A 55422-nucleotide genomic window follows, 5' to 3' on the forward strand; every position below is an offset into this window, starting at 1 on the left:
GAACTCGCCGTCGGCCAGCGCCCGGTAGTAGTCGCCGGAGACGGTGCGTCCCTGCTCGTCGATCGCCTGCACCGTGGTGTCCCGCGGGATGTGCAGCGCCGTACGCGTGTCGTGCAGGCCCATCCGCCCACCCCCACCCCCGCCCTCGCCCCGTTGATCAAGAGGTTTGCGTCGGGCTCGGGCGGGATTTTGACGCAAACTCCTTGATCAACGAGCTTCCGCGTCGGTCGTGCACGGCCCGCCCGTTGGTCATGGGCTTTGGGTGGGGGCGAAAAAGGGGTGAATGTGCTCGGAACGCCAGCCGTAACTCCATGATCGACGGAGGAGTGTCCCTGTCCCGCCTCTCCGTTATCGCTGACTGGGGGGCGGGCTTCCCTGTGCAGTTCGTGATCACGCTCGATCCAGGATCGAGTGGTCTCGCAGTCGCCGGGATGCCACTCGATCCTGGATCGAGCGGGCGGCATCCGAGGCGGTTCGGCGGGGCGGTGTGGCGTGCGGCAAGGTGCGGCGTGCGGGATGGCGGCGGGGTGGTGGGGAACTGGCGGGAAAGAACGCCGGGGGAGGGCCTCAGGGGAGGGTGCGGGTGGCCTTCTCGGTGGCGGCTCGGCTGGGCAGGCGGGCGTGGTCGGGGTGGGCGCAGAGGACGGTCGACGCGCGCGCGGTGAGCGGGGCCAGCAGCCAGTCGACCGGGTCGGGCAGGGCGTCCACGTCGATCAGGACGCGCTCGCCGGGTGAGATACCCAGCTCGGTCGCGCGGGCGGTCGCCCGCTCACGCAGCGTGACGTGGTTCGGCCCGCCGGGCGGGTACGTGCCGAAGTGGTCGCCGTGCGCGCGGACCTCGGTGACGAAGTCGGCGAAGCCGGACGGTACCTCCCGCAGCGGCAGCGCGAACGGGTGCAGGGCGAGCGCGTACCGGTCGGCGGCCGACCAGGCGTCCGCCTCGGCGGCCCGGTCGGCGGTGGCGAACAGGACGTCCACGGCACCCGGGTGATCCGCCACGGTCAGGCCGGCCGACCAGCAGCCGAGCAGCACGGCGGCGGTCTGCCAGTGTGGTGGCAGCAGCACCGCCGCGGTGTCACCGGGGCCGAGCGACAGTTCGTCGACGAGCAGGTTGGCGGTCTTGGCCACCCAGTTCGTCAGCGTGGCGCCGGAGAGTTCGGTGCGCTCGCCGGTCGCGTCGTCGTACCAGGTGAGCAGCGGGCGGGTCGGGTCGGTCGCGATTGCGTCGGGCAGGACGCGGGCAATGTTGTCGGCCATCGGCGCGAACGATACGCCGCCGCCGGCCGTACTCGATGACAGTCACAAGTCGGCGAACCGTCGGGTCGGAGTCAGCGTCCGTACTCGGCACCGGCGTAGGCTTGCCCGAAGTGTTGTTCCCCACAGTCCCGCCACCACAAGGAGTCGCCCCGTGACCGCCGGTCGCCCGCCCCGCGTGCTCATCGACGCCACGAGTGTCCCCGCCGACCGCGGGGGCGTCGGTAGATACGTCGACGGCCTGCTCGGCGCCCTCGGCAAGGTGTGCGGGTCGGCGGTGGAACTGGTCGTGGTCAGTCTCCGCACCGACCTGGACCGCTATCGCCGGATGCTGCCCGGAGCCGAGATCGTCCCCGCGCCCGCCGCCGTCGCGCACCGTCCCGCCCGGCTCGCCTGGGAGCAGACCGGCCTGCCCCTGCTCGCGCAGCAGGTCGGTGCCGAGGTGCTGCACTCGCCCTTCTACACCTGTCCGTTGCGGGCCGGCTGCCCGGTCACGGTGACCCTGCACGACGCGACCTTCTTCACCGAGCCGGAGCACTACGACAAGTCCCGCCGGACGTTCTTCCGCAGCGCGATCAAGACCTCGCTGCGCCGCGCCAACCGGGTGATCGTGCCGAGCAAGGCCACCCGGGACGAGCTGATCCGGCTGCTGGACGCGGACCCGACCCGGATCGACGTGGCCTACCACGGTGTCGACCACGACGCCTTCCACGCCCCCGGCGACGAGGAGAAGGCCCGGGTACGCGCCCGGCTGGGCCTGGGCGGCAGCAGCTACGTGGCCTTCCACGGCGCGAAGGAACCGCGCAAGAACGTGCCGAACCTGATCCGTGGTTGGGCGCGGGCGGTCACCGACCGGGAGGACCCGCCCGCGCTGGTGATCGCCGGTGGCCAGGGGCACGACGACGACATCGACCGGGCCGCCGCCGAGGTGCCGTCGCACCTGCGGCTGCTGCGCCCCGGTTACCTGCGCTACGCCGACCTGCCCGGTTTCCTCGGTGGTGCCCTGGTGGCCGCCTATCCGTCCTACGGGGAGGGTTTCGGTCTGCCGGTGCTGGAGGCGATGGCGTGCGCCGCGCCGGTGCTCACCACGCCCCGCCTGTCGCTGCCCGAGGTGGGCGGCGACGCGGTGGCGTACACCAGTGAGGACCCGGACCAGATCGCCACCGACCTGGCCGCGCTGCTCGACGACGAGCCGCGCCGGTTGTCGTTGGCCAAGGCCGGTTTCGACCGGGCCAAGGAGTTCACCTGGGAGTCGAGCGCCGAGGTGCACATCTCCGCCTGGTCACGGGTGCGGGCCTGACGGTGGCAACCCGGCACCCGGGGCGGGCGGTTCGGGCATGATGTCCTGGTGATCTATGTCGTCATTCCGGCGGGTGGCAGCGGCACAAGGCTGTGGCCGCTGTCCCGCTCCGGCCACCCCAAGTTCCTCCACCCGTTCACCGGCACCCCCGCCTCGTTGCTCCAGGCGACGGTGGAGCGGGCGGCGCCGCTGACCACTCCGGAGCGGACCATGGTGGTCACCGGGGCCGCGCACGCGGCGGCGGTGGCCCGCCAGTTGACCGGGGTCCCCGAGGAGAACATCCTCATCGAGCCGTCGCCGCGCGACTCCTGCGCGGCCATCGCGCTGGCCGCGGCGGTGATCGCGGTCCGGGACCCGGACGCGGTGATGGGATCGTTCGCGGCGGACCACCTCATCGGTCAGCCGGAACAGTGGGTGGAGACGGTCCGGGCGGCGGTCCGGGGCGCGGATCAGGGTCTGCTGATGACCGTCGGGATCACGCCGACCCGGGCGGAGACCGGCTACGGGTACCTCCAGACCGGTGACCCGGTGGGCGACGGTCCGATGCGTCCGGTCGTCGAGTTCAAGGAGAAGCCGAACGCCGAGGTCGCCGAGGCGTACGTCCGATCCGGCCGGTACCTGTGGAACGCCGGCATGTTCGTCTGGCGGGTGTCGGCGTTCCTCGCCGAGCTGGCCCGCCAGCAGCCCGCCCTGCACACCGGGGTGACCGCGATCGCGGCGGTGTGGGGCACGCCCGAGCAGGACGACGTGCTCGGCGCGGTCTGGCCGACGCTGCCGAAGATCTCGGTCGACTACGCGGTGATGGAGGGTGCGGCGAGCGCCGGCCGGGTCGCCACGGTGCCGGGCGACTTCCGCTGGAACGACGTGGGTGACTTCCACACCCTCGGTGAGGTGCTGCCGACCGACGACCACGGCAACGTGGTGATCGGTGGCGACGTCAAGGCCGAGGTGCTGCTGCGGGACAGCAGTGGTTGTGTGGTGGTGCCGCAGTCCGGGCGCATGGTGGCCGGCGTCGGCGTGCACGACCTGATCGTGGTCGACACGCCGGACGCGCTGCTGGTCTGCCCGCGTGGACGCGCCCAGGACGTCAAGTCGATCGTGGACGAGCTCAAGGCACGAGGTGAGGACAAGCTCGTCTGAACGCGGCCAGCCCGGGCGGGATGAGCCGGGCGGTCCCGCCGGCCAGCGGTTGCGGTAGCTGGTCCGGCGGGAACCAGCCGAGCGCCTCGGACTCCGCGCTGACCGTCTCCACCGCGCCGGGCGGGGCGAAGACGGCGAAGCGTACGTCGTGGTGCAGGGATCCGCCCTGGCAGCCGACCTCGTGCACGTCCACGTCGATTGGCACCGGGTCGACCCGTAGGCCGGTGATGCCGGACTCCTCGGTCGCCTCGCGGAGCGCGGCCCCGGCCAGCGTCCCGTCGCCCGACTCGCAGTGCCCGCCGAGCTGCACCCAGCGGTGGAACTTGCGGTGCAGGCAGAGCAGCACCCGGGTGCCGGTCGCGTCGAAGAGCAGGGCGCTGGCGGTGACGTGTCCGGCCCGGTGCTCGCGGCTCATCGCGACCGGTCCGGCGGTCAGCAGATCGAGGGTGCGGTCCCGGGCGGTCGCGGCGTCCGGGCTGGTCGGCGTCCATCCGGTGAGGAGCGCCGCCGCGTCGGTGTGCAGTGCGGGCCAGCCGTCCGCCGGGGCCTGCGGGTGCTCGTCGGTTGCATGAGGCGTCGACACGGCCCCTCCTTCCGTCCCGCACAGCGTACGGGCGGGTGGGAGGGGAGTTGCGGGGCGGGACGGCGGACGACCGGGTGGCACCCCTGCGGAAGCGTGAGCCGCAGACCCTCGTACGGTGCCGCCCGGCCGTGCCTTCCCCGGCCCCCGGACTCCGCTGTGGGGCGTCACGCGGTGCGTGCTGTCCCTGCGGCACGCAGAGCATGGCGGACCCGGGTGCCGGGAGTCGAGGTCTTTTAGCCCACGCTTAACAGACCAAGGCGATGTGTCCCAGGTAAAGTGCCAAGCGTCGCCGGGCGTCCCTCAGTCGGGTGACGGGGAGTCGTTCCATGCTGAAGATCCATTTCTCCGGCGAGGACATCCTCCGGACCAGAGTCGCTCCGGCTGCGGACCCGATCTGGGAAGTGGTGCTGAGCCTGCACCTGCTGCCCGGACGCAGCCGGGACCCACTGCTCGCCGGGTGGCGACGTGAGGTCATGCGCGGCCTGCGCCGGCAGGATGACGCCGACGGGCTGCGGTTGCTGCTGGCGTTGAACCCGCCGCGTGGCTACTTCCCGGACTTCCTCACCCCGTACGAGAGTGTCGGCGGGTTCGAGGCCGGGATGGAGGCGCTGCGGCGTACCCCTGCGACGTTGTTGCACCGCGACCTGAGCCGGCTGGCCAGCGGTCGGAGCCTGCCCACCGGGGCCGACGCCCTGGCCCGGGGTGAGCCGCGGGCGTTGGACGACCTGACCGGCGCGATGAGCCGTTACCGCGACCTGGCCCTCGGTCCCTACTGGGAGCGGGTGCAGGCGGCGGTGGACGCCGACCGGAGCCGGCGGGCGCGGGCCATGCTCGACGGCGGCATCGAGGGCCTGCTGACCTCGCTGCGGCCGGGTGTGCGCTGGGAGTCCGGTGTGCTGCACATCCCCGACTATCCGAACAGCCGCGAACTGCACCTGCTGGGGCGGGGGCTGCTGCTGGTGCCGTCGTACTTCTGCGCGAAGACACCGGTGGCGCTGGTCGACCCGGAGTTGCCGCCGGTGCTGGTCTATCCGGTGGACCGGCTGGGCGGGCTGGTCGCCGACGAGGTCGACGCGACCGGCACCGGCCACAAGGCGTTGGCCGCGCTGCTCGGCCGGACCCGGGCTGCGGTGCTCGCGGCCACCGACGGCGGGTGCAGCACCGGCGAGCTGGCCCGCCGGTTGCGGATCTCGGCGGCGGCGGCCAGCCAGCACACCACCGTGCTGCGCAACGCCGGCCTGCTGGTGAGCCACCGCGACCGCAACACCGTCCTGCACACCCCCACCCCGCTGGGGCGCGCCCTGCTCAACCCCTGACCGACGGGCCCGGCGACGGGCCCTCGGAAGGGGCGGCGTCGGGCCCTCAGAGGGCCAGGGAGGCGGCGGCGGTGGTGGCCGGTGGCGGTGGGAGGAGTTGGGAGGGGACGTGGTGAGCCGCGAGGGCGGTCCGCAGGCGCTGCACGTCGGTGCCGAAACGGACCAGTTGGACCGTGCCGACCGGGGTGGGCGGGGAGCACAGCACCAGGCCGGTGGCGCGGTCCGGCCAGCCGGGCACGGTGGTGACCAGTCCGGCGCGTACGTCGTCGTCGACGACCTGGGTGAACACCGTGCCGGGCGCGACGACGTCGATGACCGAGGCGATCGCCGCGGCGACCACCGCCGGGTCGGGGCGTACCTCGCCGGGGCGGTCCGGCAGGTGGGCGGCCTCGGTCAGCCCGGCCGCCCGGGCCTCGGCGGTGCCGAGCGAGAACAGGTCCATCGACGCGTCCCGCACCAGGACCCGCGCACCGTCGCCGTCGTCGTCCTGCCCGGCGGTCAGATAGCCCCGGACCACCGCGACCGGCATCTGGTCGCACTTGCCCTTGATCAGTTCGCCCGCGCCGGCCAGCTCGTCGACCACGGCCATCTGGGTCAACACCAGCTCGTTGCCGTACGGGTCGACCTCGCCCCGGTGGTCCCGGATCGCGTCCATCCCGGCCACGCCGAGGGCCACGTCGGTGAGCCCGTTGCGCCACGGCCGACCCATGGTGTCGCTGATGATCACGGCGACGTTCACGCCGTGCCGGGCCCGCAGGCCGGCGCGGAGTGCCCGGGCCGAGGCGTCCGGGTCCTCCGGGAGCAGCACCAGCCGGGTCTTGTCGACGTTCGAGGCGTCGATGCCGGCGGCCGCCATCACGAAGCCGTGCCGGGTCTGCACGATCCGGGTCGGGCCGCGCGACGCCACCACCCGGACCGTCTCCGAGGCCAGCACCTCGTCCCGGGCGGCCTGCCGCTCCGGGCCGTCGGCCGGTACGTCCACCAGCCGCCCCTCCGCCTTCGAGACGATCTTGCTGGTCACCACCAGCACGTCGCCGTCGCGCAGCCAGGGTGCCGCGCCGCCGATCAGCGCCGCCAGGTCGTCACCCTCGGTCACGTGGCCGATGCCCGGCACCGGCAGGATCTCCAGTCTCACGTCAACTCCACCGCGGCGCGGACCATCGCCGCCGTCGCCGCCTCGTCGGTCATCCGCAGCGGCACCGCGCGTACGGTCACGTCCGGCACCTGGGTGCCCGCATCCTCCTCGGCGACCAGCCATCCGTCGAGCAGGCCACCGGTGGCCCTGCTGCCGTACAGCCCGCCGACCCCGGCGGCGGTGCACGGCACGCCGACCACGGAGAGGCACCGGTCCGCCATGCCGCGCACCGGTGCGCCACCGATGATCGGCGACACCCCGACCACCGGTGCCGGACCGCCGGTCAGCGCCTCCCGTACACCCGGCACGGCGAGGATCGGCGCGATGCTGACCACCGGGTTGCTCGGTGCCACCAGCACCACGTCGGCACCGGCGATCGCCTCCGTCACGCCGGGTGCCGGCTTCGCGGCCTCCGCGCCGACGAAGACGAACCGGTGCGTCGGCACCTGGGCGCGGTACCGGATCCACCACTCCTGGAAGTGGATCGCCCGCTGCCCGTCGGCGCCGTCGCCGGCCCCGTCGGGCGGGGTCACCACCACGTGCGTCTCCAGGCGGTCGTCGGTCGCCGGCAGCAGGCGTACGCCGGGCTGCCAGCGGGTCGCCAACGCGTCGGTCACCTGGTGCAGCGGATAACCGGCGTCGAGCATGGTGGTGCGTACCAGATGGGTGGCCAGGTCCTTGTCGCCCAGCCCGAACCAGCTCGGCTCGGCACCGTACGCGGCCAGCTCGGTCTTGACCGTCCAGCTCTCGCCGGTACGACCCCAGCCGCGCTCGGGGTCGGCCCCGCCGCCGAGGGTGTACATGACGCTGTCCAGGTCCGGGCAGACCCGGAGCCCGTGCAGGCGCAGATCGTCGCCGACGTTGACCACGGCGGTCACCTCGGCGCCCACCTCACGGGCGTACGCACGCACCCCGAGCAGGAAGCGGGCACCCCCGATTCCGCCGGTCAGAACCACGACACGCATCAGCCCATCCTCGCCTACGTGACGCCTCCGACGGCCAGTCGCCCGGGGAGACTAGGCTCACGTCGGCATCTGTCCGCTTTCGCCCCCAGGGAGAGTTCGTGACCAGCCCCGTGGAGCATCCGCCCACCGATCCGACCCCGGCCCGTCAGGTGACCGGGCCGCTTCGGGAACTCGTCGCCCTCGTGCTCCTGGGCGCGAACGCCGTCTTCCTCTTCGTCGCGCTGATCCGGTTGATCACCCCGCAGGGCCCCTACAGCACGGTGACCGGCCGGGCGGGCAGCGCGTTCTTCGGCTTCGTCGGGCTGGAGGCGATCGTCCTGCCACTGCTGGCGGTGCTGCTCGCCACCCACCTCGCCCCGGTGGTCGGCAAGGCGAAGCTGATCACGCAGGCGGCCCTGATCGAGTACGCGGTCAGCTCCGTGCTCGGCGGCCTGACGCTGTTGATCTGGACGGTCGGCCGGCTGGCCGAGGCGGAGATCTTCGACGCCCTGACCGGCGTCATCGTCCGGGCGGCCTGGGTGGCGTTGTTCGGCGCGGCGGCATACGTGGTCTGGACCGTCTGGCGGCGGCTCTACCACGTGCCCAAGCCCAAGCAGGAGCCCGGCCTGTACGGCACCCCGCACCAGGGCTGGGGCCCGCAGGGCAACCCGGGACAGCCCGGCGGCTACCCGGGTGGGTGGCAGCAGCAGCCCGGTCCGGGTGCCGGTTGGGCCGGTGGCGAGCAGCCCGGCGGTTACCCCGGCCAGGGCGGCTACCCGGGCGCGGGTCAGCCCGGCGGTTACCCCGGTCAGCCGAGCGGTTACCCGGGCGAGCAGCCGAGCGGATACCCCGGCGGTCAGCCGGGCGGGGACCAGCCGGGCTGGCCGGTGGCGGGCCAGGCACCCGGCGGGCCGCCGTCCGCCCCGCACACCTGGCCGCCGCACGGCCAGCCGGTCGTGCCGCCGCAGCCGCCGGCACCGACCTCTCCGGCGGCGCCGCCGTTCGGGCAGCCCCCGTCGGCCGACCCGACCCAGACCATCCCGCGTCAGGGCACCGAGCCGGGCCAGGCGGTGCCGCCGCCGGGCGAGGGCGACCGCACCCAGCGGATCGACCCGGGCGACAAGCCCGCCTGACCGGCGTTCGACCAGCCGGGCGGCCGGGTGCGGTTGCCCACGTGGGGGGTGTGCGGCCGGCGACAGCGCCTAGGCTGGGCGGATGGTTGATCGCAGCGAGCCTGGGCCTGCGGAGGCGGCCGTCCGGCGGGCCCTGCGCCGGGCCGCCGCCGGCCGGGCGCTCGACGTCGACGAGGCGTCCGCACTGCTGAGCGCCCGCGGCACCGCCCTCACCGAGTTGCTCGACGTCGCCGGGGCGATCCGCGACGCCGGCCTGCGGGACGCCGGGCGGCCGGGCGTGGTCACGTACTCGAAGAAGGTCTTCGTGCCGCTGACCCGGCTCTGCCGGGACCGCTGCCACTACTGCACCTTCGCCACGGTGCCGCACCGGCTGCCGGCGGCGTTCCTCGACCGCGACGAGGTGCTCGCCATCGCCCGCGCCGGTGCGGCCCAGGGCTGCAAGGAGGCGCTGTTCACCCTCGGCGACCGGCCGGAGGAGCGCTGGCCGGCGGCCCGGCAGTGGTTGGACGAGCGGGGCTACGAGTCCACCCTGGACTACCTGCGGGCCTGCGCGGTCGCGGTGCTGGAGGAGACCGGCCTGCTGCCGCACCTGAACCCGGGCGTGCTCTCCTGGTCGGAGCTGCAACGGCTCAAGCCGGTCGCGCCCAGCATGGGGATGATGCTGGAGACCACCGCGACGCGGCTCTGGTCGGAGCCGGGCGGCCCGCACTACGGCTCGCCCGACAAGGAACCGGCGGTGCGGTTGCGGGTGCTCGACGACGCCGGCCGGGTCGGCGTTCCGTTCACCACCGGCATCCTGATCGGCATCGGCGAGACGCCCGCCGAACGGGTGGACGCGATCTTCGCCATCCGGCGGGCGCACCGGGAGTACGGCCACCTCCAGGAGGTGATCGTGCAGAACTTCCGCGCCAAGCCGGACACCGCGATGCGCGGGATGCCGGACGCGGAACTGCACGACCTGGCGGCCACCGTCGCGGTGGCCCGGCTGCTGCTCGGTCCGAAGGCCCGTATCCAGGCGCCGCCGAACCTGATCGCCGGTGAGTACGACCTGCTGCTGCGGGCCGGCATCGACGACTGGGGCGGTGTCTCCCCGGTGACCCCGGACCACGTCAACCCGGAACGCCCGTGGCCGCAGCTCGACGAGTTGGCGGAGCGCACCGCCGCGGCCGGGTTCGTACTACGCGAGCGGCTGACCGTCTACCCCGAGTACGTCCGGGCCGGTGAGCCGTGGCTGGATCCGCGCCTGATGCCGCACGTCACCGCGTTGGCCGAGCCGTCGAGCGGGCTCGCCGTGGAGTCGGCCCGGCCGGTCGGCCGCCCCTGGCAGGAGCCGGACGAGACCTTCGGCGGGCGGACCGACCTGCACGTCGACATCGACCGCACGGGACGGACCGAGGACCGGCGGGGCGACTTCGACCACGTCTACGGGGACTGGTCGGAGGTGGCGGCCAAGGTCGCCGTACCGCCGTCGGACGCCGGCCCGTCCGGTCGGCCGGTCGCTGCCGGGTCCGGCGACGCCGACCTGCGGGCCGGGCTGCGGCTGGCCGCCGAGAACCCGGCGGCGCTGCTCGAACCCCGGCACGCCGACGCCGCGATGGCGCTGTTCGGTGCGGACGGCCCGGCCCTGGACGAACTCTGCCGCCGCGCCGACGACCTGCGCCGGGACGCGGTCGGCGACGACGTCACGTACGTCGTCAACCGCAACATTAACTTCAGCAACGTCTGCTACGTGGGCTGCCGGTTCTGTGCCTTCGCGCAGCGGGAGCGGGACGCCGACGCGTACCGGCTGTCGGTGGAGCAGGTCGCCGACCGGGCGCTCGAAGCATGGGACGCCGGTGCCGGGGAGGTCTGCATCCAGGGCGGCATCGACCCGAAGCTGCCGGTCACCATCTATGCCGACCTGGTCCGGGCGATCAAGGCGCGGGTGCCCCGGATGCACGTGCACGCCTTCTCCCCGATGGAGATCGTCACCGCCGCCGCGAAGGCCGGGGTGCCGGTGAAGGAGTGGCTGACCGGGCTGCGCGAGGCCGGGCTGGACACCATCCCCGGGACGGCGGCGGAGATCCTCGACGACGAGGTGCGCTGGGTGCTCACCAAGGGCAAACTGCCCACCGCCGCCTGGGTCGAGGTGGTCAGCACCGCCCACGAGCTGGGCATCCGGTCCAGCTCCACGATGATGTACGGCCACGTGGACCACCCTGGGCAGTGGTTGGCGCACTTCCGGGTGCTGGCCGGCGTGCAGGACCGCACCGGCGGCTTCACCGAGTTCGTGGCGCTGCCCTTCGTGCACACCAACGCCCCGATCTATCTGGCCGGTATCGCCCGGCCGGGGCCGACCTGGCGGGAGAACCGGGTGGTGCACGCGATGGCCCGGGTGCTGCTGCACGGGCGGATCGACAACATCCAGTGCTCCTGGGTGAAGCTGGGTGACGAGGGCACGGTGGAGATGCTCCGCAGCGGCTGCAACGACCTGGGCGGCACCTTGATGGAGGAGACCATCTCGCGGATGGCCGGCTCGGGCAACGGTTCGGCGCGTACCGAGGAGCAGTTGCGGGCGATCGCGACGGCGGCCGGGCGGCCGGCGCGTAGGCGTACGACTGCGTACGGTCACGTCGGCGCCTAGCGTCGAACCTTCGCGGGTCCCCGGCCGTACCTGTCGATGCCGGCGGCGGGATCGGCGAGGACCGCCGCCGGCACCTGAGATTCGGGGGCCTGCGCGGTCCGTGCGGTGACCCCCGTCCGTCATCGCGGGCGCGTGTGCGCCGCCGGAAAGGTTGGCCATGATCACTGAGAGAAGGCGGACGCGGCAGTGGCCGCGACTGACCCGCCGGCAGACGTTGACGGCCGCGGCCAGCGCCACGCTCGGTGCCGCAGCCCTGGCGGTGCCGGGCCTCTCGGCCGCCGGCGACGACGACAAGGGGACCGCGGCCGGCGCGGACGAGACGATCGTGGTGCACCTGCGCGACGCCCGCTCCGGCACGATGGACGTCTTCGTCGGCCAGTCCCGCATCGAGGTGCGCGACCGTGGTCTGGCGGACCGGCTGCGCAAGGCCGCCACACGCCGCTGAACGTGCCCACCCGACCTCCGCCCGCCACGCCGGGCGTCCCCGACCGCCGCGCCCGTCACCGGCGCTGAGCGGTCACCCGCCACCGCCGTTCCGGCGGTCGCGTACTCCGGTCCGGCGCGGGCTCTCGGCGCCCGGCCGTCCATCCAATGCACACTTTCGCCCAGTGAGGTGGGTTCGTCATGTCTTCACACCGCGAGGCGCCGGAGATCGCCAAGGATCCGGTCGCCGATTCGTCGGACCTGTACGCCTTCGTCACGCCGGACCGTCCGGACACGGTGACGCTGATCGCCAACTACGTGCCGTTGCAACTGCCCTCCGGAGGGCCGAACTTCTTCGAGTTCGGCGACGACGTGCGCTACGAGATCCACATCGACAACAACGGTGACGGTCAGCCGGACGTCACTTACCGTTTCGAATTCACCACCGAAATCACGAACGCGAACAGTTTTCTCTACAACACCGGGCCGATCGATTCGCTGGACAGCGAGAACTGGAACCGTCGGCAGTTCTACAGCCTGACCCGGATCGCCGGTGGGCGGGAACAGCGGCTGGCGCGCAAGCTGCCCTGCCCGCCGTGCAACGTCGGCCCGCTCTCCACCCCGAAGTACGGCGATCTGGTCCGCCAGGCCACCTTCTCGCTCTCCACCGGGGAGAAGGTCTTCGCCGGACAGCGCGCCGACGGGTTCTTCGTCGACCTCGGGGCGATCTTCGACCTCGGCACGCTGCGCCCGTTCCAGCAGTTGCACGTGGCCGGGAAGAAGATCTTCCAGGAGCCCGGCCAGCCGGTGAACGCCACCGACCGGCTCAACGTGCACAGCCTGGCCATCCAGGTGCCGCTGGATCGGGTGCGCCGCAAGGCGAACCGCTACCACTGGCAGGAGCCCGCCTCGGTGATCGGGGTCTGGACCTCGGCGTCGCGTCGCCAGGTGCGGGTGCTCGGCGACAGGGTGGCCGCCGACACGAGCACCGGGCCGTTCACCCAGGTGTCCAGGTTGGGCAACCCACTGTTCAACGAGGTCATCGTGCCGATGGCGCAGAAGGACCTGTGGAACACCCTGCCGCCGTCGGAGGACAAGCGGTTCGCCCAGTTCGTCGAGCGGCCCGAGTTGGCGGCCCTGCTGCCGGTGCTCTACCCGGACGTCTTCCCGAACCTGGACAAGCTGAACAAATCCGAGAAGGCACGGGCGGACCTGGTCGCCATCCTGCTCACCGGTGTCCCGGAGGGGCTGATCGACGGCTTCACCAACGCCACCGGCGAGGTGCAGGCCGACATGCTCCGGCTGAACACCGCGATCCCGCCGGCCCGCCGCCCGAACCGCAACGGCGTACTCGCCGGTGACCTGGCCGGCTTCCCCAACGGCCGGCGGGTCGCCGACGACGTGGTGACGATCGCCCTGCGCGCCATCGCGGGCCTCACGGTGCCGCTGGTGGACCGGAAGTTCCAGCCGGACGAGGCGGCCGCCGCGGTGACCCCGGGGCTGAGCGCCGCCGACGTGACCGCGCCCTTCCTGCGCAACTTCCCCTTCCTCGGTACGCCCTACGACGGCTTCAACAACCCGGGGGTGTCGTCATGAGCGAGCGCAGCGAGCGAATCATCGGCGCAGTGGTGTGCCGGCGCGGAGCGAAGCGGAGGACGGCATGAGCGAGCGCAGCGAGCGAATCATCGGTGCCGTCGGGTCTCGTGCCGGCGCGGAGCGAAGCGGAGTGTCGGCATGAGCGAGCATGTGCACACATACGGTCCGACGGGGACCGGTACTGTTGTGCTTGACCTGGGCGGGGACACCGGCGCCCTGATCGTGCACACCGGACGCCACCTGCTCGGCCGGGAGATCGAGGTCAGCCGGCCGGACCACGACGGCGAGCCGCGGACCCACTCCGCCGTACGCGAGCGGCAGGTCCTGGACGGCACCTTCCACAGTGCGGTCTACCCGGACCTGCCGGCAGGTACCTATACCGTCTGGTGGGACGACGATACGCCGGCCGGAACGGTCCGGGTGGCCGGTGGCGTGGTCACCGAATTCACCTGGCCCACCAGCCCTTCCGGGTCCTCTGACTGACTCCTCAGACTTCCGCGCGACCGCGCCCCGTCCACGATGTGGACGGGGCGCGGTCGTCGTCTGCCCGGTCGATGGGCGGTCTTGACGAAGTCGGGCTAACCTTGCGGGTCAAGATCAACCGATCTTGACGGGTGACCTCCGAGGGCCGGCGCGGGGCGAGATCACCCCTGTCTCGGGTCGCGCGCCACGGGAGAAAACTCGGGCAACTCGCCGGAGAGGGCGTTACTCGGCCGGGGTCTGAATCGATAGGGCAGGGCGAGACCGGGTGCGTGTCGGGAGGGCGACTCCATTATCAAGTTTGGCTTGACGCCGCACGCATTACACGCGTGTAATTTGAATGGGGTTGTTCGCACGAACCGCAGCAAACGGGACCGGACGGACAAGCACGCCTTTCGCGTGGGGGGTTGCAGCGGCGATGTCGCCGGTGCGCGACAAGGAGGCAATTGATGGACGGCCAGCTCGAGGCGGCCGACCTGCTCGGAAACGCGCCGGAGTGGCAGGAGCGAGCGCTCTGCTCGCAGACCGACCCGGAGGCGTTCTTTCCCGAGAAGGGCGGCTCGACCCGCGAAGCGAAGCGCATCTGCTCGCGGTGCGAGGTCAAGACCGAATGCCTCGAATACGCTCTCGGCCACGACGAGCGGTTCGGGATCTGGGGTGGGCTCTCCGAGCGTGAGCGGCGCAAGCTCAAGCGGCGAGTAGCCTGAGTCGTCGGGAAGGGACGGTCGGGGGACGTCCCGCCCCGGGGATGACGACGCGCCGTGGGGGGTCACGGCGATCGGGTCAGGCCAACTCGTCCGGGTCGACGCCGAGCAGGTTCGCCACCTGCTCGATGATCACGTCGTGCACCAGGTCGGCGAGATCCTCGCGGTCCATGGCCCGGAACTCCAGCGGACGCCGGTACAGCACGATGCGGGGTGGCACCTCCTGGCGTCCCGGCCGACCCGGCAGCAGCCGGGCCAACGGCACCTCGCCGTCCTCCAGCACGTCGGTGTCATAGACGTTGAGGTCCGGCGGGACGTCCTCGACAGCGAACTCCACCCCGGCGAGTTCCTTGGCGAAGCGACGCTCCAGCGTCTCGACGGTGTCCAGCACCAGATCGTCGAAGATCTCCGCCTTGGTACGCGCCAACGGCACGGTGGCCGGCACCAGCCGCCCGCGCAGACCGCGCCCGTGCCGGTCGCGGTGCGCCCGCCGGCCGGGGCCGGGGCGGCGGTTCTCCGGACTCGTCATGAGCCAAAGGGTAGCCGCCATCGCGCCCCTGCCCGCAGCAGCGCCGGTACCTGGCGCGCCGTGTCCCGAGCCGAAATGTGATCACCAAGACGGGCGTGTCGTAACGCGAACCGGTGCGCCGGACCCGGTAATGGGGATACCCTGCGCCCGTGAGGTCACCACGGCGCTGCTCCCGTAACGGCTGCCCCCGGCAAGCGGTCGCCACGCTGACCTATGTCTACAACGAGTCGACGGCCGTGGTGGGCCCGCTCGCCGCCTTCGCCGAACCGCACACGTACGACCTGTGCGAGCCGCACGCCCGGAGCCTGACCGCCCCGCGTGGCTGGGAGGTGGTCCGGCACGAGGGCGAGTTCGAGCCCCCGCCGCCCACCACCGACGACCTGGTCGCACTCGCCGAGGCAGTCCGCGAAGCCGCCCGCCCGGCCCCCCGTCCTCCACAGGACGACCAGGCCCAGCAGGCCGCACCCCCCACCACCTCGTCCCGCCGAGGCCACCTCCGCGTAATCCCCCCCACGCACTAACCCCCACCCACCCCCACCACCCCCCCCACGCGCTCTCCGCGCGCCCGCGCCCTGCGGCGTTGATCAAGGAGTTTGCGTCAATTCCTGGCGGCTGGGCCGACCAAACTTCTTGATCAACGCGTCGAGGCAGGGGAGGGAGGGGAGCGGCGGGTCAGTGGCCTAGGAGGCGGGAGAAGGTGGCGGCGCGGCGGGATGCCCGGCCGGTACGGGACTCGCGTTCGTCGGCGGAGAGCATCAGGCGGAGGCCGGCGTTGACCGCGAGCCAACGTAGGGGCTCCGGCTCCCAGCGGGGTGAGCGGTGGTTGACCCAGGGCAGGCGGGTCAGCTCGGTCGGTTCGTTCCGGATCAGGTCGGCCAGCGTACGACCGGCCAGGTTGCTGGTGCCCACTCCGTCGCCGACGTACCCGCCGGCCCAGCCCAGCCCGTCGGCACGGTGGTAGCCGACCGAGGCCGACCAGTCCCGGGCCACCCCGAGCGGGCCGCCCCAGGTGTGCGTGACCGGCACCTCCGGGCCGAGCACCGGGAAGAGGTCGCCGAGCGTACGCCGGAGTGCGGCGAAGACCCGTGGCTCCCGGTCGTAGTCGGCGCGGACCCGCGAGCCGAAGTGGTACGGGGCGCCCCGCCCGCCGAAGGCGAGCCGGCCGTCGGCGGTGCGTTGGCCGTAGATGATGACGTGCCGGTGGTCGGAGAAGGTCTCCCGCTCGGCCAGCCCGATCTCGGCCCACGTCTCGTCGGGCAGCGGCTCGGTGGCGATCATCAGTGAATAGACCGGGGCGAGGGCCCGCCGGTGCCCGGTCAGCCCCGGTGTGTAGCCCTCGGTGGCCCGGATCACCACCGGGGCGCGTACGGTGCCGGCCGGGGTGACCGCCGCGCGGGGCCGGATCTCGGTGACCGGGGTGCGTTCGTGGATCGTCACGCCCCGGCGTTCCACCGCGCGGGCCAGGCCGCGTACCAGGCGCGCCGGGTGCACGGCCGCGCAGTGCGGCGTGTAGGTGGCGGCGCGTACCCCGCTGGCACCGCACCGGGCCACGGCCTCGGCCGGGCCGAGCAGGTCCAGGTCCTCCGGACCGAAGCCGAACTCCCGGGCCTCCGCCACCGTCGCCTTGGCCCGCTGCACCTGCGGCGCGCTGCGGGCCAACACCACCGTGCCACCGTACGACCAATGGCAGTCGATGCCCTCGGCGGCGACCACCCGGCCGACCTCGCGGACCGTGTCGTGCATGGCGTGCTGCATGGCGATCGCGGCGTCCCGGCCGTGCCGCCGGGCCAGCCCGGTCAGCGAGGTCGGCAGCAGCGCGGAGCACCAACCGCCGTTACGCCCGGAGGCACCGAAGCCGGCCACCTGGCGTTCCAGGACGACGATCCGCAGGGCCGGCTCGGCCTCGGCGAGGTAGTACGCCGTCCACAGCCCGGTGTACCCCGCGCCCACGATGACCACGTCGGCGACGGTGTCACCGGCCAACGGTGGGCGCGGGGTCAACGGCTCGTCCACGGTGGACAGCCAGTACGACAGGTCCTGGTAGGCCACCACCGCCTCCTAGAGTTTGGTCCAGGCCTCGCTGAGTACGCCCCGCAGGATCTGCTCGATCTCGTCGAACTGCTGCTGCCCGGCGATCAGCGGCGGGGCGAGCTGCACCACCGGGTCGCCCCGGTCGTCGGCCCGGCAGTAGAGCCCGGCGGAGAACAACGCGCTGGACAGGAAGCCGCGCAGCAGTCGCTCGGACTCGGCCTCGTCGAAGGTCTCCCGGGTGTTCTTGTCCTTGACCAGCTCGATGCCGTAGAAGTAGCCGTCGCCTCGGACGTCACCGACGATCGGCAGGTCGTGCAGCTTTTCCAGGGTCGACCGGAAGGCCGCCTCGTTGGCGCGTACGTGCCCGACGAGATCCTCCCGGGCGAAGACCTCCAGGTTGGCCAGGGCCACCGCGCAGGAGACCGGGTGCCCGCCGAAGGTCACCCCGTGGGCGAACATGCCGGTCTCGGTGAGGAACGGCTCCATCAGCCGGTCACTGGCGATCATCGCGCCGAGCGGGGCGTACCCGGAGGTGATGCCCTTGGCGGTGGTGATGATGTCGGGCTGGTAGCCGTAGCGGGCGGCACCGAAGTACTCGCCGAGCCGCCCCCACGAGCAGATCACCTCGTCGCTGACCAGCAGCACGTCGTACGCGTCGCAGATCTCGCGGACCCGCTCGAAGTACCCGGGCGGCGGCGGGAAACAGCCGCCCGAGTTCTGCACCGGCTCCAGGAAGACCGCCGCGACGGTGTCCGGTCCCTCCCGCTCGATGGCCCGCCCGATCTCGTCGGCGGCCCAGCGACCGAACGCCACCGGGTCGTCGCCGTGCTCCGGAGCCCGATAGAAGTTGGTGTTCGGCACCTTGATCCCGCCCGGCACCAGCGGCTCGAAGTCCGTCTTGATGCCCGGCAGCCCGGTGATCGACAGGGCACCCATGGAGGTGCCGTGATAGGCGATGTATCGGCTGACCACCTTGTGCTTGGTGGGCTTGCCGACCCGCTTGAAGTACGCCCGGGACAGCTTCCAGGCCGCCTCGACCGCCTCGGAGCCACCGGTGGTGAAGAAGACCCGGTTCAGGTCGCCCGGCGCCAGCTCCGAGATCCGCTCGGCCAGCTCCACGGCGGTCGGGTGGGCGTACGACCAGAGCGGGAAGTACGCCAACTCCCCGGCCTGCTTGGCGCCGGCCTCGGCCAGCTCGGTGCGACCGTGGCCGGCGTTGACGACGAAGAGGCCGGCGAGGCCGTCCAGGTAGCGGCGACCCTGCGAGTCCCAGACGTACGCGCCCTCGCCGCGCACGATGGTCGGTACCTCACCGGCGGAGTAGCTCGCCATCCGGGTGAAATGCATCCAGAGGTGGTCGGTGGCGTTCGCCATGTCAGCCCCATCGGGTCTCGGGCCGGTCAGGTTTCACCGGCCGCTCTGCTCACGGTTATCCCACAGTCCGCCGCCGCGAGGCAAGTGCAATCGGTTGAACTTACGCCTCAAAGCAACGGATTTAGCGAGCTTATCCGACGTAGTGCAACGGAATCCGCATCGTCGCGGCCCGGCGGCGTCCTCCTGCGGGCCCGGCTCGCCAGCTCGTCAGATGGTCGGGCCTTCGCTTGCTCCCGTGCCTGCGCTTGCTCCCGTGCCTTTGCTCCGGTGCTTCCGCTCCCGCGTCAGCTCGCGATCGGCGTTGCCCGGCTTGCCGGGGGTGCCCACTCAGTCGCCTCTGCTCTGCTTCAACCACCGCAACGGTTTTCGCTCGGCAGCAGTGCGCTGGTTGAAGCAGAGCAAAAGCGACTGGAAGGGGTTGGGTGCTCTCTCGGAGTCGGTCGTCGGCGGCTGGTGAGGGTCGGATCCCCGCAGCTCGGACCCCGAGGGCTCGGACCCGGGGGCTGGTGAGGGTCGGACCCCTGTGGTCCGGGCCTCCGGCGCTCGGGCTTCCGGCGGCTCGGACCTCGGCGGCCCGGACCTCGGACCTCTTGGCTTGGACCTCGGCGGCCCGGACCTCGGGGCTCGGACTCCTGGCGCTCGGACTCCCGCTCGGACCTCCGGCGCTCGGACCTCCTGGCCGGCAGTGCCTGGTGTCTCGGGCAGGCGGTGCCTCGCTGTCGATCGCTCAAGATCTTGGAAAGTTTCCGTTTCGTGCTAACGGAAACTGTCCAAGGTTCACATTCGCGAGGTGGTGGCCGAGATTCACAGGTGCGGGCAGGGTGACGGCCGCGTCGGCGGGCCCGCCCCGTCCGCCCCCGCCGCCGGGCCCGCCCCGTCCGGCCCGGTCACCGGCCCCGCCCCGCCCCGTCCGGCCCGGTCACCGGCCCCGCCCCGCCCCGTCCGGCCCGGCCACCGGCCCCGCCCGCAGGTGGGCGCCGGAGGCGGACGTCGGGCGGCCGAAGACGGGTGGTGGGCGTGGGCGGCAGAGGTGGGCGCCGGAGGTGGGCGGCCGGGGCGGGGCCGGGGGCTGGAGGTGGGCATCGGGCGGCCGGAGGTAAGCGGTGGAGGTGGGAGGTGGCTGGTGGAGGTGGGCGGCGGGGCGTGTCGAGGGCATTCGAGGGGCATCTCCGTCGCACCTCAGATGCGCGAAACAGTCCCGCCCGCAACACGCCGAGACCGGGCGGACAGCGCCACTCAGAGTGGCTACCGTGCGGCGCAACGTGACGCTCGGACGGGGGTCGGCAGATGAACGAGACACTGCGGTTGGCGATGGCGGACAAGGGCGAGACCGCCCAGTCGTTGGCCGGGAAGGTCGGCGTCGACCCGAAGACGGCAAGTCGCTGGGTGGCCGTCGGGCGTACCCCGCATCCCGGCACCCGGGCCGCCGTCGCCGCCCTTCTCGGCCGTGAGTCGAAGGAACTCTGGCCGGAGCCGTACCGTCGCCGTGACATGCCCTGGTTCCAGGAGTGGGCCCAACTGGAGCAGATTGCCAGCTCGCTGCGGTCTTACGAGCCGCTGCTGGTGCCGGGCCTGATGCAGACGGAGGCGTACGCCCGGGCGGTGCTGGCGACCGGAGGCCTGGTCGCGCCGGCGCAGGTGGAGGAGATCGTGTCGGCGCGACTGGCCCGGCAGCGGGTGCTGGAGCGCGAGGTCCCACTGCAACTGGTGGCGGTGATCGACGAGGTGGTGCTGCGTCGGCGGGTGGGCGGCGACCAGGCGGTGATGGCCGGGCAACTGCTCCACCTGGCCGAGCTGGGTGAGCGGGAGCACGTGCAGGTCCGGGTGATCCCGGCGGAGAACCCGTGGCACACCGGCCTGGCCGGGCCGTTCGTGCTGGCCCGGACGCCGGACGGCGCCGAGGCGGCCTATCTGGACAATCAGCTGCGCGGTCAGGTGGTGACCGAGCGTGCCGACCTTGCTAGCCTGGGCGCGAGATGGGAGAGCGTCACCGGTAAGGCGCTGCCCCGCCGCCGGTCCATCGAGCTGATCAGGGAAGTGGCGACGACATGGACATGACCGACGCCCGCTGGCGCACCGCCACCCGCAGCAGCAACAACGGCGGCGACTGTGTCGAGGTGGCCGACAACCTGCCCGGCCGGATCCTGGTGCGCGACAGCAAGGATCGAGCCGGCGGCACCCTGACCTTCACTCCCGACGCCTGGCGCGCGTTCGTCACCACACCCCCGCGCTGACCTCCCGCACCGACTCTTCCGCGTGCGCACCGACCCTTCCGCGTGCGTGCCGACCCTTCCGTGCACTGACCCTTCCGTGCGCTGACCCTTCCGCGTGCGCGCCGATCCTTCCGCGCGCCGATCATGGAGTTGTGGCAGCGACAAACCAGGGCGATCGGCGCGTTTCCACGACCACAACTCCATGATCGGCGGGCGCACGGCGCACGGCGCACGGCGCGCGTGGCGCGCGTGGCGCGCGTGGCGCGGGGCGCGGGGCACGGGGCGAGAGGCGCGGCGAGGCGCGGCGAGGGCGCGGGGGAGACGGCGCGCGGCGGGACGCGGCGAGGCGGGGGCGCACGGGACGGGGGTGCGCGGGGTGAGGGCGAGTGGGGCGAGGGCGAGTGGGGCGAGGGCGAACCGGGCGGAGGTGCGTGGGGCGCACACTCAGGCGGTGCCCCAGCTGTAGGTCTGCTTGCGGAGTTTGAGGTAGACGAACGCCTCGGTGGAGAGCACTCCGGAGACTGCGCGCAGCCGTTGCAGGATCTCCAGCAGATGCTCGTCGTTGCGGCAGACCACCTCGGCCAGCAGGTCGAAGGAGCCGGCGGTGATCACCACGTAGTCGACCTCGTCCAGCTCGGCGATCCGGTCCGCGACGCTCTCCAGGTCGCCGTCGGTGCGCAGCCCGATCATGGCCTGACGGGGGAAGCCGAGCTGGAGCGGGTCGGTCACCGCGACGATCTGCATCACCCCGGCGTCGAGCAGCCGCTGTACGCGTTGGCGTACCGCCGCCTCGGAGAGGCCGACCGCCTTGCCGATGGTGGCGTACGGGCGGCGGCCGTCCTGCTGGAGCTGTTCGATGATCTGCTTGGCCACGTCGTCGAGCAGTACGTGGCTGGCGCCCTCCCGCACGCTGACCCGGCGTCCGCCGGTGCCGTTGTCCTGCTGCCGGTTCGTCATCGACCGCTCCCCATGTCCGTCACGGCGCTGAGCCTAACGCCACCGGGCAGTCTGGCGTAATTCGTCGTCCACGGCTATTGCGGCTACGGAATCCCTTGTCGGGGAGGTTTCCTCATGTCAGGATCAGTCGTCCATCGCCACTGACCCTCCCGTCGGCGCGCCCACCCCCGTCCCGCCGCCGACGATGACCTGTAGGAGTCGTCACATGCGAAACGCTTACCGGCCCCTCACCCGGCGTGGTCTGCTCACCGGCACCCTCGGCTCGGCCGCGCTGCTCGCGGCGGGCGGCACCCTCGCCGGGTGCGGCACCCCCGGCGCGCAGCAGACCGAGGCCGGTTGTGTCAGCGAGGACCTGTCCGGCACGGAGAAGACTCTCGCCTTCTCCAACTGGCCGCAATACATGGACGTCGACGACGACGACGCGTCGAAGCGTCCCAGTCTCGACAAGTTCGTCACCGACACCGGCATCCAGGTGACCTACACCGAGGACGTCAACGACAACAACGAGTTCTTCGGCAAGGTGCAGAACCAGCTCGCCGCCTGTCAGGGCACCGGGCGGGACGTCATGGTGCTCACCGACTGGATGGCCGCCCGGATGATCCGGCTCGGCTGGATCCAGCGGCTCGACAAGTCGAAGCTGCCCAACGTCGAGGCGAACCTGCTGCCGTCGCTGCGGAACCGTCCCTTCGACGTGGACAACCACCTCGCCGTGCCGTGGCAGTCGGGCCTGGCCGGGTTGGCGTACAACGGGCGGGTCACCCGGGAGATCCGGACCGTCGACGAGTTGCTCACCCGCGCCGACCTCAAGGGCAAGGTGACCGCGCTGACCGAGATGCGCGACACCATGGGGCTGCTGCTGATGTCGAACGGTCACAACCCGGCTGACTTCACCGCCAACCAGTTCGACGACGCCCTCAACAAGCTCAAGAAGGCGGTCGACTCCGGGCAGATCCGCCGGTTCACCGGCAACGACTACGCCCCCGACCTGGCCAAGGGCGACATCGCGGCGTGCATCGGGTGGTCCGGCGACATCATCCAGCTCGGCTTCGATGACGAGCAGATCAAGTTCGTGGTGCCCGACTCTGGCGTGACGCTCTGGTCGGACAACATGCTCGTGCCGAACAAGGCCACCCACAGGGGCAACGCCGAGGCCCTGATGAACCACTACTACGAACCGGCCATCGCCGCCCAGCTCGCCGCGTACGTCAACTACATCTGTCCGGTGCAGGGCGCGCAGGAGGAGATGGAGAAGATCGACCCGGAGCTGGCCGCGAACCCGCTGATCTTCCCGGACGAGGCGATCCTCTCCAAGGCCCGCGTCTTCATGGCCCTGGACGAGCAGCAGGAGCGCGAGTACGAGACCAAGTTCCAGCAGGTTATCGGAGCGTGACGATGGCGCGGGACACTCCGGCCGGCGACCTGAGGCTGGCCGAACTCACCAAGACGTTCGGCCCGTTCACCGCCGTCGACGACCTGAGCCTGACCATTCCGCAGGGCTCGTTCTTCGCCCTGCTCGGCGCCTCCGGCTGCGGGAAGACCACGACGCTGCGGATGATCGCCGGGCTGGAGGAGCCGACCAGCGGGCAGGTGCTGCTCGGTGACCGGGACATCGCCCGGCTGCGGCCGTACAAGCGGCCGGTCAACACCGTGTTCCAGAGCTACGCCCTCTTCCCGCACCTGGACATCTTCGAGAACGTCGCCTTCGGCCTGCGGCGGCGCGGCATCCGCTCGGTCGACGGGCAGGTCCGCGAGATGCTGTCGCTGGTGCAGCTCGACGGGTACGAGCGGCGTCGCCCGGCCCAGCTCTCCGGCGGGCAGCAGCAACGGGTCGCGCTGGCCCGGGCCTTGATCAACCACCCGCAGGTGCTCCTGCTGGACGAGCCGCTCGGCGCGCTCGACCTCAAGCTGCGCCGGCAGATGCAGATCGAGCTCAAGCGCATCCAGACCGAGGTCGGCATCACCTTCGTGCACGTCACCCACGACCAGGAGGAGGCCATGACGATGGCCGACACGGTCGCGGTGATGAACGCCGGGCGGATCGAGCAACTCGGCCCACCCGCCGAGATCTACGAGTTCCCGGCGACCGCGTTCGTGGCCAACTTTCTCGGCCAGTCCAACCTGATCGCGGGCGAGGTCTCCAGCACCGACGGCGACGACCTCCTGATCACCGCGCACGGCGCGCGGTTCTCCGTGCCGTCGGCGCGGGCCCGCACCGACCAGGGTCCGGTCTTCCTGGGCGTACGCCCCGAGAAACTGCACCTGGTCGGCGCCGCCGTGCAGGTGCCCGCCGGCAACCAGCACCTCGAAGGCACCGTCACCGATGCCTCCTACGTCGGGGTGAGCACGCAGTACCTGCTGCGCACCGGCTGGGGCACCGAGCTGAGCGTCTTCGTCGCCAACAGCGGTGCGCAGCAGCGCTTCGCCGTCGGCGAGCGGGCCGTGGCGTACTGGGATCCGCAGCACGCCTTCCTGCTCGGTCGCCGCGCCGACGAGGAGGACCGCACCACTCCGGTCCTGGACGAGCCGGTCGGTGCGTCCTCATGAGCCAGCGAAGCGAGACCACGGCGTGAGCGCGCTGGCTCACGTACCCACCGGCTCCGGGCAGCCGGCGTCGCCGCCGCCGGCTGCCCGATCGGGGCGGTACCGCCTCCTGCCGTACCTGTTGCTGCTGCCGGGCGCGGCCTGGCTGCTTCTCTTCTTCGCCCTGCCGCTGGTGCAGCTCGCCGCGGCCAGCCTCTACGACCCGAACGGCACGCTCTCCACCGGGTACGCGATGACCTGGGCGTTCGGGAACTACCCGACGGCGTTGCAGGCGTACTGGCCGCAGTTCAGCCGCTCGTTCCTGTACGCGGGCATCGCCCTGGTGCTGGCGCTGCTGATGGGCTACCCGCTGGCGTACGCGATCGCGCAGAAGGCCGGCCGGTGGAAGAACCTGCTGCTGGTCTGCGTGATCGCCCCGATGTTCACCAGCTTCCTGGTGCGTACGCTGGCCTGGAAGACCATCCTCTCGGACAACGGCTGGTTGGTCGGGCTGCTGCGGGACGTGCACCTGCTCGGGCCGGACGGGCGGCTGCTGGCCACCCCGATCGCGGTGGTGCTCGGCCTGACGTACAACTTCCTGCCGTTCCTGGTGCTGCCGCTGTACGCGAGCCTGGAGCGGCTCGACTACCGGCTGCTGGAGGCGTCCAGCGACCTGTACGCCAGCCCGCTGAAGACGTTCCGCCGGGTCACCCTGCCGCTCTCGATGCCGGGCCTGATCGCCGGGACGCTGCTGTTCTTCATCCCGGCCACCGGCGACTACATCAACGCCGAACTGCTCGGTACGCCTAACCAGTACATGATCGGCAACGTCATCGACTCGGCGTTCCTGGTCCGGCTGGACTACCCGCAGGGCGCGGCGCTGTCGTTCCTGCTGATGTCGGCGATCCTCGCGGTGGTCTTCGTCTATCTGCGGCGGGCCGGCACGGAGGAGGTCCTATGACCAGGTTCTCCCGGTGGTTGGCGCAGCACTGGGTGATGGGCGTGGCCCTGCTGGTGCTCGGCTACCTGTTCCTGCCGATCGCCGTGGTCGGCGCGTTGTCGTTCAACCGCCCCTCCAACCGGCTCTCCTACGACTTCCACGAGTTCACGTTCGACAACTGGCGCAACCCGTGCGCCACGTCCGACATGTGCGACGCGGTGGTCCGCAGCGTGCAGATCGGCTTCATCGCCACCGTCGCGGCCACCGCGCTCGGCACGTTGATGGCGTTCGCGCTGGTCCGGCACCGGTTCCGGGGACGGTCCGGGCTCAACGTGCTGATCTTCCTGCCGATGGCCACGCCGGAGCTGGTGATGGGCACCTCGTTGCTGGCCCTCTTCGTCGCCGGTGCGGTGCCGCTGGGCTTCTGGACCATCGTCATCGCGCACGTGATGTTCTGCCTGTCGTTCGTGGTGGTGACGGTCAAGGCGCGGCTGGCCGGGATGGACCGGCGGCTGGAGGAGGCCGCGATGGACCTCTACGCCAGCGAGTGGCAGACGTTCCGCCGCATCACGCTGCCGCTGGTGCTGCCCGGCATCGTGGCCGCCGCGCTGCTGGCGTTCTCGCTCAGCTTCGACGACTTCATCATCACCAACTTCAACTCCGGCACCACCGTCACGTTCCCGATGTACGTCTGGGGTGCCGCCCAGCGGGGCATCCCGCCGCAGGTCAACGTCATCGGCACCGCCATGTTCGCGATCGCGCTGCTGCTGGTGCTGGCCAGCATGCTGCGGGGGCGACGGGCCCGCCGGGCGTCGATCGCCGTGCCGGCTCCCCGGGCGACAAGCCGGTCATGACCGGGCCATCCGCCGGCCGGGCGCTCGCCGACGCGGTACGCGCGCCGTACTGGCTGGACCGGCCGGAACGCCCCGACCCGTTGCCGCCGCTGCCCGGCCCGACCACCGCCGACCTGCTGGTGATCGGGGGCGGCTACAGCGGGTTGTGGGCTGCCCTGCTGGCCAAGCGGGCCGACCCGGCGCGGGACGTGCTGCTGGTGGAGGCGGGCACCTGCGGCTGGGCGGCCTCCGGGCGCAACGGCGGGTTCTGTGCCGCCTCGCTGACGCACGGGCTGGCCAACGGGGTGCAGCGGTTCCCGGACGAGATCGGGACGCTGGAACGGCTCGGCCGGGAGAACCTGGACGCCATCGCCGCCACCGTGGCGGAGCACCGGATCGACTGCGACTTCGCGCGGACCGGCGAACTGTCGGTGGCGGTCGAGCCGTACCAGCTCGACGGGCTGGCCGCCGACGCCGCGCTGGCCGGGCGGTACGGGCACGACGTCAGCCTGCTCGACGCCGACGAGGTGCGCGCCGAGGTCGACTCGCCGACGTACCTGGGCGGACTGTGGGACCGTGACCGGGTGGCGATGCTCGACCCGGCGCGGTTGGCCTGGGGACTGCGCCGGGCCTGCGTGGACCTCGGCGTCCGGGTGCACGAGCACACCCGGGTCACCGGCCTGCACCGGGACACCAACGCGCTGCTGGCCCGCACCGTCGCCGCCGACGGCAGCCCCGGGGCGGTCCGCGCGGCCAGGGTGGTGCTCGCCACCAACGCGTTCCCGCCGCTGCTGCGCCGCCTGCGCACCTGGATCGTGCCGGTGTACGACTACGCGTTGACCACCGAGCCGTTGACGCCCGCGCAACGTGACGCCGTCGGCTGGCGCAATCGGCAGGGGCTGGCCGACACCGGCAACCAGTTCCACTACTACCGGCTCACCGACGACGGGCGGATCCTGTTCGGCGGCTACGACGCGGTCTACCACTACGGCAACCGGATGACGCCGGCACTGGAACAGCGCGACGCCACCTTCACCGCCCTCGCCCGCCACTTCTTCACCACCTTCCCGCAGCTCGCCGACGTCCGGTTCAGCCACCGCTGGGGCGGGGTGATCGACACCAGCACCCGGTTCTGCGCCTTCTTCGGCACGGCGTACTCCGGTCGGCTCGCGTACGCGGCCGGGTACACCGGACTCGGCGTCGGGGCGACCCGGTTCGGTGCCCGGGTGATGCTCGACCTGCTCGACGGCGTGGACAGCCCACTGACCCGGCTCGACCTGGTCCGCAGCCGTCCACTGCCGTTCCCGCCCGAACCGGCCCGCGCGGTCGGCATCGGGCTCACCCGCTGGTCCATGGCCCGGGCCGACACCGCTCAGGGGCGGCGCAACCTGTGGCTCCGTACGCTTGATCGCTTCGGTCTGGGGTTCGACTCGTGATGCGTGTGCTGCTGATCGGGGCCGGAGGCGTCGGTTCCGCCGTCGTCGCCATCGCGGCCCGACGTGCCTTCTTCGACACCATGGTGGTCGCCGACCACGACGAGACCCGCGCCGCGCGGGCCGTCGCCGGATCCGACGCCCGCTTCGTCGCCGCCGGCGTCGACGCCGCCTCGGCCGAGGCGGTCGCGGCACTCTGCCGCGAACACCGGATCACCCACGTGCTCAACGCGGTCGACCCACGCTTCGTCATGCCGATCTTCGACGGTGCGTACGCGGCCGGCGCCGACTACCTCGACATGGCGATGTCGCTGTCCCGCCCGCACCCGACCCGGCCCCACCAGGAGACCGGCGTGATGCTCGGCGACGCGCAGTTCGCGGCGGCCGACCGCTGGACGGAGGCCGGGCGGCTGGCGCTGTGCGGGATCGGTGTCGAACCCGGCCTCTCCGACGTCTTCGCCCGCTACGCCGCCGACGAGCTGTTCCGCGAGATCGACGAGATCGGGGTACGCGACGGCGCGAACCTGACCGTCGACGGCTACGACTTCGCCCCGTCGTTCTCCATCTGGACCACCATCGAGGAGTGCCTGAACCCGCCGGTGATCTGGGAGGCCGACCGGGGCTGGTTCACCACCGAGCCGTTCAGCGAGCCGGAGGTGTTCGACTTCCCCGAGGGGATCGGGCCGGTCGAGTGCGTCAACGTGGAGCACGAGGAGGTGCTGCTGATCCCGCGCTGGGTGCCGGCGAAGCGGGTCACCTTCAAGTACGGCCTCGGCGCGGAGTTCATCGAGGTGCTCAAGACGCTGCACAAGCTCGGTCTCGCCGCGACGGAGCCGGTGCGGGTGGGCGCGGTCTCCGTGTCGCCGCGCGACGTGGTGGCCGCCTGCCTGCCCGACCCGGCCACGCTCGGCGACCGGATGCGCGGCAAGACCTGCGCCGGCACGTACGTCACCGGTACCGGCACCGACGGCCAGCCGCGCCGGGTCTACCTCTATCACGTGGTCGACAACGAGTGGTCGATGCGCGAGTACGGCCACCAGGCGGTGGTCTGGCAGACCGCGGTGAACCCGGTCGTCGCCCTGGAGTTGCTGGCCGACGGCGTGTGGTCGGGCAGCGGGGTGCTCGGTCCGGAGGCCTTGCCGCCCAAGCCCTTCCTCGACCTGCTGACCGCGTACGGCTCGCCGTGGGGGATGGCGGAACGATGACCCGGTACGGCCCGATGTACGGCCCCGACGTGACGTTCCTCGGCGTACCGCCCTGCACGATCGAGGAGCCCGTCACGTACGCCGAGGCCGACGTGGTGATCATCGGCGCGCCCTTCGACGGCGGCACCTCGCACCGCCCCGGCACCCGGTTCGGCCCGTCCGCCATCCGGCAGGCGTGCTACCTGCCGCACGACGGCTCCCGCCCCTCGCTGGCGCTGCGCGTCGACGCGCTGCGTGACCTGTGCGTCTACGACGCCGGTGACGTCGAGATGTTCTCCGGCGACATCGAACGGTCGCTGTCTGCGCTGGAAACCGCCGTGTACGCGGTCGCCTCGGCCGGTGCGATCCCGGTGGTCCTCGGCGGCGACCACTCCATCGCCCTGCCCGACGCCACCGGGGTGGCCCGGCACCACGGGCTGGGCCGGGTGTCGCTGGTGCACTTCGACGCGCACGCCGACACCGGCGACATCGAGTTCGGCTCGCTGCACGGCCACGGCCAGCCGATGCGTCGACTGATCGAGTCCGGCGCGGTACGCGGCGACCGGTTCCTCCAGATCGGCCTGCGCGGCTACTGGCCGGGCCCGTCGACGCTGTCCTGGATGGCCGAGCAGCGCATGCGCTCGTACGAGATGACCGAGATCGTGGCCCGTGGCCTGGACGACTGCCTCACTGAGGCGTTCGGCATCGCGACCGACGAGTGCGAGGGCGTCTTCCTCTCCGTCGACGTGGACGTGGTCGACCCGGGCATGGCCCCCGGCACCGGTACCCCCGAACCGGGCGGCTTCACCAGTCGACAACTGCTCGACGCGGTCCGCCGGGTCTGCTACGAACTCCCCGTGGTCGGGGTGGACGTGGTCGAGGTCGCACCACCGTACGACCACGCCGACATCACCGCGTACCTCGGAAACCGGGTCGTCCTGGAGGCGCTGTCGGCCATCGCCCGCCGCCGTCGCGACGCCACCGGCGGCCCACCCTGGAACCCCACCCAACCCCTCCTCGACAGCCGCTGACCCGCGACGGCACCCTTGCTGGGTTTAGCTCGGGCTATAGTTCTGCCATGGGTTCTGGTCGCCGCCGTTGGCAGGTCCGAGTCACGGGAGAGGTCCGCCGGTGGCTCCAGGATCTCCGTCGGGACGACTCGGACACCTACGAACGTGTCCGGGCGGCCGTGGACATGTTGGCGGAGATCGGGCCGGGGTTGGGACGTCCCCTCGTGGACACGCTTCGAGGGAGCAGCGTCAGCAATCTGAAGGAGTTGCGACCGAGGTCGGGTCGGGATGTCGCCATTCGTGTGCTGTTCGTCTTCGATCCATGGTCGCAGGCCGTGCTTCTGGTCGCCGGCAACAAGGCGCACAACTGGACGCAGTGGTACAAGGAGAACATCCCGTTGGCCGAGCTGGCCTACAAGGCGTGGCTCGACAGCGAGTACGAGCGTAGGGGGGAATCGTGACCGAGTTCCACGACTGGGACGAGGTGCGTGCGGAGCTCGGCGGTGACGACGCCGCCCACGACGAGGAGCGGGCCAGGACCGAGGCGTGGGTGAGCGCCTACCACCTCGCTGAGGAACGCAAGCGGCTCGGGCTCACGCAGCGAGAGGTGGCCGAGCTCATGGGAGTGACCCCGGGGCGGGTCAGCCAGATCGAGAACGGCGACCTCGACGTCAACGAGGTCGCCACGTTGAGTCGGTACGCCAACGCACTCGGAGCCCGACTCCGCATCATCTTCGACTACGGCAACGACCTTCGCCAGATCGCCTGAACACCCTTGGTGCCCGGTGGGCCCGTTCCGCAGCCGCAGTGGGCTCGTCCGCTGGATCGCGCCTTGCGAGCGTGAGGTGGGTCACTCTCTGTCACGTGGTGGGGGTGGGGGTGGGACGTAAGTACTGATCAGGCGCGTGGGGGCGATTGGCGCGCGCGAGCATTTGTAGTGACGTCGTCGACGTGGAGTATTGCTGCGGCGGGCACTTACGTAACCCTTATCTTCCGCCTGCGAACGTATGCCCGGCAGACGACGGATCACGGGGGCGAAGAGCGTGCGGGTGTTGGTGGCGGACGACGAGCGGCTGCTGGCGGACATGGTCGCCGAGGGCCTCAGGCGGCTCTCGATGGCGGTGGACGTCTGCTATGACGGTGACGGCGCGTTGGAGCGGATCGGGGTCAACCGCTACGACGTGGCGGTGCTGGACCGGGACATGCCGGGCCACACCGGCGACGAGGTGTGCCGCAGTCTGGCCGGGTCCGGTTCCGGCACCCGGGTGCTCATGCTCACCGCCGCCGCCGGCATCCGGGACCGGGTGGAGGGTCTCGGGCTCGGTGCCGACGACTATCTCACCAAGCCGTTCGCCTTTGCCGAGCTGGTCGCCCGGGTGCAGGCGCTCGGTCGGCGGTCCGCGCCGGCGGTGCCGCCGGTGCTGGAGCAGCACGGGGTGGCGCTGGACGTGGCGCGGCACTCGGTCACCCGGGACGGCCGGTCGGTCAGCCTGAGCCCGAAGGAGTTCGCCGTGCTGCACGTGCTGATGCGCGCGGACGGGCGGGTGGTCAGCTCGGAGGAGCTGCTGGAGCAGGCGTGGGACGAGTTCGCCGACCCGTTCACCAACACCGTCCGGGTCACCGTGATGACCTTGCGGAAGAAGCTCGCTACGCCTCAGGTCATCCACACCGTGCCCCGGGCCGGTTACCGGATCGGGGCTGCGTCGTGACACCGCGTCGCAGGATCGTGCTGGTCGGCGTGGTCGCCCTGATCGCCGGGTACGCCCTGCCGGGGTTGACCGTGTCGGTGGTGAGCGAGCTGTGGTGGCGGGTCCGGGGGCTCTGTTCCAGCGGGCTGCCCGGCGGCGGGTTGGTGTGCGAGCCGGCGCAGCGTCTGAGCGGTCTCGCGCTTCCGCTGCTGGCCCTGGTCATGTTCCTGCTCGCGGTGGCGGCGATCTGGGGCGCTGCCGTCTGGTGCCTGCGTCCGGTCCGGGACCTCGCCGGTCCGATCTCGAACGTCGGGCCGCAGAACCTCGGCTACCGCATCCGGATGCGCGGCAACGACGAGGTGGCCCGGTTGGCCCGGTCGCTCGACGAGATGATGGAGCGCATCGCCGCCGGGTACGAGGGGCAGCGGCGGTTCGCCGCGAACGCCTCGCACGAGCTGCGTACGCCGTTGGCGGTGCAGCGCACGCTGATCGAGGTCGGGATGGCCCGCTCCCTCAGCGGCGAGCAGTTGGAGCTGGTGACCGGCCAACTGTTGGAGACCAACGAGCGCAACGAACGGCTGATCGAGGGACTCCTCGCGCTCAGCGAGAGCGACCAGGGGCTGCGGTCCCGCCTGCCGCAGCGCCTCGACGAGGTCGTCAAGGAGGTGCTGGCCGCGTACCAGGACCGGATCACCGAGGCCGAGGTGACCGTCAGCACCCACCTGGAGCCCCGGACCGTGATGGGGGAGCGGGTGCTGCTGGAACGCCTGGTCACCAACCTGGTCGAGAACGCGATCAAGTACAACCACCGGGGCGGCGCGATCAGCGTCACGGTCGGCGGCAACCCGGCGCTGACCGTGGTCAACACCGGCCAGGTGGTGCCGGCCGAGGCGGTGTCCGGGCTCTTCGAGCCGTTCCGCCGGCTGGCCCGGGACCGCACCAACCAGAGCGGTGGTGCCGGTCTGGGACTGGCCATCGCCCGCTCGATCACGCAGGCGCACGACGGCCTGATCGCCGCCCGCCCTGCCGAGTACGGCGGCCTTCGGGTCGACGTCCAGCTACCCCAGGCGCCCTGAGCCGGCGGGGTCGTCGATCCGCGAGGCCCGATGCGAAGGCATCGGCACTGGTGACACCAATCTCTGGTCCACAGTGAACGCTTCACCCTCGGCAATCGTCGTTTCGTCCGGAGCATCACCTTTCGCCTGCGCGAAATGTCCGTCCTTCGTCGGATGAGGAGACCCTGTGCGCACTCCTGAGCTGGTCGCGCCCACCACCGGCGCCCGCCCGAGCGGCGGGCGGTTGGACTGGGCGGACGTCGCCAAGGGCGGCTGCATCCTGCTGGTCCTCCTCTGGCACGTGATCATGAAGGACTACCTCCAGATCGACTGGCGGCTGGAGGTGCCGGTGGCGGGCGCCTGGGGGACGCTCGGCGAACTGCTGCTGCCGATGCGGATGCCGCTGTTCTTCACCATCTCCGGGATGTTCGCGGCCACCGCCGTGCAACGCCCGTGGCGGGCGGTCGGCCGCCCGCGCATCGCCAGGTTCCTCTACCTGTACGTGATCTGGCTGCTGATCCACACCGCACTGCTGGCCCTCGCACCGGGCTTCCCGACCGACCGGGCGACAAACCCGGGGGAGTTGCTGGCACAGCTGACGGTCACCCCGTCCAACCTCTGGTACCTGTACGCGTTGGCGCTCTACTTCGTACTCGCCAAGGCGTTGCGGCGGGTCCACCCGGCGCTGCTGCTGGCCGCGGCGGGTGCGCTCAGCGCGGTCGCCGCGGTGGGGCTGCTCGACACCCCCGGCAACCGGGGCGGGCTCTATCAGAACCTGGTGTTCTTCCTCGCCGGCCTGCACCTGCGCCAGTACGTGCAGCGCTGGTCGGCGGGGGTGACCACCGGGCGTCTGCTGCTGGCGGCCGGCGGGTACCTCGCCGTGCTGGCCGCCGTGCGGGTGACCGGAGCCGGGCAGGTGCCCGGGGTGACGCCGCTGGTCTCCGTCGTCGCGGTGCTGGTCGGCGTCGCCCTGGCGGTGCAACTGGCGCGGTGGCCGCTGATCCGCGAGCCGCTCGCCGCTCTCGGTCGACAGACGCTGCCGATCTACGTGATCCACATGCCGGTGCTGGCACTCCTGCACCGACTGATCGCCGAACCCATCGCCGACCTGGGTGACTCCGCCCGGCTCGCGTTGGCCTTCGGCTACCCGTTCTCGCTCACCGTCCTGGTGCTGGCGCTCAGCCTCGGCCTGCACCGGGCGTTGCTGGCGGCGCGCGCGACCTGGCTGTTCGACCTGCCGGCTCGCCGCGCGCCGATCGACTCGACAAGGGAGACGACATGTCCCACACCGATGCCGCCGAACCCGATCGGCCAACGGTCGACGTGACAGCGGCCGCACGCTGGCTCGACGGCCAGGTGCTGCGTACCCCGCTGCTGCGGTCCCCGGTGATCGACCGGCTGGTCGGCGCGCAGGTGCTGCTCAAGGCGGAGAACCTACAGACCGGCGGCTCGTACAAGATGCGGGGCGGGTTGTACGCGGTGGGGCGCCTCGCCGCCGCCGGTCACGGCGGTGTGGTCGCGCAGAGCACCGGCAACCACGCCGTCGCGGTCGCCCTGGCGGCCCGCCGGCACGAGATGGCCGCCACGGTGGTGCTGCCGGTCGACGCGACGCCGTCGAAGGTGGCACGGGCCCGTGGGGCCGGTGCCCGGGTGGTCCTCGCCGGCTCCAGCGTGGAGGAACGGCTGGCGGTCGCGCGCCGGATCAGCGACGAGACCGGTCACCCGATCGTCGACGCGTACGACCACCCGGACGTGATCTCGGGACAGGGCAGCGCCAGCCTCGAACTGATCGAGGACGCCGAGCGGGCGGGCACGCCGCTGGACACGTTGATCCTGCCGGTCGGTGGGGGCGGCGGCGCCGCCGGTGCCTGCCTGGCCGCCTCCGACCGGCCCATCGACGTGTACGGCGTGGAGCCGGTCGGCTGCGACTCCCTGGCGCACAGCCTGGTCGCCGGTCGACCGACGCCGGTCCCGCCGGCGGCGACGATCGCCGACGGGCTGCGGCCGTCCTGCGTCGGCGAGCTGCCTTTCGACATCCTGCGGACCCGCCTGCGCGGCGTGGTCCGGGTGGACGACGACGAGATCGCGGCGGCGTTCCGGCTGCTCCTGATGGAGCTGAAGGTGCTGGCCGAGCCCTCCGGCGCGGCCGGTCTGGCCGGTGCCCTGAGCCTGGCCGCCAACGGTGCGACGCGCGTCATCGTCGGCTCTGCCGCACCGGTCGTCGTACCCGGCGACGGCTCTCGACAGCGCACGGTCGGCGTGGTGCTGACCGGCGGAAACGTGGAAGCGGACCTGGTCGCCCGGCTGGCGACCCCGGTCCTGCCAAGAGAAGGAGTGGCGGTATGAGTGCTGAGGTACGTATCGGGATCCTGTTCGGTGGGCCGTCGGCGGAGCACGACGTCTCCTGCGCCTCGGCGCTCGGGGTGGCGCGGGCGTTGTCCGGCGGCGGGTACCGGGTCGTCGCCATCGGGGTGACCCGCAGCGGCCGTTTTCGCCTGATGCCGGACGACGTGTTACGTCAGTTCCTGGAGGGCACCGGCGGGGAACGGGCCATCGACGACCGGTTCACGGTGACCGGCCCGGCGGTGGAGTTGCGGGCCGGGTGGCGGCGCGGCACCGCCCTGGTCACCGCAGCAGACCCGCCGGGTGCGGTGCAGGCCGAGTTGGACGTGGTCTTCCCGGTGCTGCACGGCCCGTTCGGCGAGGACGGTGTGGTGCAGGGGCTGCTCGAATCGCTCGGTGTGCCGTACGCGGGCTGCGGCATCCTCGCCTCGGCGGTCGGCATGGACAAGGTGGCCATGAAGCGGGCGCTGCGCGCCGAAGGGGTGCCGGTCACGCCGTACGTCTCCTTCGACGCGCCGACCTACCGGGCCACCGAGGACCCGGAGAAGCTGGTGGTCGAGCTGCGTCGGCCGCTGTTCGTCAAGCCGGCCCGGATGGGTTCCTCGATCGGGATCTCCCGGGTCGGTGAGGGCGACGACCTGGCGGCGGCGGTCGAGGAGGCGCTGCGACACGACAACCTGGTCATCGTGGAGCAGGGGGTCACCGCGCGGGAACTGGAGTGCGGCGTACTCGGGGGGAACCGGCCGGAGGCGTCGGCGGTCGGCGAGGTCACGGTCACCGGCGGCTGGTTCGACTACCGGCAGAAGTACTTCGGCGACAGCGACCCGATGGTGGTCCCGGCGGTGCTGTCGGACGAGGTGACCGAGCGGATCCGGGAGTTGTCGCTGCGCGCGTTCGCCGCGATCGGCGGCTGGGGACTGGCCCGGGTCGACTTCCTCTATGACGAGGAGGCCGGCGAACTGTACGTCAACGAGCTGAACACGATGCCCGGCTTCACCGCGCACTCGATGTACCCGAAGGTGTGGGCGGAGAGCGGCGTCGGCTACCGGGAGATCGTGGACCGGCTCGTCGCGCTGGCGATCAGCCGGCACGCGGAGCGGCCCGGCGGCACGGGGGAGATGCCGTGATCCTGCTCTGCGATCCACGGGTCGCGGCGGTGCCCGGCGCCGACGACGGTGAGCCCCTCGTCGACCTGCGCGGGATACCGGAACTGCGGCTGGACGGGCGGGCGGCCGACCCCGAGGGTGCGTACGCGCGACTGCGCAAGGGGGTGGCGGAGCGGTTGCTGGCCGCGCAGGACGCGCTGCCCGACGGGCTGCGCCTGCTGGTGATCGAGGGCTACCGGCCGTACCGGGCGCAGTTGGAGATCTTCTCCGGCTATCACGACGAGCTGCGGCGGGCACATCCCGACTGGTCGCCGGAGCGGGTGTACGAGGAGACCACGAAGTTCGTCTCGCCGGTCGACGTCGCGCCGCACAGCACCGGCGGTGCGGTGGACCTGACGCTCTGCACCGCCGACGGGGTGGAGCTGGACATGGGTACGGCGGTCGACGCCACCCCGGAGGCGAGCGGGAACGCCTGCTTCACCGCCGCGCCGACGATCGGCGAGGCGGCCCGCCGGAACCGCCGCGTCCTGATCGACGCGTTGACCGGCGCCGGGATGGTCAACTACCCGACGGAGTGGTGGCACTGGTCGTACGGGGATCGGTACTGGGCGCTGCTGACCGGAGCCCCGCACACCTGTTACGGACCGGTGTGACCGGCATGCCGCAGGGTTCATCCGAAACTTTGTTTTCGATACGCGTCACGCCGGTGAACTGGATAGCGCTCCCAGGCCGTACCGACACCTGAACGCAGGCGGTGAGTACGGGAGGCGACAGGTGAGGCTGCAACGGAAGCACGTGTTGGCGGCGGGGGTGGCGGTGGTCGCCGCGGCGACCGTGGCGGTGGGCACCGGGCTCGGGTTCGCCGACAGCGGCCCGACCGGGCGCAGCGCCTGCCCCGGCTCCATCACATTCTCGGCGGAGGGCGGCGCGCCGGGCGCGACCAGCGACCGGTTCCCGGTCGGCACCCGGCTGCGGGTGACCAACCTGGACAACGACAAGTCGGCGGAGGTGACCGTGGTCGGGCCGTCCGGCAGTTGCGTGCTGCTCAACTCCGCCGCCATGGAGCTGGTCCGCGAGCCGGGCCGGAACGTCATCCGGCGCAACCTCGTGGAGCGCCTGGACGGTCCGGCGGCGCGGCCGGACACCGCAGCGCCGGGCGGGCCCGCCGACCGGCCAGGCTCGTTCTCCCCGCCGGCCGCCCGACCCGGCGCGGCGTCGGCCTGCCCGGGCCCGATCACCTTCTTCGAGGAGGCGGCCGGACCGGGCGCGACCAGCGACCGGTTCCCGGTCGGCACCCGGCTGCGGGTGACCAACCTGGACAACGACAGGGCGACCACGGTGACGGTGACCGGCCCGTCGGCGAGCTGCGTGCTGCTCAACTCCGCCGCGATGGAGCAGATCCGCGAGCCGGGTAAGAACCTCGTCCGCAACAACGTGGTCGAGGTGCTGCGCTGAGTCGCGCGGAGCTGAGCTGTTAGGAGGGGTCCCCCGCTATGCACGAGGCGTTAGCAGGGGACCCCTCCTTACACAAAGGCCGCGTCGAGGATGTCGAGCCCTCGGGTGAGGTCGGCGTCGGAGATCACCAGTGGGGGCAGGAAGCGCAGCACGTTGCCGTAGGTGCCGCAGGTCAGGGTGAGCAGGCCGGCGGCGTGACAGGCGGCCGAGATCGCCGACGCGGCAGCCGGGTCCGGGGTCAGGGTGCCCGGCTGCACCAGCTCCACGGCGAGCATCGCGCCCCGGCCGCGTACCTCGGCGATCCGGGGATCGCGTGCGGCGATGCTCCGCAGTCGGGCCGTCATGGTCGCGCCGATCCGCCAGGCGGCGGCGGCCAGGTCCAGCTCGTGCAGGGTCTCGATGGTGGCCAGCGCGGCGGCGCAGGCGATCGGGTTGCCGCCGTACGTGCCGCCGAGGCCACCGACGTGCACCGCGTCCATCAGCTCCGCCCGCCCGGTCACGGCGGCCAGCGGCAGTCCACCGGCGATGCCCTTGGCCAGGGTGATCAGGTCCGGCTCGACGCCCTCGTGCTGGCAGGCGAACCAGTCGCCGGTGCGGCAGAAGCCGGTCTGGATCTCGTCGGCGACGAAGACCACCCCGGCCGCCGTCGCCCAGGTGCGCAGCGCCGGCAGGAACCCCGGTGCGGGTACGACGAAGCCGCCCTCGCCCTGGATCGGCTCGATCAGCAGCGCGGCCACGTTCTCCGCGCCGACCTGCTTCTCCGCCATCTCGATGGCCCGGGCGGCGGCGGTGACGCCGTCGAGTCCGCCGTCCCGCAGCGGGTACGACATCGGCACCCGGTAGACCTCACCGGCGAACGGCCCGAACCGGTGCTTGTACGGCATGTTCTTCGCGGTCAACGCCATGGTCAGATTGGTCCGGCCGTGGTAGGCGTGGTCGAAGACCACCACCGCCGGTCGCCCGGTGGCGTGCCGGGCGATCTTCACCGCGTTCTCCACCGCCTCGGCACCGGAGTTGAACAGCGCCGACCGCTTCTCGAAGGCGCCCGGGGTGAGCGCGTTGAGGCGTTCGCAGACCGCCACGTACGACTCGTACGGGGCGACCATGAAGCAGGTGTGGGTGAAGCGTTCGACCTGGGCGCGTACCGCCTCGACCACCCGGGGCGCGGAGTTGCCGACGTTGGTGACGGCGATGCCGGCGGCGAAGTCGATCCACTCTCGACCGTCGACGTCGGTGACGGTGCCGCCCGAGGCGCTGTGCACGTAGGAGGAGATCACGCTGCCGACGCCCCGGGCCACGGCGGCGCCCCGCCGCTTGTGCAGGTCGTCCGAGGACGGTGCCGGCGGCACCGTGCCCGGCTCGGTTCCGATGCTCACCGGCTCAGCCCTCGATGTTGTGCATGACGTGCTTGAGCCGGGTGTAGTCCTCCAGGCTGTAGACCGAGAGGTCCTTGCCGTGCCCGGAGTGCTTGAAACCGCCGTGCGGCATCTCGGAGACGAACGGGATGTGGGTGTTCACCCAGACGCAGCCGAAGTCGAGCCGCCGCGTCATCCGCATCGCCCGACCGTGGTCCCGCGTCCAGACCGAGGCGGACAGGCCGTAGTCGACCCCGTTGGCCCAGCGCACCGCCTCGTCCTCGTCGGAGAACCGCTGCACGGTGATGACCGGCCCGAACACCTCGTCCTGGATGATCTCGTCCTGCTGGCGCAGGCCGGAGACGACGGTGGGCGCATAGAAGTAGCCCCGCTCGCCCACCTGCGCGCCACCGGTCTGCACGGCGGCGTGGTCCGGCAGGCGGTCGACGAAGCCGCGGACCCGGGCGAGCTGGTTGGCGTTGTTGAGCGGGCCGTAGAGCACGTCCTCGTCGTCCGGCCCGCCGGTGCGGGTGTTACGGGCCTGCTCGGTCAGGGCGGCGACGAAGTCGTCGTGCACGCCGGGGCCGGTGAGCACGCGGGTCGCGGCGGTGCAGTCCTGGCCGGCGTTGAAGTAGCCGCCGGTCGCGATGGCCTCGGCCGCCGCCGCGACGTCCGCGTCGTCGAAGACCACCACCGGTGCCTTGCCGCCCAGCTCCAGGTGGGTGCGCTTGAGGTCGGGGGCGGCGGCTGCGGCCACCTCCATGCCGGCCCGGGTGGAGCCGGTGATCGACACCAGTTGCGGGGTGGGGTGTGAGACGAGGGACCGGCCGGTGTCCCGGTCGCCGCAGACCACGTTGAACACGCCCGGCGGCAGGTACTCGGCGGCGATCTCGGCCAGCAGCAGCGTCGACACCGGCGTGGTGTCCGACGGCTTGAGCACCACCGTGTTGCCGGCGGCGAGCGCCGGGGCGATCTTCCAGACCGCCATCATCAGCGGGTAGTTCCAGGGCGTGACCTGGGCGCAGACCCCGATAGACTCGCGCCGCACGTACGAGGTGTGCCCGGCCATGTACTCGCCGGCCGACCGCCCCTCCAGCAGCCGGGCGGCCCCGGCGAAGAAGCGGAACTCGTCCACGGCCGGCGGCAGTTCCTCCTCGGCGGTGAGCTGCCGGGGCTTGCCGGTGTTGCGTACCTCGGCGTCGACCAGGTCGGCGGCCCGCGCCTCGACCGCGTCGGCGAGCTTGAGCAGTGCCTTCTGCCGCTCGGCCGGGGTGCTGTCCCGCCAGCTCTCGAAGGCGGTCGCGGCGGCCTTCATGGCGGCGTCGACGTCGGCGGCACCGGAGACCGGGGCCTGGGCGAACGCCTCCCCGGTACACGGGTCGATCAGGTCGGCGTAGCCGCCGTCGGCCGGCTCGACGTACTCGCCGTTGACGAAGTTGCGCAGCTTCTGCTGGTCACTCATGACTGGATCACTCCGAGGGGTCCGGGGGTCGCGCTGCGGCGGTTATCGCAATCTTCGTGCCATCTTCGCTACTGAATTCGCGGCAGACAAGGTCTAGCGCGACCGTTTCCGTGGGCGACTGCCGGGGTTACGCTGCGATACGTGGAACCCACCCCGTTCTTCGTCGCCGGCCGTCCCGCCCACGGTGCCGGTGAGTTGACCGTGCACCACCCGTACGACGGTCGGGCGGTGGGGCGTACCACCCTCGCCACCGCCGAGCAGGTCGAGGCCGCCGTGTCGGCGGCGGCCGAGGTGGCCGCGACCGCCGCCGAACTGCCCGCGCACGCCCGCGCCACGGCCCTGGACCACGTCTCGCGCCGGCTCGCCGAGCGGGCCGAGGAGGTGGCCGCGCTGATCACCGCCGAGAACGGCAAGCCGGTCAAGTGGGCCCGGGCCGAGGTGGGCCGCGCGGTCTCCACCTTCCGGTGGGCCGCCGAGGAGGCCCGGCGCTTCTCCGGCGAGCTGCAACGGCTCGACACCGACCCGGCCGCCACCGGCCGCATCGCCCTGGTGCGGCGGGTGCCGAAGGGCCCGGTGCTGGGCATCACCCCGTTCAACTTCCCGCTGAACCTGGTGGCGCACAAGGTCGCCCCGGCCGTCGCGGTCGGCGCGCCGGTGCTGGTCAAACCGGCCCCGGCCACGCCGCTCACCGCCCTGCTGCTCGGCGAGATCCTGGCCGAGACCGACCTGCCGGCCGGGATGTTCTCGGTGCTGCCGCTGCCCAACGACCGCGCCGCCGAACTGGTCACCGACCCCCGGCTGCCGGTCGTCTCGTTCACCGGCTCCGGCCCGGTCGGCGCGGCCGTCCGCCGGGCCGCGCCGGACAAGCACGTCACGCTGGAGCTGGGCGGCAACGCGGCGGCGCTGATCTGCGCGGACTGGGCGGAGGACGCCGACCTCACCTTCGCCGCGCAGCGGATCGCCACCTTCTCCAACTACCAGGCCGGGCAGTCCTGCATCGCGGTGCAGCGGGTCTTCGTGCACGAGTGGCTCTACGACGGCTTCCTGCCCCGACTGGTCGCCGCCGTACGGGAACTGCGGACCGGTGACCCGTCCGACGAGTCCACCGACGTGGGGCCGCTGGTCTCCGAGGAGGCGGCCCGACGGGTGGAGGCGTGGGTGGACGAGGCGGTGACGGGCGGGGCCGCTGTCGAGACCGGTGGCCGGCGGTCCGGGGCGACGTACCCGCCGACGGTGCTGAGCGGGGTGCCCCACCAGGCGAGGGTCCGGGCCGAGGAGGTGTTCGGACCGGTGCTCGTGGTGGACCGGGTCACCGACGACGAGGCCGGCTTCGCGGCGATCAACGACTCGGCGTACGGGCTACAGGCCGGCGTCTTCACCCGGCGTCTGGACGTCGCCTTCGCGGCGGCACGGACGCTGGAGGTGGGCGGCGTGATCGTCGGTGACGTGCCGTCGTTCCGGGCCGACCAGATGCCGTACGGCGGGGTGAAGGGGAGCGGGGTGGGACGGGAGGGGCTGCGCAGCGCCATGGACGACTACACCGACCCCCGGGTCACCGTCCTCACCGGCATCCGGCTCTAGACCCGGCTCACCAGGAGCCGTCGTCGCGTACCCGGGCCGGGGCGTGACCGGACAGCAGGGTGACCAGGGCGGCGTCGAGGTCCGCACCGAGGAACCATTCGCCGGCCTGGTCCAGCGCGAAGACGCGGCCCCGCTCGTCCACCGCGAGGACGCTGTGCTGCTCCTCGGTGCCGATCGGGAACAGCCGCGCCCCGATGACCGCCGCGAAGTCGGCGAGCGAGTCGGCGGTGTGCGCCACCTGACGCGGCCGCAGGTCGAACGGGGAGATCCAGACCTGCTGCCCCGGGCCGCGCCACCTGCTGGAGAGGTTCGCGAACGCGGCGAGGGCGGTGATCGCGGCGGGGAAGCCCGGGTGCTCGTGCGTCCGGCCGCGTACCGTGCGGACGTCCCGGAGGGTCGCGGTCGCCACCGCCTCGTCCCCCTGGTGCGGACGCCAGCCGGCGGCGCCGAGGGCGGACGCGACCTGCGGCGGGAACCGACCCGGGGCCGGGTCCGGTGCCGGGCCGGGCGACGAGGGCGTGACCTGGTCCCGGGCGGTGTCCGGCAGGACGGCGAAGTCCACCAGCAGGGTCAGGCACGAGTCGCAGGGCCGCTCGGCCGGACCGGCGTGCGGGTCACCCGGCTCGCGGACCCGGGACACCTCGGCGCGGGCCGGCGTCAGCAGACCCTTGGCGTCGCCCAGGCTCATCGGGGCGATGCCCTCGGCGGCGCGTCGGTGGTCGTAGTGGTGCAGCACGTCCGAGACGACCACCACCTCCGCGTGTCGTTCGGCACCACGGACCAGGTGCCCGGCCGGCAACCCGTCCAGGTACGCGTCGAGCAGCGGATGGTGGCGCAGCGGCAAATCGCCCTTTGCGCCCTGGGCGGTGAAGATCCGCCCCTCGACGGTGAGATGCGCGGTGACCGTCGGAGTGGGCTGCCGGTGGACCTCCCGCATGAGCTGACCGGCCGGGTCCACGGTACGCGGCACCGGTGGCCCGCTCGGACGACTGCGGCGGTAGAGCCGCTCGACCACGTCGGCCGCCACCCGGGGCCAGGTGCTCACCTCGCCGGTGTGCTTGTCGACCACCGTGGTCGGCAGGTCACCGGGGAGCGCCCTGGCCGGCGTGGACAGCGTGGAGGTGATGACGTAACCGAGGTCGAACTCGGTGACCGACGGTCGACACTCGTGCCCGAGACGTAACGAGTCGCGACGCGCCCACACCGCAGCGATCTGCTCGGCCTGCTCGCGGTCGATCACACCGGGAACTTACCGGAGGAGACCACTGTCGTGGCACTGCGTACGCCCGTTCTTACCGAGGGTGAGTCGTGTCGGGGCGCGGTACGGCATCCGACGACGCCTCGGCGTACCGGTGTCAGCGTGATGCGGCACACCTGCGGGGTGCTCGCCGACCGGTCGAGGTCGTGCCCCGGTAGTAGCCTGACCGCGGTCCCCCGTCAGGGGGAAGAACGGTGGGTGGTCATGTCGGTACGTCGCCACACGGCGCGCCTCGCGGCGCTCTGCGTGTTCCTGGGCGGCATGGTGGTGCTCGGCGGCTCGCCGGCTCACGCCGACGAGGACCGGGTCCGCGTCCGCGCGTCGAGCAGCTTCACCGCCGGCCGCTCGGCGCAGGGCGTGACCGTGGAGGTGCGCAAGCGTACCGACGGGTGTGTACGGGTCCGCAGCGCGCTGGGGCTGAGCCTGCCCGGCGTACGGGCCGACCAGGTCGCGGTGCAGGCCCACGTGGGCGGTCGCTGGGTGCCGGTGGGCGTCTCCGGCGACGCCGGCCTGCTGACCACCGCGCCGGTCGCCCCGGCCCGGGACGACCTCTGCGAGCGCAAGGGCGTGGCGCAGCGCTACCGGGTGGCCTTCGCCGCCGACGCGCCCGACGGTCGGCTGGTCGTCACCGGCGAGGCGAGCACCGCCCGTGGTGCGGTGCTCGGGCGGGACGCGGTGGCGTCCCGGGTGGTCGGCGGGCGGGTCGCGCCGTCGCCGTCGCCGTCCCGGTCGCCCTCGGCCTCGCCGTCGCCGACCCCGAGCGCGTCGACCGCGCCGGACCCGACCGTGGCCGTCACGCCGACGGTGGCGCTGGCCGCCGACGGACCGAGCGACTTCGCCCAGACCGCCAACCAGTCCTCCGGCGGCTCGCCGGTGATGTACTTCGGTATCGGCATGGTCGCCCTCGGCGTCCTGCTCATCGCGCTTCTGATCATTCGGTCCCGGAAGGACCGGCGGCAGCGTCAGGACCGGGTCGAGATCCCGCTACCGCGCAACCCGGGTGGCACCACCTACCGCTCCGGCGCGAGCCACGGCGCCGCGCCGGTGCCGCCGGGCCCCGGTGCCCCGCCGCCGGTACCGCCGGGTCCGATCGCCCCGCCGCCGGGCCGGGGCGTGCCGCCGGTGCTGCCGGGCCCGATGCCGCCCGCATCCCCCGGCCAGGTGTACGGCACCGCGCGACCCGCCGCGCCCCGCGTCTACGGCGCCCCGGCGTCGCCGCGTCCGTCCGGCGGTCTGTACGGCGCCCGGCCGGAGCCCGACGACCAGTCCCGCACCGCACCGCCGCCCGCCTCGGGGTCCGCGCTCCCGCCGGTGTCGGCGCCGCCCGCGTTCCCTCCGGTCTCGGCTCCGCCCGCGGTCCCGCCGGTGTCGGCACCGCCCGCGTTCCCGCCGGTCTCGGCGCCGCCGACGGCCACGCCGGTGTCGGCCCCGCCGGTGGCGCCGACCTCGGGCCAGACCGGTTCGGCAGCGGTGCCGGGGCGCCCCGAGGGCGAGGACGGGGACGAACCGGGACGCGGGCTCTCCGGCTGAGCCGGGACGGGGCCCGGCGCTCCGTTACGCTCAGGTGCGTTGACCGACCTGCGGCCGAGGAGTGGAACCGGTGTCTGATCTGTCCCAGATCGTGAAGGCCTACGACGTCCGTGGGACGGTGCCGGACCAGTGGGACGAGCGGGTAGCCGGTGCCCTGGGCACCGCCTTCGCGCAGATGCTCGACGGGGCCGGCCCGACCGGAGAGGCCGTCCTGATCGGGCACGACATGCGGGCCACCGGGCCCAAGCTGGCCGAGGCCTTCGCCACCGGCGTACGCGCCGAGGGCCGCCCGGTCATCGAGATCGGGCTCGCCTCGACGGACATGGTCTACTACGCCTCCGGTGCGCTCGGGCTGCCCGGGGCGATGTTCACCGCCAGTCACAACCCGGCGCAGTACAACGGCATCAAGATGTGCCACGCCGGTGCCCGCCCGGTCGGCCAGGACAGTGGGCTGGCCGAGGTCCGGGACCGGGCACAGGCCCTGCTCGACAAGGACGAGCCGCTCGGTGCGCCGACCGCGCCGGTCGAGCGTCGGGACCTGCTCGCCGCGTACGCCGCCCACCTGCGCACGCTGGTGGACCTCTCCGACATCCGGCCGCTGACCGTGGTGGTCGACGCGGGCAACGGCATGGGCGGGCACACCGTGCCGAGCGTGCTCGGCGACGCCGCGTTGTCGGCGCTGCCGCTGCACATCGTGCCGCTCTACTTCGAGCTGGACGGCACCTTCCCCCACCACGAGGCCAACCCGCTCGACCCGGCCAACCTGGTCGACCTGCAACGCGCGGTGGTGGCGCACGGCGCCGACATCGGGCTGGCGTTCGACGGTGACGCGGACCGCTGCTTCGTGGTCGACGAGCGCGGCGAGCCGGTCTCGCCCTCGGCGATCACCGCGCTGGTCGCGGCCCGGGAACTGGCCCGGCACCCGGGCTCCACGGTGATCCACAACCTGATCACCTCGCGGGCCGTGCCGGAGATCATTCGGGAGCACGGCGGCGAACCAGTGGTGGCCCGGGTGGGGCACTCGTTCATCAAGGCCGAGATGGCCCGCACCAACGCCGTCTTCGGCGGCGAACACTCGGCGCACTACTACTTCCGGGACTTCTGGTTCGCCGACACCGGGATGCTCGCCGCCATGCACACCCTGGCGGCGCTCGGCGAGCAGCCGCTGCCGCTGTCCACGCTGGCCGCCGAGTACGAGCGGTACGTCGCCTCGGGGGAGATCAACTCCACCGTGCGGGACCAGGCCGCGAAGGTGACCGAGGTGCGGGCCGCGTACCCGGACGCCGAGGTCGACGAGTTGGACGGGCTGACCCTGCGCTTCCCGGACGGGGCCTGGCTCAACCTGCGTGCCTCCAACACCGAGCCGTTGCTGCGGCTCAACGTGGAGGCACCGACCGCCGAGCGGATGACCGCCCTGCGCGACGACGTGCTGGCCGTGGTTCGCCGATAAGATCGCTCGCGCCGGTCGGCACCGTCGATCGGTGAAGCCGCGTACGTGGAAGGAGCCGCGCAGTGGCCCTCGACCCGCAGTTGCTGGAAATCCTCGCCTGCCCGGACACACACCATGCACCGCTCGACTACGACGCGCAGGCCGCGACGCTGACCTGCACGGAGTGCGGCCGGATCTTCGAGGTCCGCGACGACGTGCCGGTGCTGCTGCTGGACGAGGCGCGCGGCCCCGCGGAGCGGTCGTGATCGACGGAACGGCCGGCGTCAGCGGCCACCGCCACGCCGACGACCGGCTCCTCGACGATCCGCAGGCGCTGGCCGAACGGGATCCGGGCGGGATGCTGCGGCACACCGCCTCGGCCGGCGCTCAGGTCCGTGAGTCGGCGGCGCTGGCCGCCGAGGCCAACCTCGGGGTCCTCGGCGACGACGGGCGCCCCCGGGCGGTCGTCATCGCCGGCATCGGCACGGCCGGGCGTACCGGTGACGTGCTGGCCACCGTGGCCGGGCCACGCTGCCCGGTGCCGGTCATCGCACACCGCAGCGCGGGCGTACCCGGCTGGGTCGGCGCGGCCGACGTGGTGATCGCGATCAGCGCCTCCGGTCGCAGCCCCGAGGCGCTCGGCGCGGCCGAGGCCGCCCACCGTCGTGGGGCCCGGCTGGTCGCGGTGGCCCCGCCGGACTCACCGCTGCACTCGGTGGCCGAGCGGGCCCGTGCCCCGTTCATCCCGGTGCCCCGGCGGGCTCCGGCCCGCGCCAGCCTCTGGGGGCTCACCGTGCCGGTCCTGATGGCTGCGCGGGCCCTCGGCCTGGTCAAGGTGAACGAGGCGGACCTGGCCGAGACGGCGGCCCGGCTGGACGCCGACGCCGACCGGTGCCGCCCGACCGCCGAGTCCTTCGTCAACCCGGCGAAGTCGCTGGCGCTCGGCCTGGCCGGCTCGATCCCGATCGTCTGGGGCTCGTCGCCGCTGGCCTCGGTCGCCGCCCGCCGTTTCGGTGACACGCTCTCCGCCAACGCCCGGTACCCGGTGGTCACCGGGGCGCTCGGCGAGGCGGGCCGGGGACGGGTCGGTCTGCTCGACGGTGTGTTCGGCGGCCTCGCCGAGGGGGAGCGGGACATCTTCGCCGACCCGGACGTCTCCGAGGGCGGGGACACCCGGCTGCGGTTGGTCCTGCTGCGTGATGGGGGCCTGAACGCCGAGGACGACACCGACGAGCCGCTGGCGGTCGAGGAGCGACGCGCGGAGGCGGTCCAGACACTCGCCGAGCGCCGTGGCGTACGGTGCGACGTGGTCACCGCCGAGGGCGGCTCCGCGCTGGAGCGTCTGGCGTCCCTGGTGGCGGTTCCCGACTTCGCGTCGATCTATCTGGCGCTGGCGCACGGCCTGGACCCGATGGCGGTGCCGGCGATCACGGAGATGAAGGAGCTGTCCAACCAGTGAGCGAGCGCAGCGAGCGAGCCGGCCGGCCCGGCGGCCCGGCTCCTCGCACCGGTTGCCCACGCCGCGGGAGATCCGCAGCGTGAGCAGCCAGGGTGGCACACGGGCGATCGTCGCGGCGCTGCTGGCCAATCTCGGCATCGCGGTGACGAAGTTCGTCGCGTACCTGCTGACCAGCTCGTCGTCGATGCTGGCCGAGTCGATCCACTCGGTCGCCGACACCGGCAACCAGGCACTGCTGCTGCTCGGCGGCCGGCGGGCCCGCCGGGCGGCCACCCCACGGCACCCCTTCGGCTACGGCCGGGAGCGCTACGTCTACGCCTTCCTGGTCTCGATCGTGCTGTTCAGCCTCGGTGGTCTCTTCGCGCTCTACGAGGCCTGGCACAAGTGGTCCGACCCGCACGGCATCACCAGTTGGCAGTGGGTGCCGGTGACGGTGCTGCTGGTGGCCATCGTGCTGGAGTCGTTCTCCTTCCGCACCGCCATCGTCGAGTCGAACCTGATCCGGGGGCGGGAGTCCTGGACCAGGTTCATCCGCCGTTCCAAGGCGCCCGAGCTGCCGGTGGTGCTGCTGGAGGACTTCGGCGCGCTGGTCGGTCTGGTCTTCGCCCTGTTCGGGGTGGGCATGACGCTGGCGACCGGGGACGGTCGGTGGGACGCGGCAGGCACCGCGATGATCGGGGTGCTGCTGGTGGCCATCGCGGTGGTGCTGGCGATCGAGACCAAGAGCCTGCTGCTCGGTGAGGGTGCGGAACCGACCGAGGTGGCCGCCATCGAGCAGGCGGTCACCGCCGGCCCGGAGGTGGAGCGGATCATCCACATGAAGACCCTCTACCTCGGCCCCGAGGAGTTGTTGGTGGCCGCGAAGGTCGCGGTGTCGCGTTGCGAGACCGCCGAGGAGGTGGCCCGGAACATCGACGCGGTGGAGGCCCGGATCCGGGCCGCGGTGCCGGTGGCCCGGGTGATCTACCTGGAGCCGGACGTGTATCACACGAATGCGGGGCCGGCGGACGCGTCCGGTCGACGGGAGAGCTGACCGGTGGAACTGCTGCACGGACCGATCAAGGACTACGCCTGGGGCTCGCGCTCGGCGATCGCCGAGCTCCAGGGGCGGCCGGTGCCCAGTGACGGGCCGGAGGCCGAGCTGTGGTTGGGCGCGCACCCGGGCGCGCCGGCGACTGTGTCGCGCGAGGACGGTCCGGCCACGCTGATCGACGTGCTCACCGCCGACCCGACCCGGTGGCTGGGCCAGCCGGCGATCGACCGGTTCGGGGTACGGCTGCCGTTCCTGCTCAAGGTGCTGGCGGCCCAGGCGCCGCTCAGTCTCCAGGCACACCCGGACGCGGAGCAGGCCCGGGCCGGTTACGCCGCCGAGTACGCCCAGGCCGACGGTGCGCGCAACTACGTCGACCCGTTCCACAAGCCGGAGTTGCTGGTGGCGCTGGGGCCGATGGAGGCGTTGTGCGGGTTCCGGGACCCGGTGGTCTCGGCCAAGGCGCTGGCCGGGTTGGGCGTACCGGAGCTGCGGCCGGTGCTGGACGCGTTGAGCGCCGGGCCGGCGGGCCTGGCCGAAGCGGTCCGTACGCTGCTGACCTGGCCGGAGGCGGAGCGGGCCGGGCTGGTGACGGCGGCCCGGACGGCGGCGGTGACCGGCCCGGACGCCGACCTGGTGGCGATGCTGGCACAGACCTATCCGGACGACCCGGGGGTGCTGGTCGCCCTGCTGCTCAACCGGGTACGGCTGGCCGAGGGCGAGGCGATCTGGATGCCGGCCGGCAACCTGCACGCCTACCTGCGCGGCACCGGGGTGGAGGTGATGGCGGCCAGCGACAACGTGCTGCGCGGCGGCCTGACCCGCAAGCACGTCGACGTGGCCGAACTGCTGCGGGTGCTCCGGTTCGAGGTGCTCGACCAGCCCGTGGTGTCGGCCCGACCGGTCGCCGACGGGGTGGTGACCTGGCCGGTGCCGGTGCCGGACTTCGCGTTGCACCGGGTGACCGTGCGGGGCGACCGGCCCGAGGTGACGCTCACCGTGCCGGGGCCGCGCGTGCTGCTCTGCACCTCCGGGGAGGTCACCGTCGCCGACGGCGTCGCGCCGGTGACGCTCGGGCGTGGGCGGGCGGCGGTGGGGCCGGCCGACGGCGGTGCGCTGACGGTGCGCGGTGCGGGCGAGATCTACGTCGCCTCGACCGGCTCCCTCTGATTCCGACGGACCAGTGATCCGCGCCGTCACCCGAACCGGCAAGTCCGACTTTCCCGAAATCGCTTGACTCGCATCTGGCGCAGTGTGACTCTATGAGTGCGCAGCGTTATCGCGACGAAGGTCCGAGAACGCGCGGGGGAACCAAACCGGGGGGATGCACGGGGCGGGCGGGACTGGGCGGCACACGTCCACGACCGGCCGCCCCGTGTGCTGTCCGCAACCAGGCCGTCCCGCACCGGACAGCGCGCGTAAGGTGGGTGGTTGCGCAGCACCATCGTCCGACAGGAGCTTTCATGACCAGCACCCTCCCGGCGTCCGGCAACGGAACGTCGTCCGAGGCCCGCCCGCGTACCCTCGCCGAGGGCGACTACAAGGTGGCGGACCTGTCGCTCGCCGAGTTCGGGCGCAAGGAGATCCGTCTCGCGGAGCACGAGATGCCCGGCCTGATGGCGATCCGTCGTGAGTTCGCCGAGGCGCAGCCGCTCGCGGGCGCACGGATCACCGGCTCGCTGCACATGACGATCCAGACCGCCGTCCTGATCGAGACCCTGGTCGCGCTCGGCGCGCAGGTCCGCTGGGCGTCCTGCAACATCTTCTCCACCCAGGACCACGCCGCCGCCGCGATCGTGGTCGGCCCGGAGGGCACCCCCGACGCCCCGTCCGGTGTCCCGGTCTACGCCTGGAAGGGCGAGACGCTGGAAGAGTACTGGTGGTGCACCGAAAAGGCACTCGCGTGGCCGGACGGCTCTACTGGCGGTGACGGCGGAGCCGTCGGTGGCCCCAACATGATCCTGGACGACGGCGGTGACGCCACCCTGCTGGTGCACAAGGGCGCGGAGTTCTCCAAGGCCGGCACCGTGCCGCCGGTCGAGTCCGCCGACTCCGAGGAGTACGCGGTCATCCTCGGTCTGCTGCACCGCACGATCGCCGAGGACGGCGGACGCTGGACCCGGATCGCGGCCGACATCAAGGGCGTGACCGAGGAGACCACCACCGGTGTGCACCGGCTCTACGAGATGCACCGCAACGGCACGCTGCTCTTCCCGGCCATCAACGTCAACGACTCGGTGACCAAGAGCAAGTTCGACAACAAGTACGGCTGCCGTCACTCGCTGATCGACGGCATCAACCGCGCCACCGACGTGCTGATCGGCGGCAAGATGGCGGTCGTGCTCGGCTACGGCGACGTGGGCAAGGGATGCGCCGAGTCGCTGCGCGGCCAGGGCGCCCGGGTCGTGGTGACCGAGGTCGACCCGATCTGCGCGCTCCAGGCGGCGATGGACGGCTACCAGGTCGCCACCCTGGAGGACGTGGTCGAGCAGGCGGACATCTTCATCACCGCCACCGGCTGCTTCGACGTCATCACCAACGAGCACATGGCCCGGATGAAGCACCAGGCCATCGTCGGCAACATCGGCCACTTCGACAACGAGATCGACATGGCCGGTCTGGCCAAGCGCTCGGACGTCACCCGGGAGAACATCAAGCCGCAGGTCGACCTCTGGACGTTCGACGACGGTCACTCGATCATCGTGCTCTCCGAGGGCCGCCTGCTGAACCTGGGCAACGCCACCGGGCACCCGAGCTTCGTGATGTCGAACTCGTTCGCCAACCAGACGATCGCCCAGATCGAGCTGTTCACCAAGACCGACGAGTACCCGATCGGCGTGTACGTGCTGCCCAAGCACCTGGACGAGAAGGTCGCGCGGCTGCACCTGGGCGCGCTCGGCGCCAAGCTGACCACGCTCACCAAGGTGCAGGCCGAGTACCTCGGCATCAGCCAGGAGGGGCCGTTCAAGCCGGAGCACTACCGGTACTGACCGACACGTACCGGGCCGGGTCGACCTCAGGTCGACCCGGCCCGGTCGTTCGTCTGCGGGACGGCCGACTGCGTGGGACTTCTAATCCCACGGCCGCAGCGAGGCCCGCCCGGTCAGCGGGGCCGGTCCTGGCGGCGGGCGGGCCGGACCCAGGTCCAGACGCACCAGGCCAGCCAGGTCAGCGAGACCACCGCCGCCAGGCTGCGCAGACGCAGCGCGCTGAGCAGCAGCACCAGCCCGAGCACGGCCAACCACGGCAACAGACCTCTCATCACGGCCTCCCAGGTGCGTGCTCGACATCGGGCACCGGAGTCCGGTCGGACCCGGCGACCGTGGACGGTCGTACCGCCGGTCGGCTCTGGGCCGGCACCGGCGCTGGCGGCGGTTCCGGCGCCACGGCGTCCGGATGCCCGGGGGTAGCGGGCCGTGGCCACGGTACGCCGAGCGGCGCGCTCGCCGGGCCGGCTGGCCGGTCGGCCTCCGGCAGCAGGCCGAGCCGAGGCCAGAGCGCGGCGGTGAGCACCCGCTCCTCGGCGAGCCGGTGCCGGGCCCGCCGGTGCCGTTCGCCGAGCACGGCGGCCAGATAGACCGCCGCCGGCAGTCCGCCCGGTGGCGGCGGGGTGATCGCCGTGGAGACCTCCCGCCACAACCGCAGCGCCAGGTCGTCGGAGGCCGCACCGGTGAACAGGTGGGCCCGGGCCAGGTACTGCCGGGTGGCCAGGGCCAGCCTCGGGTCGAGCCGGCTCAGATCCAGCGTGTACGCCCAGCCCCGCAACGCCGGCACGGTGGCCGGGACCGGACGCCAGGACGTCGCGGTGCGGGTGTGCACGACCATGGTGCCCGCCACCAGGTCACCGAGACGCCGTCCCCGGGAGTCGCTGAGCATCACCGTCACCCCGGCCACCCAGGACAGCAGCGGCAGCACCAGACCGGGCCACTCGACGGCCACCCCGACCAGTGCCCGGGCCAGTGACTGGCGCACGCCGACCGGGGCGCCGTCGACACTGACCACCCGCAACCCCACCGCCGCCTTGCCGGGGGTACGGCCGTGGTTGAGCCGCTCGAACAGCACCGGGTAGCCCACCAGCAGCAGCACCAACCCGATGGTGAGCAGCGCCCGCTCGGTGGCCGCGTCGATCGCACCGTGCGGCAGGGCGGCCAGACCCAACCCGGCCAGCGCGACCAGCAGCAGCCCGAACAGCAGCTGGATTCCGACGTCGAGCAGCAGCGCGAGCACCCGGGAGCCGATCCGGGCAGCGCGTACGTCCAGCTCCACCGCCTCACCGCTGACCAACTCGGCGTCGCCCCAGGCCGGGGCGTTCCATGGTCGCGATGCTGCTGTGCTCACCCGCACAGTGAACACTATGATCGCGCGGACGGGGGTGGACGGTGGATCTCGACGCGTACGTCGCCGAGCACGGCGGCGAGTGGCGCCGGCTGGACCAGCTCTCCGGCCGCCGACGGTTGACCGTCGACGAGGTCGACGAGTTGGTCGCGCTCTACCAGCGGGCCACCACCCAGCTCTCCATGCTGCGCAGTCGCACGCCCGATCCGGCTCTGGTCGGCCAGCTCTCCCAGGTGGTGCTCCGGGCCCGGGCGCGGCTGACCGACCGGCCCCGTCCCTCGTGGGCGGTCCTCCGACGGTTCGCGCTGGTCGACTTCCCCGGTGCGGTCTGGCGCGCGGCACCCTGGTGGTGCGCGGTGGCGACCGCCTTCACGCTGCTCACCTTCACCCTGATCGGGTTCGTCGCGGACAATCCGGATACGGCGGCGGCGTTCGTCGGCGAGGCGGAGGCCGCCCACCTGGTGGAGTCCGGCTTCGCCGGCTACTACACCGAGTTCTCCGCGCCGACCTTCGCCTTCCACCTGTGGACGCACAACGCCTGGCTGGCCGCCAAGTGCCTGGCCGCGGGCGTGCTGATCGTCCCGGTGGTGTACCTGCTGTGGCAGAACGTGGTGAACATCGGCGTGGTCGGCGGCGTGATGGTCGGGTACGGCCGGGCGGACGTCTTCTTCGGCCTGATCACCCCGCACGGGCTGCTGGAACTGACCGGGGTGTTCGTGGCCGCCGGGGTCGGGCTGCGCCTCGGGTGGGCGTGGATCGCGCCGCCGGAGCAGCTCACCCGGGGGCAGGCGGTGGCCCGGGCGGGGCGCGACGGTGTGGTGGTCGCGCTCGGTCTGGTGGTGGTCTTCGCGATCTCGGCGGTGATCGAGGCGTTCGTCACCCCCGCTCCGGTGCCGGTGGCCCTGCGCATCGCCGTCGGCGTCGCCGCCTGGCTCGCCTTCCTGGCGTACGTCTTCCTGCTCGGCTCCCGGGCCAGGGGCGACGGTGGCGACGCGTCGGGTCAGAGTTGGCCGGTGAACTTGAGCCGCAGGTAGGCGTCGGTCAGCGCGGAGGCGAGCCGTGGCGCGGGGGCGTCGATGACGGTGACGTCGTGGCCGGCCAGGGCGGCCGTGAGCCGGTCTCGTTCGGCGAGCGTCCGCCAGGCGGCGGCGGCCGCGTAGGCGTCCTCGACCCGCCGGGGCTCTCCGGTGGCGAGCGTGGACAGCACCGGGTCCTGGGCCGCCGCCACCACCACCCGGTGGCGGGCGGCCAGCCGGGGCAGCACCGGCAGCAGACCCTCGCCGAGGGCGCCGGGCTCCAGCGCGGTGAGCAGGACGACCAGGCTCCGTGGGCGGTGTCGGCGCAGCAGTTCGCCCGCGATCAGGCGGAAGTCGGTCTCCACCAGGGCGGGTTGCAGCGGTGCCAGCGCGTGCGCCAGTCGGCTCCACTGTACCGGTCGCTCCGCGCCGCTGACCGACGCCCGGGGCACCGCGTCGGCGGCGAACACGTCGACCCGGTCGCCGGCCCGGGTGGCCAGCGCGGTGAGCAGCAGCGCCGCCTCGATCGAGGTGTCCAGGCGCGGCTCGTCCCCGAGGCGCACCGCCGACGTACGCCCAGTGTCCAGCACGCACACCACCCGTCGGTCCCGTTCGGGACGCCAGGTCCGCACCAGCACCTCGCCCCGCCGGGCGGTGGCCCGCCAGTCGACGGACCGTACGTCGTCGCCGGGCACGTACTCGCGCAGCGTGTCGAACTCGGTGCCCGCGCCGCGTCCCCGGCCGACCTGGCGACCGTCGATGACCCGCAGCCGGGCCAGCTTCTCGGGCAGGTGCCGCCGCGAGTCGAAGCGGGGCAGCACCCGCAGGGTCCACGGCGGTGTCGCCGGTCGACCGCTCCGCTGCCGGAACGCCAGCCCGAGCGGCCCGAACGAGCGGACCGTCAGCGCCACGGCGGGCCGGTCGCCCCGGCGGGTCGGGGTGAGTCGGCTGGGCAGCGCCACCACCGTGCCGGGGGCGACCTGCACCGCGCGGCTCGGCGGCACGTCGGGTCGGGCCCCGGCCGACGGCACCCAGGCGTCGCGGATCTGGGCCCGCAGCGGCCGACCGGAGAGGTTGCCCAGGTGCAGCACGACGGTGGCGGTCCCGCCGAGTCGGACGGTCCGTTCGCCGTCCCGCGCGGTGGTGAGCGACCGCAGCGGCGCGGCGAGCGCGAGGTCCACGACGAGCAGCAGCAGGACCGCGCCGACCATCACCGCCACCCCGACGAAGGGGGCCGGCCACAGCGGCAGGGTCAGCGCGCCCACCGCGAGCAGCGCCGCCGCCCGCCAGGTCATCGTGGGGTCGGCACGGTGGCCAGCACCGTGTCCAGCACGGCGTCGACCGCGACGCCCTCCAGCTCGGCCTCGGGGCGCAGCCGGAGCCGGTGCCGCAGGGTGGGTCGGGCCATCGCCTTCACGTCGTCGGGCACCACGTGGTCGCGACCGCTGAGCCAGGCCCACGCCTTGGCGGCACCGAGCAGGCCGGTGGCGCCACGGGGTGAGGCGCCCAGTTCCAGCGCGGGTACGGCCCGGGTGGCCCGGCACAGGTCGACGACGTAGCCGAGCAGCGGTTCGGCGACGTGCACCCGGCTGACCGCCGCGCGCGCCGTGGCGAGGTCGGCGGCGCCGGCCACCGGGCCCACACCGACGCCGGCCAGGTCGCCCG

The 55422-nt window shown here is 72.5% G+C and carries 52 protein-coding genes; 37 read left to right on the forward strand and 15 right to left on the reverse strand.

Annotation, left to right across the window (positions count from 1 at the left end; genetic code table 11):
* Positions 1–567 precede the first annotated feature (567 nt).
* Positions 568–1257, reverse strand: a complete 690-nt coding sequence (locus tag ACWDVW_RS26415; RefSeq protein WP_449953886.1) for a TIGR03089 family protein — start codon at positions 1255–1257, stop codon at positions 568–570.
* A 151-nt stretch (positions 1258–1408) separates the two neighbouring features.
* Between ACWDVW_RS26415 and ACWDVW_RS26420 the strand changes: the two genes are divergently transcribed.
* Both ACWDVW_RS26420 and ACWDVW_RS26425 read left to right on the forward strand, forming a co-directional pair.
* Entirely contained in the window at positions 1409–2554 is a 1146-nt protein-coding gene (locus ACWDVW_RS26420) for a glycosyltransferase family 4 protein (RefSeq protein ID WP_449953889.1), read from the forward strand.
* A gap of 48 nt (positions 2555–2602) precedes the next feature.
* Complete coding sequence (locus tag ACWDVW_RS26425) at positions 2603–3694, forward strand: mannose-1-phosphate guanylyltransferase (RefSeq protein ID WP_449953892.1); 1092 nt, start codon at positions 2603–2605, stop codon at positions 3692–3694.
* Here the strand turns inward: ACWDVW_RS26425 and ACWDVW_RS26430 are convergent.
* Positions 3663–4277 carry an NUDIX hydrolase gene (locus ACWDVW_RS26430; protein ID WP_449953895.1) on the reverse strand — a complete coding sequence of 205 codons (615 nt, stop codon included), beginning with the start codon at positions 4275–4277 and terminating at the stop codon, positions 3663–3665. The genes ACWDVW_RS26425 and ACWDVW_RS26430 overlap by 32 nt on opposite strands.
* Positions 4278–4603: 326 nt before the next feature.
* On the opposite strand from ACWDVW_RS26430, the gene ACWDVW_RS26435 reads away from it, so the two are divergent.
* Positions 4604–5593 (forward strand): ArsR/SmtB family transcription factor, encoded by a 990-nt coding sequence (locus tag ACWDVW_RS26435; RefSeq protein WP_449953898.1) that lies wholly within the window; start codon positions 4604–4606, stop codon positions 5591–5593.
* A gap of 46 nt (positions 5594–5639) precedes the next feature.
* On the opposite strand, the gene ACWDVW_RS26440 is transcribed toward ACWDVW_RS26435, so the two are convergent.
* Together ACWDVW_RS26440 and cofD are read right to left on the reverse strand one after the other, a co-directional pair.
* Positions 5640–6728, reverse strand: coding sequence for a coenzyme F420-0:L-glutamate ligase (locus tag ACWDVW_RS26440; RefSeq protein ID WP_396740528.1), 1089 nt, complete (start codon positions 6726–6728; stop codon positions 5640–5642).
* A complete protein-coding gene (gene cofD, locus ACWDVW_RS26445; RefSeq protein WP_449953900.1) occupies positions 6725–7693 on the reverse strand; it encodes a 2-phospho-L-lactate transferase in 969 nt (322 codons plus the stop codon). The genes ACWDVW_RS26440 and cofD overlap by 4 nt, the downstream gene beginning before the upstream one ends.
* Positions 7694–7791: 98 nt before the next feature.
* Here cofD and ACWDVW_RS26450 point away from each other — a divergent pair, with 98 nt between their 5' ends.
* From ACWDVW_RS26450 to ACWDVW_RS26475, 6 genes are all read left to right on the forward strand, one after another.
* A complete protein-coding gene (locus ACWDVW_RS26450; protein WP_449953902.1) occupies positions 7792–8805 on the forward strand; it encodes a hypothetical protein in 1014 nt (337 codons plus the stop codon).
* An 82-nt stretch (positions 8806–8887) separates the two neighbouring features.
* Entirely contained in the window at positions 8888–11428 is a 2541-nt protein-coding gene (locus ACWDVW_RS26455; protein ID WP_449953905.1) for a bifunctional FO biosynthesis protein CofGH, read from the forward strand.
* A gap of 157 nt (positions 11429–11585) precedes the next feature.
* Positions 11586–11873 (forward strand): hypothetical protein, encoded by a 288-nt coding sequence (locus tag ACWDVW_RS26460; protein ID WP_350700618.1) that lies wholly within the window; start codon positions 11586–11588, stop codon positions 11871–11873.
* A gap of 179 nt (positions 11874–12052) precedes the next feature.
* Positions 12053–13447: a DUF4331 domain-containing protein gene (locus ACWDVW_RS26465; RefSeq protein ID WP_449953909.1), complete on the forward strand. Its 1395-nt coding sequence runs from the start codon at positions 12053–12055 to the stop codon at positions 13445–13447.
* 186 nt (positions 13448–13633) lie between these two features.
* Positions 13634–13930, forward strand: coding sequence for a phospholipase (locus ACWDVW_RS26470; RefSeq protein ID WP_449953912.1), 297 nt, complete (start codon positions 13634–13636; stop codon positions 13928–13930).
* A 446-nt stretch (positions 13931–14376) separates the two neighbouring features.
* A complete protein-coding gene (locus ACWDVW_RS26475; RefSeq protein ID WP_092380743.1) occupies positions 14377–14634 on the forward strand; it encodes a WhiB family transcriptional regulator in 258 nt (85 codons plus the stop codon).
* A gap of 76 nt (positions 14635–14710) precedes the next feature.
* Here the strand turns inward: ACWDVW_RS26475 and ACWDVW_RS26480 are convergent, their stop codons facing one another.
* Positions 14711–15160, reverse strand: coding sequence for a metallopeptidase family protein (locus ACWDVW_RS26480; RefSeq protein ID WP_117229420.1), 450 nt, complete (start codon positions 15158–15160; stop codon positions 14711–14713).
* 149 nt (positions 15161–15309) lie between these two features.
* On the opposite strand from ACWDVW_RS26480, the gene ACWDVW_RS26485 reads away from it, so the two are divergent.
* Entirely contained in the window at positions 15310–15681 is a 372-nt protein-coding gene (locus ACWDVW_RS26485) for a DUF3499 domain-containing protein (RefSeq protein WP_396740519.1), read from the forward strand.
* 151 nt (positions 15682–15832) lie between these two features.
* Here ACWDVW_RS26485 and ACWDVW_RS26490 read toward each other — a convergent pair whose 3' ends face one another.
* Together ACWDVW_RS26490 and ACWDVW_RS26495 are read right to left on the reverse strand one after the other, a co-directional pair.
* On the reverse strand, positions 15833–17209 hold the full coding sequence (locus tag ACWDVW_RS26490) for an NAD(P)/FAD-dependent oxidoreductase (RefSeq protein WP_449953918.1): 1377 nt from the start codon (positions 17207–17209) through the stop codon (positions 15833–15835).
* Between the two features lie 9 nt (positions 17210–17218).
* Positions 17219–18565, reverse strand: coding sequence for an aspartate aminotransferase family protein (locus tag ACWDVW_RS26495; RefSeq protein WP_449953921.1), 1347 nt, complete (start codon positions 18563–18565; stop codon positions 17219–17221).
* Positions 18566–19852: 1287 nt separating this feature from the next.
* On the opposite strand from ACWDVW_RS26495, the gene ACWDVW_RS26500 reads away from it, so the two are divergent.
* Entirely contained in the window at positions 19853–20623 is a 771-nt protein-coding gene (locus tag ACWDVW_RS26500) for a DUF5753 domain-containing protein (protein WP_449953923.1), read from the forward strand.
* Positions 20614–20799 carry a DUF397 domain-containing protein gene (locus ACWDVW_RS26505; RefSeq protein ID WP_449953926.1) on the forward strand — a complete coding sequence of 62 codons (186 nt, stop codon included), beginning with the start codon at positions 20614–20616 and terminating at the stop codon, positions 20797–20799. The genes ACWDVW_RS26500 and ACWDVW_RS26505 overlap by 10 nt, the downstream gene beginning before the upstream one ends.
* A 423-nt stretch (positions 20800–21222) precedes the next feature.
* On the opposite strand, the gene ACWDVW_RS26510 is transcribed toward ACWDVW_RS26505, so the two are convergent.
* A complete protein-coding gene (locus ACWDVW_RS26510; RefSeq protein ID WP_131055490.1) occupies positions 21223–21735 on the reverse strand; it encodes an Lrp/AsnC family transcriptional regulator in 513 nt (170 codons plus the stop codon).
* 205 nt (positions 21736–21940) lie between these two features.
* Between ACWDVW_RS26510 and ACWDVW_RS26515 the strand changes: the two genes are divergently transcribed.
* The 16 genes from ACWDVW_RS26515 (at position 21941) to ACWDVW_RS26590 (ending at position 37302) form a co-directional block, all read left to right on the forward strand.
* Positions 21941–23125, forward strand: coding sequence for an extracellular solute-binding protein (locus ACWDVW_RS26515; RefSeq protein ID WP_449953929.1), 1185 nt, complete (start codon positions 21941–21943; stop codon positions 23123–23125).
* A 2-nt stretch (positions 23126–23127) separates the two neighbouring features.
* Positions 23128–24279, forward strand: coding sequence for an ABC transporter ATP-binding protein (locus ACWDVW_RS26520; protein WP_449954003.1), 1152 nt, complete (start codon positions 23128–23130; stop codon positions 24277–24279).
* A 22-nt stretch (positions 24280–24301) separates the two neighbouring features.
* Positions 24302–25216: an ABC transporter permease gene (locus ACWDVW_RS26525; protein WP_396740509.1), complete on the forward strand. Its 915-nt coding sequence runs from the start codon at positions 24302–24304 to the stop codon at positions 25214–25216.
* A complete protein-coding gene (locus tag ACWDVW_RS26530) occupies positions 25213–26049 on the forward strand; it encodes an ABC transporter permease (protein WP_449953933.1) in 837 nt (278 codons plus the stop codon). Before ACWDVW_RS26525 ends, ACWDVW_RS26530 begins: the two co-directional genes overlap by 4 nt.
* A complete protein-coding gene (locus ACWDVW_RS26535; protein WP_449953936.1) occupies positions 26046–27464 on the forward strand; it encodes an NAD(P)/FAD-dependent oxidoreductase in 1419 nt (472 codons plus the stop codon). Before ACWDVW_RS26530 ends, ACWDVW_RS26535 begins: the two co-directional genes overlap by 4 nt.
* Entirely contained in the window at positions 27464–28666 is a 1203-nt protein-coding gene (locus tag ACWDVW_RS26540; RefSeq protein WP_449954006.1) for a saccharopine dehydrogenase family protein, read from the forward strand. Before ACWDVW_RS26535 ends, ACWDVW_RS26540 begins: the two co-directional genes overlap by 1 nt.
* Positions 28663–29676, forward strand: coding sequence for an agmatinase (gene speB / locus ACWDVW_RS26545; RefSeq protein WP_449953938.1), 1014 nt, complete (start codon positions 28663–28665; stop codon positions 29674–29676). Before ACWDVW_RS26540 ends, speB begins: the two co-directional genes overlap by 4 nt.
* A gap of 47 nt (positions 29677–29723) precedes the next feature.
* Positions 29724–30116, forward strand: a complete 393-nt coding sequence (locus ACWDVW_RS26550; protein ID WP_449953940.1) for a type II toxin-antitoxin system RelE/ParE family toxin — start codon at positions 29724–29726, stop codon at positions 30114–30116.
* The gene (locus ACWDVW_RS26555; RefSeq protein WP_350698807.1) at positions 30113–30424 is read left to right on the forward strand and encodes a helix-turn-helix domain-containing protein; all 312 of its coding nucleotides are present in this window, start codon (positions 30113–30115) and stop codon (positions 30422–30424) included. Before ACWDVW_RS26550 ends, ACWDVW_RS26555 begins: the two co-directional genes overlap by 4 nt.
* Positions 30425–30698: 274 nt before the next feature.
* Positions 30699–31364 (forward strand): response regulator transcription factor, encoded by a 666-nt coding sequence (locus ACWDVW_RS26560; RefSeq protein ID WP_449953944.1) that lies wholly within the window; start codon positions 30699–30701, stop codon positions 31362–31364.
* On the forward strand, positions 31361–32419 hold the full coding sequence (locus ACWDVW_RS26565) for a sensor histidine kinase (protein WP_449953947.1): 1059 nt from the start codon (positions 31361–31363) through the stop codon (positions 32417–32419). The genes ACWDVW_RS26560 and ACWDVW_RS26565 overlap by 4 nt, the downstream gene beginning before the upstream one ends.
* Before the next feature lie 166 nt (positions 32420–32585).
* Positions 32586–33725 (forward strand): acyltransferase family protein, encoded by a 1140-nt coding sequence (locus ACWDVW_RS26570; protein ID WP_449953950.1) that lies wholly within the window; start codon positions 32586–32588, stop codon positions 33723–33725.
* Positions 33677–34744 (forward strand): threonine ammonia-lyase, encoded by a 1068-nt coding sequence (locus ACWDVW_RS26575; protein ID WP_449953953.1) that lies wholly within the window; start codon positions 33677–33679, stop codon positions 34742–34744. Before ACWDVW_RS26570 ends, ACWDVW_RS26575 begins: the two co-directional genes overlap by 49 nt.
* Positions 34741–35868 (forward strand): D-alanine--D-alanine ligase family protein, encoded by a 1128-nt coding sequence (locus ACWDVW_RS26580; protein WP_449953955.1) that lies wholly within the window; start codon positions 34741–34743, stop codon positions 35866–35868. Before ACWDVW_RS26575 ends, ACWDVW_RS26580 begins: the two co-directional genes overlap by 4 nt.
* On the forward strand, positions 35865–36500 hold the full coding sequence (locus ACWDVW_RS26585; protein WP_449953958.1) for a M15 family metallopeptidase: 636 nt from the start codon (positions 35865–35867) through the stop codon (positions 36498–36500). The genes ACWDVW_RS26580 and ACWDVW_RS26585 overlap by 4 nt, the downstream gene beginning before the upstream one ends.
* Positions 36501–36621: 121 nt before the next feature.
* Positions 36622–37302 carry a hypothetical protein gene (locus tag ACWDVW_RS26590; protein WP_449953961.1) on the forward strand — a complete coding sequence of 227 codons (681 nt, stop codon included), beginning with the start codon at positions 36622–36624 and terminating at the stop codon, positions 37300–37302.
* Positions 37303–37370: 68 nt separating this feature from the next.
* Here ACWDVW_RS26590 and gabT read toward each other — a convergent pair whose 3' ends face one another.
* A complete protein-coding gene (gabT, locus tag ACWDVW_RS26595) occupies positions 37371–38678 on the reverse strand; it encodes a 4-aminobutyrate--2-oxoglutarate transaminase (protein WP_449953964.1) in 1308 nt (435 codons plus the stop codon).
* A gap of 4 nt (positions 38679–38682) precedes the next feature.
* Positions 38683–40119: a gamma-aminobutyraldehyde dehydrogenase gene (locus tag ACWDVW_RS26600; protein ID WP_449953967.1), complete on the reverse strand. Its 1437-nt coding sequence runs from the start codon at positions 40117–40119 to the stop codon at positions 38683–38685.
* A 141-nt stretch (positions 40120–40260) separates the two neighbouring features.
* Here ACWDVW_RS26600 and ACWDVW_RS26605 point away from each other — a divergent pair, with 141 nt between their 5' ends.
* Positions 40261–41700 carry an aldehyde dehydrogenase family protein gene (locus ACWDVW_RS26605; protein WP_449953970.1) on the forward strand — a complete coding sequence of 480 codons (1440 nt, stop codon included), beginning with the start codon at positions 40261–40263 and terminating at the stop codon, positions 41698–41700.
* A gap of 7 nt (positions 41701–41707) precedes the next feature.
* Here ACWDVW_RS26605 and ACWDVW_RS26610 read toward each other — a convergent pair whose 3' ends face one another.
* Positions 41708–42940, reverse strand: a complete 1233-nt coding sequence (locus ACWDVW_RS26610; RefSeq protein ID WP_449953971.1) for an SUKH-3 domain-containing protein — start codon at positions 42938–42940, stop codon at positions 41708–41710.
* 222 nt (positions 42941–43162) lie between these two features.
* On the opposite strand from ACWDVW_RS26610, the gene ACWDVW_RS26615 reads away from it, so the two are divergent.
* The 7 genes from ACWDVW_RS26615 (at position 43163) to ahcY (ending at position 51396) form a co-directional block, all read left to right on the forward strand.
* Positions 43163–44488, forward strand: coding sequence for a hypothetical protein (locus ACWDVW_RS26615; RefSeq protein ID WP_449953974.1), 1326 nt, complete (start codon positions 43163–43165; stop codon positions 44486–44488).
* Between the two features lie 70 nt (positions 44489–44558).
* Positions 44559–45938 carry a phosphomannomutase/phosphoglucomutase gene (locus ACWDVW_RS26620; protein WP_449953977.1) on the forward strand — a complete coding sequence of 460 codons (1380 nt, stop codon included), beginning with the start codon at positions 44559–44561 and terminating at the stop codon, positions 45936–45938.
* A 62-nt stretch (positions 45939–46000) separates the two neighbouring features.
* Positions 46001–46183: a Trm112 family protein gene (locus tag ACWDVW_RS26625; protein ID WP_350698830.1), complete on the forward strand. Its 183-nt coding sequence runs from the start codon at positions 46001–46003 to the stop codon at positions 46181–46183.
* The gene (locus ACWDVW_RS26630; RefSeq protein WP_449953981.1) at positions 46180–47376 is read left to right on the forward strand and encodes an SIS domain-containing protein; all 1197 of its coding nucleotides are present in this window, start codon (positions 46180–46182) and stop codon (positions 47374–47376) included. Before ACWDVW_RS26625 ends, ACWDVW_RS26630 begins: the two co-directional genes overlap by 4 nt.
* A gap of 79 nt (positions 47377–47455) precedes the next feature.
* Positions 47456–48409: a cation diffusion facilitator family transporter gene (locus ACWDVW_RS26635; RefSeq protein WP_449953984.1), complete on the forward strand. Its 954-nt coding sequence runs from the start codon at positions 47456–47458 to the stop codon at positions 48407–48409.
* A 3-nt stretch (positions 48410–48412) separates the two neighbouring features.
* A complete protein-coding gene (gene manA / locus ACWDVW_RS26640) occupies positions 48413–49576 on the forward strand; it encodes a mannose-6-phosphate isomerase, class I (protein ID WP_449953987.1) in 1164 nt (387 codons plus the stop codon).
* 293 nt (positions 49577–49869) lie between these two features.
* Positions 49870–51396 (forward strand): adenosylhomocysteinase, encoded by a 1527-nt coding sequence (gene ahcY, locus ACWDVW_RS26645; protein ID WP_449953990.1) that lies wholly within the window; start codon positions 49870–49872, stop codon positions 51394–51396.
* Positions 51397–51509: 113 nt separating this feature from the next.
* On the opposite strand, the gene ACWDVW_RS26650 is transcribed toward ahcY, so the two are convergent.
* Together ACWDVW_RS26650 and ACWDVW_RS26655 are read right to left on the reverse strand one after the other, a co-directional pair.
* Positions 51510–51668: a hypothetical protein gene (locus ACWDVW_RS26650; protein ID WP_449953992.1), complete on the reverse strand. Its 159-nt coding sequence runs from the start codon at positions 51666–51668 to the stop codon at positions 51510–51512.
* On the reverse strand, positions 51668–52744 hold the full coding sequence (locus ACWDVW_RS26655; RefSeq protein WP_449953994.1) for an RDD family protein: 1077 nt from the start codon (positions 52742–52744) through the stop codon (positions 51668–51670). Before ACWDVW_RS26655 ends, ACWDVW_RS26650 begins: the two co-directional genes overlap by 1 nt.
* A 41-nt stretch (positions 52745–52785) precedes the next feature.
* Here ACWDVW_RS26655 and ACWDVW_RS26660 point away from each other — a divergent pair, with 41 nt between their 5' ends.
* Complete coding sequence (locus ACWDVW_RS26660) at positions 52786–53775, forward strand: stage II sporulation protein M (protein ID WP_449953996.1); 990 nt, start codon at positions 52786–52788, stop codon at positions 53773–53775.
* On the opposite strand, the gene ACWDVW_RS26665 is transcribed toward ACWDVW_RS26660, so the two are convergent.
* Positions 53742–55052: a DUF58 domain-containing protein gene (locus ACWDVW_RS26665; RefSeq protein WP_449953999.1), complete on the reverse strand. Its 1311-nt coding sequence runs from the start codon at positions 55050–55052 to the stop codon at positions 53742–53744. The two genes, ACWDVW_RS26660 and ACWDVW_RS26665, sit on opposite strands and share 34 nt — an antisense overlap.
* The coding region (locus ACWDVW_RS26670; protein WP_449954001.1) for an AAA family ATPase at positions 55049–55422 on the reverse strand (374 nt) is incomplete at its 5' end. The genes ACWDVW_RS26670 and ACWDVW_RS26665, both read right to left, overlap by 4 nt.

The organism is Micromonospora sp. NPDC003241 (genome assembly GCF_053589795.1).

What these genes read in the sequence shown, in the direction of transcription:
- ACWDVW_RS26495 (WP_449953921.1), bottom strand. Translation starts at nt 18,565, where the DNA reads ATGGCGAACGCCACCGACCACCTCTGGATGCATTTCACCCGGATGGCG.
- ACWDVW_RS26480 (WP_117229420.1), bottom strand. Translation starts at nt 15,160, where the DNA reads ATGACGAGTCCGGAGAACCGCCGCCCCGGCCCCGGCCGGCGGGCGCAC.
- ACWDVW_RS26650 (WP_449953992.1), bottom strand. Translation starts at nt 51,668, where the DNA reads ATGAGAGGTCTGTTGCCGTGGTTGGCCGTGCTCGGGCTGGTGCTGCTG.
- ACWDVW_RS26500 (WP_449953923.1), top strand. Translation starts at nt 19,853, where the DNA reads ATGAACGAGACACTGCGGTTGGCGATGGCGGACAAGGGCGAGACCGCC.
- ACWDVW_RS26535 (WP_449953936.1), top strand. Translation starts at nt 26,046, where the DNA reads ATGACCGGGCCATCCGCCGGCCGGGCGCTCGCCGACGCGGTACGCGCG.
- ACWDVW_RS26580 (WP_449953955.1), top strand. Translation starts at nt 34,741, where the DNA reads ATGAGTGCTGAGGTACGTATCGGGATCCTGTTCGGTGGGCCGTCGGCG.
- ACWDVW_RS26665 (WP_449953999.1), bottom strand. Translation starts at nt 55,052, where the DNA reads ATGACCTGGCGGGCGGCGGCGCTGCTCGCGGTGGGCGCGCTGACCCTG.
- ahcY (WP_449953990.1), top strand. Translation starts at nt 49,870, where the DNA reads ATGACCAGCACCCTCCCGGCGTCCGGCAACGGAACGTCGTCCGAGGCC.
- ACWDVW_RS26465 (WP_449953909.1), top strand. Translation starts at nt 12,053, where the DNA reads ATGTCTTCACACCGCGAGGCGCCGGAGATCGCCAAGGATCCGGTCGCC.
- cofD (WP_449953900.1), bottom strand. Translation starts at nt 7,693, where the DNA reads ATGCGTGTCGTGGTTCTGACCGGCGGAATCGGGGGTGCCCGCTTCCTG.
- ACWDVW_RS26530 (WP_449953933.1), top strand. Translation starts at nt 25,213, where the DNA reads ATGACCAGGTTCTCCCGGTGGTTGGCGCAGCACTGGGTGATGGGCGTG.
- speB (WP_449953938.1), top strand. Translation starts at nt 28,663, where the DNA reads ATGACCCGGTACGGCCCGATGTACGGCCCCGACGTGACGTTCCTCGGC.
- ACWDVW_RS26510 (WP_131055490.1), bottom strand. Translation starts at nt 21,735, where the DNA reads ATGACGAACCGGCAGCAGGACAACGGCACCGGCGGACGCCGGGTCAGC.
- ACWDVW_RS26460 (WP_350700618.1), top strand. Translation starts at nt 11,586, where the DNA reads ATGATCACTGAGAGAAGGCGGACGCGGCAGTGGCCGCGACTGACCCGC.
- ACWDVW_RS26475 (WP_092380743.1), top strand. Translation starts at nt 14,377, where the DNA reads ATGGACGGCCAGCTCGAGGCGGCCGACCTGCTCGGAAACGCGCCGGAG.
- ACWDVW_RS26520 (WP_449954003.1), top strand. Translation starts at nt 23,128, where the DNA reads ATGGCGCGGGACACTCCGGCCGGCGACCTGAGGCTGGCCGAACTCACC.
- ACWDVW_RS26455 (WP_449953905.1), top strand. Translation starts at nt 8,888, where the DNA reads ATGGTTGATCGCAGCGAGCCTGGGCCTGCGGAGGCGGCCGTCCGGCGG.
- ACWDVW_RS26575 (WP_449953953.1), top strand. Translation starts at nt 33,677, where the DNA reads ATGTCCCACACCGATGCCGCCGAACCCGATCGGCCAACGGTCGACGTG.
- ACWDVW_RS26540 (WP_449954006.1), top strand. Translation starts at nt 27,464, where the DNA reads ATGCGTGTGCTGCTGATCGGGGCCGGAGGCGTCGGTTCCGCCGTCGTC.
- ACWDVW_RS26415 (WP_449953886.1), bottom strand. Translation starts at nt 1,257, where the DNA reads ATGGCCGACAACATTGCCCGCGTCCTGCCCGACGCAATCGCGACCGAC.
- ACWDVW_RS26600 (WP_449953967.1), bottom strand. Translation starts at nt 40,119, where the DNA reads ATGAGTGACCAGCAGAAGCTGCGCAACTTCGTCAACGGCGAGTACGTC.
- ACWDVW_RS26550 (WP_449953940.1), top strand. Translation starts at nt 29,724, where the DNA reads ATGGGTTCTGGTCGCCGCCGTTGGCAGGTCCGAGTCACGGGAGAGGTC.
- ACWDVW_RS26435 (WP_449953898.1), top strand. Translation starts at nt 4,604, where the DNA reads ATGCTGAAGATCCATTTCTCCGGCGAGGACATCCTCCGGACCAGAGTC.
- ACWDVW_RS26505 (WP_449953926.1), top strand. Translation starts at nt 20,614, where the DNA reads ATGGACATGACCGACGCCCGCTGGCGCACCGCCACCCGCAGCAGCAAC.
- ACWDVW_RS26615 (WP_449953974.1), top strand. Translation starts at nt 43,163, where the DNA reads ATGTCGGTACGTCGCCACACGGCGCGCCTCGCGGCGCTCTGCGTGTTC.
- ACWDVW_RS26515 (WP_449953929.1), top strand. Translation starts at nt 21,941, where the DNA reads ATGCGAAACGCTTACCGGCCCCTCACCCGGCGTGGTCTGCTCACCGGC.